At 39.0% G+C, this 57,671-nt stretch carries 33 protein-coding genes and 1 pseudogene (1 of these 34 running past the window's edge); 13 read left to right on the top strand and 21 right to left on the bottom strand.

The features are described 5' to 3' along the window. Positions 1-421: 421 nt before the first annotated feature. Positions 422-973 (bottom strand): helix-turn-helix transcriptional regulator, encoded by a 552-nt coding sequence (locus R2R28_RS01040; RefSeq protein ID WP_316823844.1) that lies wholly within the window; start codon positions 971-973, stop codon positions 422-424. 357 nt (positions 974-1,330) lie between these two features. On the opposite strand from R2R28_RS01040, the gene R2R28_RS01035 reads away from it, so the two are divergent. Then, positions 1,331-1,741: a hypothetical protein gene (locus tag R2R28_RS01035; RefSeq protein ID WP_316823843.1), complete on the top strand. Its 411-nt coding sequence runs from the start codon at positions 1,331-1,333 to the stop codon at positions 1,739-1,741. 239 nt (positions 1,742-1,980) lie between these two features. On the opposite strand, the gene R2R28_RS01030 is transcribed toward R2R28_RS01035, so the two are convergent. Next, on the bottom strand, positions 1,981-3,240 hold the full coding sequence (locus R2R28_RS01030; protein WP_316823842.1) for an MFS transporter: 1,260 nt from the start codon (positions 3,238-3,240) through the stop codon (positions 1,981-1,983). Continuing rightward, entirely contained in the window at positions 3,227-4,198 is a 972-nt protein-coding gene (locus R2R28_RS01025) for an ROK family protein (protein WP_316823841.1), read from the bottom strand. The genes R2R28_RS01030 and R2R28_RS01025 overlap by 14 nt, the downstream gene beginning before the upstream one ends. A gap of 506 nt (positions 4,199-4,704) precedes the next feature. Here R2R28_RS01025 and R2R28_RS01020 point away from each other — a divergent pair. The 7 genes and pseudogenes from R2R28_RS01020 to R2R28_RS00990 all read left to right on the top strand — a co-directional run bounded on the left by R2R28_RS01020 (position 4,705) and on the right by R2R28_RS00990 (position 14,461). Beyond that, positions 4,705-5,925 (top strand): glycoside hydrolase family 88 protein, encoded by a 1,221-nt coding sequence (locus R2R28_RS01020; RefSeq protein ID WP_316823840.1) that lies wholly within the window; start codon positions 4,705-4,707, stop codon positions 5,923-5,925. 162 nt (positions 5,926-6,087) lie between these two features. Continuing rightward, on the top strand, positions 6,088-6,918 hold the full coding sequence (locus R2R28_RS01015) for a heparin lyase I family protein (RefSeq protein ID WP_316823839.1): 831 nt from the start codon (positions 6,088-6,090) through the stop codon (positions 6,916-6,918). A 121-nt stretch (positions 6,919-7,039) separates the two neighbouring features. Next, positions 7,040-9,016, top strand: coding sequence for a heparin-sulfate lyase HepC (gene hepC, locus R2R28_RS01010; protein ID WP_316823838.1), 1,977 nt, complete (start codon positions 7,040-7,042; stop codon positions 9,014-9,016). A gap of 30 nt (positions 9,017-9,046) precedes the next feature. Continuing rightward, positions 9,047-11,050: a heparin-sulfate lyase HepC gene (gene hepC, locus R2R28_RS01005; protein ID WP_316823837.1), complete on the top strand. Its 2,004-nt coding sequence runs from the start codon at positions 9,047-9,049 to the stop codon at positions 11,048-11,050. Between the two features lie 31 nt (positions 11,051-11,081). After that, positions 11,082-11,307 (top strand): annotated as a pseudogene (locus R2R28_RS01000) (SDR family oxidoreductase); the annotation flags it as partial. A 149-nt stretch (positions 11,308-11,456) separates the two neighbouring features. Next, entirely contained in the window at positions 11,457-13,022 is a 1,566-nt protein-coding gene (locus R2R28_RS00995; protein ID WP_316823836.1) for a heparin lyase I family protein, read from the top strand. 71 nt (positions 13,023-13,093) lie between these two features. Next, complete coding sequence (locus R2R28_RS00990) at positions 13,094-14,461, top strand: alpha-L-fucosidase (protein ID WP_316823835.1); 1,368 nt, start codon at positions 13,094-13,096, stop codon at positions 14,459-14,461. A gap of 197 nt (positions 14,462-14,658) precedes the next feature. On the opposite strand, the gene R2R28_RS00985 is transcribed toward R2R28_RS00990, so the two are convergent. The 3 genes from R2R28_RS00985 to R2R28_RS00975 all read right to left on the bottom strand — a co-directional run bounded on the left by R2R28_RS00985 (position 14,659) and on the right by R2R28_RS00975 (position 20,582). Then, entirely contained in the window at positions 14,659-15,558 is a 900-nt protein-coding gene (locus tag R2R28_RS00985) for an ectonucleotide pyrophosphatase/phosphodiesterase (protein ID WP_316823834.1), read from the bottom strand. A 187-nt stretch (positions 15,559-15,745) separates the two neighbouring features. After that, positions 15,746-17,368, bottom strand: coding sequence for a RagB/SusD family nutrient uptake outer membrane protein (locus R2R28_RS00980; protein WP_316823833.1), 1,623 nt, complete (start codon positions 17,366-17,368; stop codon positions 15,746-15,748). A 10-nt stretch (positions 17,369-17,378) separates the two neighbouring features. Next, positions 17,379-20,582 carry a TonB-dependent receptor gene (locus tag R2R28_RS00975; RefSeq protein ID WP_316823832.1) on the bottom strand — a complete coding sequence of 1,068 codons (3,204 nt, stop codon included), beginning with the start codon at positions 20,580-20,582 and terminating at the stop codon, positions 17,379-17,381. 740 nt (positions 20,583-21,322) lie between these two features. On the opposite strand from R2R28_RS00975, the gene R2R28_RS00970 reads away from it, so the two are divergent. Further along, positions 21,323-23,509 (top strand): alpha-galactosidase, encoded by a 2,187-nt coding sequence (locus R2R28_RS00970; protein ID WP_316823831.1) that lies wholly within the window; start codon positions 21,323-21,325, stop codon positions 23,507-23,509. Positions 23,510-23,584: 75 nt separating this feature from the next. After that, positions 23,585-25,207, top strand: a complete 1,623-nt coding sequence (locus tag R2R28_RS00965; RefSeq protein WP_316823830.1) for a sulfatase — start codon at positions 23,585-23,587, stop codon at positions 25,205-25,207. Between the two features lie 291 nt (positions 25,208-25,498). Here R2R28_RS00965 and R2R28_RS00960 read toward each other — a convergent pair whose 3' ends face one another. The 4 genes from R2R28_RS00960 to R2R28_RS00945 form a co-directional block, all read right to left on the bottom strand. Beyond that, positions 25,499-25,639, bottom strand: coding sequence for a hypothetical protein (locus R2R28_RS00960; RefSeq protein ID WP_316823829.1), 141 nt, complete (start codon positions 25,637-25,639; stop codon positions 25,499-25,501). Positions 25,640-25,721: 82 nt separating this feature from the next. Next, positions 25,722-27,365, bottom strand: coding sequence for a discoidin domain-containing protein (locus tag R2R28_RS00955; protein ID WP_316823828.1), 1,644 nt, complete (start codon positions 27,363-27,365; stop codon positions 25,722-25,724). A gap of 260 nt (positions 27,366-27,625) precedes the next feature. Next, complete coding sequence (locus R2R28_RS00950; RefSeq protein WP_316823827.1) at positions 27,626-28,930, bottom strand: hypothetical protein; 1,305 nt, start codon at positions 28,928-28,930, stop codon at positions 27,626-27,628. A 221-nt stretch (positions 28,931-29,151) separates the two neighbouring features. Continuing rightward, positions 29,152-31,629 carry a mechanosensitive ion channel family protein gene (locus tag R2R28_RS00945; protein ID WP_316823826.1) on the bottom strand — a complete coding sequence of 826 codons (2,478 nt, stop codon included), beginning with the start codon at positions 31,627-31,629 and terminating at the stop codon, positions 29,152-29,154. Positions 31,630-32,045: 416 nt separating this feature from the next. Here R2R28_RS00945 and R2R28_RS00940 point away from each other — a divergent pair, with 416 nt between their 5' ends. Further along, positions 32,046-32,624: a YdeI/OmpD-associated family protein gene (locus R2R28_RS00940; RefSeq protein WP_316823825.1), complete on the top strand. Its 579-nt coding sequence runs from the start codon at positions 32,046-32,048 to the stop codon at positions 32,622-32,624. A gap of 128 nt (positions 32,625-32,752) precedes the next feature. On the opposite strand, the gene R2R28_RS00935 is transcribed toward R2R28_RS00940, so the two are convergent. The 11 genes from R2R28_RS00935 to R2R28_RS00885 all read right to left on the bottom strand — a co-directional run bounded on the left by R2R28_RS00935 (position 32,753) and on the right by R2R28_RS00885 (position 51,228). Next, positions 32,753-33,616: an AraC family transcriptional regulator gene (locus R2R28_RS00935; RefSeq protein ID WP_316823824.1), complete on the bottom strand. Its 864-nt coding sequence runs from the start codon at positions 33,614-33,616 to the stop codon at positions 32,753-32,755. A gap of 270 nt (positions 33,617-33,886) precedes the next feature. Then, entirely contained in the window at positions 33,887-34,774 is an 888-nt protein-coding gene (locus tag R2R28_RS00930) for an SMP-30/gluconolactonase/LRE family protein (protein ID WP_316823823.1), read from the bottom strand. A 156-nt stretch (positions 34,775-34,930) separates the two neighbouring features. Further along, positions 34,931-35,719: an SDR family NAD(P)-dependent oxidoreductase gene (locus R2R28_RS00925; protein ID WP_316823822.1), complete on the bottom strand. Its 789-nt coding sequence runs from the start codon at positions 35,717-35,719 to the stop codon at positions 34,931-34,933. Between the two features lie 48 nt (positions 35,720-35,767). After that, positions 35,768-36,934 carry a mandelate racemase/muconate lactonizing enzyme family protein gene (locus tag R2R28_RS00920; RefSeq protein ID WP_316823821.1) on the bottom strand — a complete coding sequence of 389 codons (1,167 nt, stop codon included), beginning with the start codon at positions 36,932-36,934 and terminating at the stop codon, positions 35,768-35,770. 193 nt (positions 36,935-37,127) lie between these two features. Next, entirely contained in the window at positions 37,128-40,046 is a 2,919-nt protein-coding gene (locus R2R28_RS00915) for a glycoside hydrolase family 2 TIM barrel-domain containing protein (RefSeq protein ID WP_316823820.1), read from the bottom strand. A gap of 121 nt (positions 40,047-40,167) precedes the next feature. Continuing rightward, positions 40,168-43,086 (bottom strand): glycoside hydrolase family 2 TIM barrel-domain containing protein, encoded by a 2,919-nt coding sequence (locus R2R28_RS00910; protein ID WP_316823819.1) that lies wholly within the window; start codon positions 43,084-43,086, stop codon positions 40,168-40,170. A gap of 32 nt (positions 43,087-43,118) precedes the next feature. Next, the gene (locus tag R2R28_RS00905; protein WP_316823818.1) at positions 43,119-43,808 is read right to left on the bottom strand and encodes an RraA family protein; all 690 of its coding nucleotides are present in this window, start codon (positions 43,806-43,808) and stop codon (positions 43,119-43,121) included. Positions 43,809-44,086: 278 nt separating this feature from the next. Next, positions 44,087-45,769, bottom strand: coding sequence for a RagB/SusD family nutrient uptake outer membrane protein (locus R2R28_RS00900; protein ID WP_316823817.1), 1,683 nt, complete (start codon positions 45,767-45,769; stop codon positions 44,087-44,089). A 5-nt stretch (positions 45,770-45,774) separates the two neighbouring features. Then, the gene (locus R2R28_RS00895) at positions 45,775-49,119 is read right to left on the bottom strand and encodes a TonB-dependent receptor (RefSeq protein WP_316823816.1); all 3,345 of its coding nucleotides are present in this window, start codon (positions 49,117-49,119) and stop codon (positions 45,775-45,777) included. A 223-nt stretch (positions 49,120-49,342) separates the two neighbouring features. Beyond that, a complete protein-coding gene (locus R2R28_RS00890; RefSeq protein WP_316823815.1) occupies positions 49,343-50,473 on the bottom strand; it encodes a FecR family protein in 1,131 nt (376 codons plus the stop codon). A 164-nt stretch (positions 50,474-50,637) separates the two neighbouring features. Further along, positions 50,638-51,228, bottom strand: a complete 591-nt coding sequence (locus R2R28_RS00885) for an RNA polymerase sigma-70 factor (RefSeq protein ID WP_316823814.1) — start codon at positions 51,226-51,228, stop codon at positions 50,638-50,640. A gap of 354 nt (positions 51,229-51,582) precedes the next feature. On the opposite strand from R2R28_RS00885, the gene R2R28_RS00880 reads away from it, so the two are divergent. Together R2R28_RS00880 and R2R28_RS00875 are read left to right on the top strand one after the other, a co-directional pair. Beyond that, the gene (locus tag R2R28_RS00880; RefSeq protein WP_316823813.1) at positions 51,583-53,124 is read left to right on the top strand and encodes an alpha-N-arabinofuranosidase; all 1,542 of its coding nucleotides are present in this window, start codon (positions 51,583-51,585) and stop codon (positions 53,122-53,124) included. 856 nt (positions 53,125-53,980) lie between these two features. Next, positions 53,981-57,671: the 5' portion of an SDR family NAD(P)-dependent oxidoreductase gene (locus R2R28_RS00875; RefSeq protein ID WP_316823812.1), read on the top strand. It continues 3,350 nt past the right edge of the window; the window shows 3,691 of its 7,041 coding nt (coding positions 1-3,691); the start codon lies at positions 53,981-53,983; its stop codon lies beyond the right edge, outside the window.

The following is a 57,671-nucleotide window of genomic DNA, read 5'->3' as shown; positions in this document are numbered from 1 at the left end:
TAACATCTCTTATTTGAGCTGTATTGGGCACTTTCAACACTAAATTCTAAAAAACAAACGCTTCAAAAAGCAAACTAAACAACCTTATAAATACTACAAATAAACGGCAATCAGAAGTGCCGTGCAGTGCCTGGTATCGTATTTCCTGTCATTCCCGCACAAATGAATACTGCGCAATGCTTAGTGAAGCTAATCTTAAAAGCTGGGTACAGGTAAACCTAATTAACCACAAATGGAAAGCCATTGATATAAAAACCTGTATTTACCAGTGTGCACCAGTGGTTAAAAATGCTTAAATAAAACAAATTGCACTTCGAGGCAATCTTATAATTAATAGTTACCATTATAGTGTAAGAAAAAATACTCAGTCTCAACGCTTTCTGGTGGATAAAGTGATCATTTTGCTGGTAGCAATATTATTTTACTTTTCAATATAATGGTATAAGCTTGCTTTAGCTTCATCAATAATTAGCTGAGCAGCCTCTTGTTCCAGTTCTAACATTTTGATCCGAAACATTATTTCAGCCTGCTGATGAGGACCACAGTTGTCTATCTTCTCCAAACAACTTATCTCAAGCAGATTTAAATAGGCCATTAATTGTGTAGATTCAGGTGTTTCTAGTTTTAACTGGGTAATAACGGCCCATAATAATTGTGTTTTTGCATCATTATCTTTCAACGTGGTTAATTTCCGTTTCAGTTTTAAACAGTTAAATGCAGCCTTTTCAATTCGTTGTTCCATTTTTCTGATCATAGCAGCTGTATCCTGGTGGGCTTTAATCTTAATTTTTTCGAAAGGCTTTATTTCGAGCTTAGCCTGCAACAACAATTCGATCTTCGAAAGCAAAGCAAGCTGGCTGTTGCTCAAAGCGCGCGAACCGATCTCGTACATACCGGCCGAACTTCTTGGCATGCCCAGTAAAGCCCCCATTTCATTTTGCGAAAGCCCTAATTTTTCCCTTATCTGTTTCATTTATGTTAACCAGTTATTATTTTAAGCAGAGTTGTGACTGTTTTTGTTGTGACACTTTTTTATGCCCGTTAAAATTTGCCCACAAAGTTGTGACAAATTTTTATGTGACACTTTTTTAGGTCACATAAAAATGTGTCACAAAATGCCTTCATAGTAAATAAAACCAACGTTTAGCCATCTATTTTTTTTCTATCCTATCCCTATAGATCAGATAAAAACCTTAAATAAAAAACTTTAGCAACTTTATCTGTAATTTTAATTATACAATTAAAAATCATTAAATATATACAAAAAATTATTTTTTATGTATAGTATTACTACAATTAAACAATTTATAACCTTTAAACTTTACATGGGATGAATTATTCTGTAAGCACATTAACAAGCGCAGCCGACTGCGACGAACTATTAAACTTAATCCAAAAAGAGAATGACGACCTGGCATTCCAAAAAATTTCTTTAGAGCGCCAACAAAAAAAATATGCTGAAACTACCATTGAGGTATCATCTGAAATTACCTTGGTACAGGCCGAACTAGATGCCATAAACATTGTTTTAGCAAGTTTACCTGAAGGGCCAACCAGGTTGGATAACATTAAAAAACAAAAAAGATTAGAGTATAGTCTCTTTTTATTAAATAACCGTAAAACCAGCTATGGGGCTATTACACTTTTAGAAAAAGAGTTTAACTTTGCCCGGATTTTGAAAGAGCTTGAAGAAGCTACTGCTTTTGTGGCAGCCATACAAACGCGAAAAGCTGAGCTTTAATATCACCCCAATAAATCATCCCACTCTATAATAGAAAGAAGTTGTATTCATGTTTTCAAACATGATCAACCTCTTTTTTAGTGAAAATTAAAGCCGTTTTTTAAACATAAAAAATTCATTAACATAACTTGTGTGTCCTTGTATTCTTTAAATGATAAATTAAAGGCATTGCTGTAATCTCCAAATCTATCTCAAACACTTTTCAGGATCTTTTTAGCACTTTATTTAACATAAAACTGCTAAACATTAGCCCCACTAAAAATATTTTTAAGCTCAACGGTTTTATTATTAACGATAGGTTTGGCATAATAAGCCAAAAAGAGAATATAACCCAGTGTAACATATAAAAACAACATGGCATAACGTAAACCAATCCAATCGCCTAACGAACCGATAATAAGCGGCACCAAAGCACCGCCAAAAATACCGGAGCATAAAATACCCGAAAATGACCCGTGATTTTTAGGTATAGAGTTTAAAGCCAGAGAAAATACGATAGAAAACATAACCGAAATGGTAAAACCGGCAGTGGGGAAAGCCAATAATGCGAGGTCTTTATTTCCGAATAGGGCACAGGTAATTGTTATTATACTCAATATACAGGCAACCTTTAATACCACTTTTGAATCCCATAACTTTAAAATAACTAATCCAAGCAAGCAGCCCAGGGTCATTAAACCCCAGAACCATGCAACCGCACTTGCACCTTCACCGCCAGGATCGAGCTGATGGTAGGCTTTTAAAAACTGCGACATCCAATTGGCTAAAGATTGTTCGGTACCCACGTAAGCGATAATGCCAAGAAAAAACAGCCAAACTTCTCTTTTTTTAAGTAAATCGAAGTAAACGATAGCTGTACCTGTTTTTTCATCATCTTTTAATTTTACAACAGGCATTTTAATCATGGCGATCACCACGAGCATCAAAATGAATATTGCGCTAAATAACCAGTACATTACTGTCCAGTTTAATTCATTGTTAATCAGTTTATCGAATATTGATGTGAATAAATTATCCTGTCCGGGTTGTAGTTTCTTTAATAAACCTGTAAAAACAAAAGGACTGATAAATGAAGCCAGCCCAAAAACCAGCTGCGCCATAACGGAGTAAAAGGCGAAATTTTCTTCACCTCCGGCAGTACGCATTAAAGGGTTGATAATAACCTGTAACATAGCCATACCAATGCCAATGGTAAACAGTGAACCCAATGCGATGCTATAAGTTGGATAAAATGCAAAAGCCAAAGCCCCCGCTAAATTCAGGGAGAAAGCAATTAAGATAGATTTTTTTTCACCAATGCTTTCGATCATAATCCCAGCGGGAATAGACATAATACCATAAGCCAAAAAGAACGAAAACGGCAAAAATGCCGCCATGGTTAAGCTGAGTTTGTAGGTTTGTATAATAATAGGCATTAGCGGGCCTAAAATATTGGTAACAAAAGAGATCACGAACCAAATGACCAGGATCATTCCTACAAGAAAACTATTTCGGGGCATAATCAAATGCTTTGAATTTTTGAAAAACATGAGCAGCACAACCCAATAACCCGGCTTTATTGCCCAATTTAGCCGAAACCACCAATGAATCTGTGGAGGTGATTGGAACGGCTAAAGTTTTTATTCTTCGCTCTATTTCTCTGCTATAAAAAGCACCGGCTTCACTTATCCCCCCTCCGATTACTATTTTTTGCGGGCTGAATATGTTAATGAAACTAATAATTCCTGTAGCCAGGTAATCGAAATGCAACTCCATAGCCTTAACTGCATATTCTTCTCCAGCCAGGTATTTTTCTACAATGTATTTTCCATCAATATTTTCCATTTCAGATAAAGCCGGATGGATAAACTGATAATGGTTTAATAAGGCAGTAACTGAAGCATAGGCTTCTAAACACCCCTTACCGCCACATGCACAGGCGATACCGTTGTGCTGTACTACGATATGACCTAACTCTGTACCACGATTTCTAAATCCACCATAAAGTTTACTATCAATCATCACTGCACCACCAATACCTGTACCTACGGTAAGAAAAACTACATCACTACAATCTTTGGCAGCACCATAAGTCATCTCACCAAGCCCCATCAAATTGGCATCGTTATCCATTACAATATTGTAACGGGTTACATCTTGTAAAATTTCGCCAAGCGCCAATTGTTTAAAACCAGGTAAATTATCGGCACCAGCAATAATTTTATTGTTATAAATAATTCCGGGAAACCCAATTCCAACACCAAGGATAGGATTTTTAAACTTTTTAGCACAGGTTTGAATCGCCTCTACAATAAGTGCAATAATTGCCCCCTGGGTTTTTGCGTTTTTTAAAGATATGATGGTGGAATATAAAATTTCACCATGATGGTTTACTACACCACATTTAAGCGAAGAACCGCCAACATCAATTCCGATGGCATAAGATTGGTACATTTCAGTATTATTTAAGGTAATCATAAATTGAATCTAGGTTAAATCTCTTTTACATTTCTTTAATGGATGTGGCTCTTTACCTACCCCGCCACACACTGCACTATTGCCGTAACAATTGTGATGTTGCCAAAATTATTGCCACACATAATCATTAATTTATTGGGTATTTTGTTTGTTTCTGCCCACGGGCTGCCCATACAAAAAAGCTTCGAAGATAAAAATCCGGATACGCTGTATTTTAAGTTTGTGAGCAACATATTATTCTATTTTAATATGGGCTAAAATAAAATACCTAAAGTTTTGATTCGTTAGATCTCTACTCAAAATATTTCAATATTGATTAATTATCATGTCAATATACTATAAAAAGGCAACAATAAGCTGATGTACGGTACAAGTCCGAAAAAAATTAAGCTTTAACCAAATTCTAAATATTTCTGGTAATAATCAAAAGTGTTTCTGCTTGTACTCTCCTAATTTCACTTTACAAAACAATCATTAAAAATATCAAAGATTCAAATCAAAACACGATGAGAAAAGCTTTTTGCTTAGTAGTGGTAGCCGCCACACTTGTATTTAAATGTTACGCTGCCCCGGTACAAGATCACCCGCCCTTAAACTGGCTAAAGAAAGCCACAGATGTAATTGCATTTCAGTTAAATAAAGCGGCAGAAACCTATAAACCTGGTCAAAACCCAAGGTCGATTAATCCGAATGGAACAGTGAGAACTGCCGGTGTTACCGATTGGACCACAGGTTTCTTTCCAGGATCGCTTTGGTATGGCTATGAACTTACCGGAGACAAAAAATTAGCAGAAAAGGCTAAAGCATTTACATTAGCTTTAGATTCGGCACGCCATATTACCAATACCCACGATCTTGGTTTTATGCTTTTTTGCTCCTATGGTAATGCCTATAGAATTACACAAGATAAAACCTACTTACCTGCATTAGAGGAGGGCGCCAAAAATCTTGCTGCCCGTTTCAATCCAAAAATTGGTGTGATTAGATCATGGGATTTTTCGTGGTGGCACTATCCGGTAATTATCGACAATATGATCAACCTGGAATATTTATACTGGTCGAGCAAAGAATTTAACAAACCGGCGTATGCTACTATAGCTTCAACGCATGCAACTACTACGATAAAAAATCATTTCAGGAAAGATTTTAGTTCTTACCATGTGGTAGATTATGATCCCGCTACCGGAAAAGTACTCCGTAAAGCAACTCACCAGGGTTTAACAAACGAATCTGCCTGGGCAAGAGGTCAGGCCTGGGGTTTATATGGCTATACCATGTGTTTTGAAAACACCAAAAATCCAGCATTTTTAGCACAGGCAGAAAATATTGCCAAATTTATTATGAACCACCCACGTACACCGAAAGACAAGATACCGGTATGGGATTATGATGTGCATAATGCATTAGAGGAAGATGAACGCGCACCACGGGATGCCTCTGCTGCAGCTGTAATTGCCTCAGCCCTGCTTGATTTGAGTACGCAGGTAAAGGATGGCCAGAAATATTTTACTTATGCCGAAGATATTCTAAAATCACTTTCTTCTGATCAGTATTTAGCCAAACCAGACGAAAATAAATACTTTATCTTAAAACACAGTACCGGGGCGATGTTATATAACTCCGAAATAGATACAGCCATAGATTATGCAGATTATTATTACTTAGAGGCTTTAAAAAGATATATAGCGATTAAAAAAATAAATCTGAAACAGTTGGTAAAATCATAGTCTTCGTCTGTTTTTTTTAAGAGGTTTATGCGTTTTACTTAAATTGAGATAATTTTATCCAACATTTAATATTGAATACAACCAGGTTACCCTTTGCAATAGTAGATTAAAGCTTACATATGAGAATGACTTAGAAATCAATCACTAACCAAAAAAGTCACCATGAAAAAAACACAAATTAATCAGATCAAGGTTGCCATTGTTGCCCTATTTTTTATTGGAGCTGCATGTAAGAAAAAAGAATCAACCAGCAATCAGGATGAAACAGTTAATCGTGCTGATACCATACTGAATGTAACCTACGAAAATGGCGCACTTAGTTCAGGTATTACAGGGGTAACAAGCACAAATGCCACTGCTCCTGATGCAGCTTACATGGTTAAACCTGCTGGTAATGGCAGCAACTACGCCATTGCCCATAAAATTGTATTTGGCGATCCAGCTTATGAATCAGATGGTAGCGTTAGAAGTGAGAGCGATGCCATAGCCGCAGCCAATGCAAAGTTCTATCCGGGAGATGAACGCCGATATGAATTTAGCGTATTACTGAAAGACTGGACACCATGGCTTTCTGGCCCGACTTATGAAACCAACATTTTCCAGCTAAAAGTATCTGGCAATTCAACCTCCGGTTCGGGTGTTCCGCTCCAGTTCCGCACCGCCAGAAACGCAATGAGGCTGCGCTACGAAGGTTCTTCTTCTATAAAAGATATTATACCTGATTTGCGGCTTTACGTAAACCAATGGATGCATTTTAGAGTGGATGTTTTATGGAAAGATGATGCCACCGGCTATATGAGAACTTATATGAAACTGCCCGGACAAAGCGCTTATGTACTGGTTGATGAAAAAACAAATTACCGCACTTTTGCCGGAGATGTGAAAGTTGGCAACCTGGGATACATTAAGTGGGGAGTGTATGGAACACAAACAGGACTTACCCGCATTGCCTACCATGATGATATCAGGATTATCAAACTTCCTTTAAAATAAAAGCAATATCCTAACATTTAACTGTGAGTTGTTATAAGGCAATAGAAATTACATTTAAAGAAAATATACCCGAATTACACCGTTAATGGCCAAATAAAAACCGCTTTAATAAATAAACATAATGAAGACAAGAATATTATATTGCCTTTTATTAACCACTTTCTCACTTTCTGGAGTTTTGGCCCAGGAACAGCCCATTACCAAAGAAAGTTTTGCCTCCATCAACCTTAACTACCCGGGATTGGAGAAAACCAACAAACTTTTTTCTTCAGGCAAATACGAAGAAGCCGCCAAAGAATTGCTGGTTTATTACCGCAATCGTAAAAACGTAAAATTGCCCGACTTTAATGTTGGCGATGAGGCCCGTTTTAAGGGGAAAGATATCGGTAAAGCCAATCTTGAAAAAGCCGACAAAGCCCTGGAGCACAAATTTCAACCTCAAAAAGGTTATGGTTTTTATGATTATGGAAAAGACATTAACTGGCAGTTTTGGCCTGTAAAAGATAACGAGGTACGCTGGCAATTGCACCGTATATACTGGTGGCAACCCATGGGCATGGCCTACCGAAGCAGCGGAGATGAAAAATACGCCAAAGAATGGATTTTCCAGTTTAGAGATTGGGTTAAGAAAAATCCCTTGGGTTTATCAGCTGATAACGATAAATATGCCTGGCGCCCACTCGAAATATCGGAGCGACTTGCCAGTTTGCCCGGAACCTTCAATTTATTTATTACCTCGCCTAATTTTACGCCGGCATTTTTATTAGAATTTATAAACAGTTATGCCCAACAAACTGATCATTTAATCGGAAATTATGCAACTGATGGCAACCACCGCTTATTTGAAGCCCAAAGGGCATTGGGTGCGGGTTGCTTTTTTCCAGAAGCAGATCATGCATCAACCTGGCGAAAAAGCGGCGCTACCGTACTGAACATCGAAATTAAAAAACAAATATATCCTGACGGGATGCAGTTCGAACTGGCCCCTGGTTATCACAACGCCATGATCAGCATTTTTATAGAAGGTTTAAGACAGGCACAAAAAAGTGGCATGGATAATGAATTTCCGGATAGTTATAAAGCCACTATCGAGAAGATGATCCTTGCCACTATTAACTTTTCTTTCCCCGATTATTCATTCCCCATGTTTGGAGATGCTTTTCTTACAGAGAAAACCACCATGTTAAAACAGTATAAAAACTGGGCGACTGAGTTTCCGGATAACCAGGTAATACAATATTTTGCCAGCGATAAACAAACAGGCGAAAAGCCAGCTTACTTATCCCATGCGCTAAACACTGCCGGTTTTTATACTTTCAGAAATGCCTGGGATGACAAAGCCACCGTAATGGTATTAAAAGCAAGCCCTCCCGGTGAGTTTCATGCGCAACCAGATAATGGCACTTTCGAATTATGGGTTAAAGGCAGAAATTTTACACCAGATGCGGGTAGTTATGTGTATAGCGGTGATGCAGCCATAAATAAACAAAGAGATTGGTACCGCCAAACGCGTGTGCACAGCACTTTAACACTCGATAATCAGAATATGGTGATTACTAAAGCCCAACAAAATAAATGGGAAACGGGTAAAAACCTTGATGTTTTAACCTATACCAATCCAAGTTATACTGATTTAAACCATCAACGCAGCGCACTTTTTATTGATCAAAAGTATTTCATCATTATTGATAGAGCAATTGGTAAGGCAACAGGCACTTTAGGCACACATTTTCAGTTAAAAGAAGATAGTAATCCGGTTTTTGACACCACTAAAAAAGCAGTTTACTCTACCTATGCAGATGGCAATAACCTGCTGATCCAAAACTTAAATCCTGATGAAGTAAAACTGATAGAAGAAGAAGGAAAAGTATCATATCAGTATCAAAAGGAGTTAAAAAGGCCTGCATTTGTTTTTGAAAAACCAAAAACCGATACCAAAACTCAGCAATTTATTAGTGTAGTTTATCCTTTTGATGGCAATAAAGCTCCTGAAATCAGCATTAAAGCAAATCAGGGAAATGACTATGAGCAAGGAAAAATTAACCTGACCATTACAATTGATGGCAAAAAAAGTGAAGTAGAAGCCCGTTTGTGGTAAACCAATAATTACGAATTAGAAAACATACATATGCATTTAAAAATAGCTGGTATTCTTTGTTTTTGTTTATTGCATTTAACTATTGCAAAGGCAGATACCCCGATTAACAAGAATAGCTTTAACATCATTAATCTAAACTACCCCGGACTGGAGAAGGTAAAACATGCCGTTGAAGCTGGTAAATACAATGATGCTGCCAGTGCTTTGTTACAATATTACCGCCATAAAATCGGTGAGAAAAAACCAGATTTCAGCAATTTGGAAATTCAGGTGGATACGACAGGCCAGGTAGATGCCAAAAGCCAGGAAACCGTTAACAATGCCATGTTGCACCGCTTTAAAACCCAGGAAGCCTACGGTTTCTTTGATTTTGGAAAAGACATTAACTGGAAACTCTGGCCAGTAAAAGATAATGAAGTACGCTGGCAGCTTCACCGCGTAAAATGGTGGTTAACCATGGCTTTGGTGTACCATAAAACTAAAAACGAAGCCTATGCTAAAGAATGGACCCTGCAATTTGCAGATTGGGCAAACAAAAACCCGCTGGGTTTATCGGCCGATAACGACAAGTTTGCATGGCGGCCGCTGGAGGTATCAGACAGGGTTCAGAACCTGATCCCTACGGTAAGTATTTTCATTAACTCCCCTAACTTTACACCAGCATTTTTGATGGATTTTTTAAAAAGCTACCATCAACAGGCCGACTATTTGCCGAGCCATTACGCCACCGACGGCAACCATCGTTTATTCGAAGCGCAGCGTACTTTATTTGCCGGAGCATCGTTTCCCGAATTCCAGGATGCGGCTAAATGGCGTAAAAGTGGAATTGAGGTATTAAATGCAGAAATCAAAAAACAGGTTTATCCCGATGGTATACAGTTCGAATTGTCACCCGTTTACCATGCTGCCTCGATAGATATTTTTGTTAAAGCCCTTAGAGGGGCGCAAAAAGCCGGTATTGAAAATGAATTTCCTGCCAGCTACAAACAAACTGTAGAGAAAATGGTCATGGCTTTCATCAATATTACCTTTCCTAACTATAACCAGCCAATGTTTGGCGATTCATGGCTGGCCAAAAAAGAATTCAGGCTTAATCAGTTTAGTTCCTGGTCGGCTATTTTTCCAGATAATAAATTCATCAAATATTTTGCAACAGCGGGTAAAGCAGGAGAAAAACCCAACTGGTTTTCGAACGCATTAAGTACAGCTGGTTTTTACACCTTTAGAAACGGATGGGATGAAAAATCGACCATAATGATCTTAAAGGCAAGTCCTCCGGGAGAGTTTCATGCGCAACCTGATAACGGCACATTTGAGCTTTGGGTAAATGGCCGGAACTTTACACCAGATGCGGGATGTTTTGTATACAGTGGCGATGCTGAAATTATGAAACAACGAAACTGGTTTCGCCAAAGCCGCGTGCACAGCACCCTTACCTTAAATAACCAAGATATGCTGATAACCAAGGCCGTGCAAAATAAATGGGAAACAGCCTCACCCCAACCCTCTCCGGGGGGAGACGGAGTATCGGTTATACTTACCTATACCAATCCAAGCTATACAGACTTAGATCATCGCCGCAGTGTATTATTTATCAACCAGCAATATTTCCTGATCATTGATCAGGTTATGGGTAAAGCCACCGGGAACCTGGGAACACATTTCCAGCTAAAAGAAGACAGCAAACCAACTGTTGATCAAACGGGTAATAAAGTTTTCACCAATTATACTGATGGCAATAACCTGTTAATCCAAAATTTTAACACCGATAAGATCTCTCTCAAAGAGGAAGAGGGTAAAGTTTCTTACGCCTATCAAACTGAAGTAACCAGACCGGCATTTGTTTTTGAAAAACCTAAAGCTGATGAAAAAAGCCAAAGTTTTATCAGTGTTGTATATCCTTTTAATAGCCATAAAACACCCAACATTAGCATTAAAGAAAATGCAGGGAATAATTATGACAAAGGCATTTTAAACCTGATCATCACCATTGATGGTAAAACACAAACTATAAAAACAAGCATAACTCAATAAAAACAAAGAATAATTAACATGGTTAACACAAGGTATTTGTGTTAATGGTATTGCACCAGGCTATATTGCCACTAACAATACGCAGGCATTACGCGAAGATCCTGAAAGAAGTGCATCAATCCTAAGCCGCATACCTGCTGGCCGTTGGGGTTTACCCGAAGACTTTAAAGGGGCCGGTTGTATTTCTGGCCTCAAAAGCTTCTGATTATGTAAATGGCACCATACTGTTTGTAGATGGTGGCTGGATGGCCTGTTAGCCTGCAGATTTAATGATTGCAAAGCATAAAGTACTATAAACTGGAAGTCTGTAGTATAACGATTTCAGAAACCAATAAAATTATAACCACTTCAAATTTAATAATATGATGTAATACAATTAACCTAAATCCTAACCAAAAAAAACCACATGAAAAAAAAGTCAATTTACCTGCAAAAGTACATGGTTCTGGCCATATTGTTTTTAGCCGGTTCGTGCAGTAAAGTCCAGAATGGCCTAACCAACCAAACCGATGGTAAAAGTTTAAGCATTCCTAAAATGGGGAATATATTACAATCGGGACTGAACTATGGCGACACCATATTAAACCTTACTTATGAAAGCGGTACTACCAACTCCGGTATTACAGGTATAAACCCTACCAATGCTACCGCATCTGATGCTGCATACGTAGTGTCGCCCGGTGAGACAGGGGATTATGCCATTGCGCATAAAATAATACAGGGCGATCCGGGTTATTATTCTGACGGTAATTATAGAAGTGAAAGTGATGCCGATCAGCTTCCGGTTACCCACTTTTATCCCGGAGATGAGCGCCGTTATGAGGTTAGCGTATTATTGAAAGACTGGACCCCATGGAATACGGGAGATCCAGTGAATGAAACCAATATTTTCCAGTTAAAACTAACGGGTTTGTCTGAAGTGCCCCTTCAGATCAGAACACAGCGGAATGCCATGCTCCTACGGTTTGCTATTGCCAATAGCGTACCAAACGTTAATATTTTAGCTGATGTACGCCCATACGTAAACCAATGGATCCAACTTAGGGTTGATGTAAAATGGGCCAGTACAGCCGTTGGATATATGAAAACCTATATGAAATTACCAGGACAAAGCGATTATGTTTTAGTAGACAATAAGACAAATTACCTTACTTATAACGACAATAATACTGCTGGCCAACATGGTTATATTAAATGGGGCTTATATGTAGCACCAGCAAATGTAACCCGTATTGCCTACCATGATAACATCAGGATCATTAACCTCAACCAGCCAACAACCGCACCTGGCTTAATTTGGGGAAACAGCGTGCCTGATGCTAACCCGGCCTATTTAGATGGCCCGTATACAATTGCATCAAATATCACCAATGCAACAGCCTACAACAATACCACTAATGTTTATCAACATCCTAATATCAAGTATCAGGCGGCTCAAAATATTGTATATACCAATAGCACCAGCCCGGCACCGAACCCTGGCGATAACGTGGTGGGCACACCATGGTCGGATTTTTCTCGCTCAACACTAACAGCAGCTGGCATGTCTGGCAGTACACCTGGCCCTTCAGGCCGTTATTTATTGGGCAGCTGGGCAAATGCACCATCTGCAGGTACACCATCGCCTTTCGATGCAACCGAATATTATGCATTTTATTTAGAACCAAAAAGTGGTTACTATTTTAACTTTACTGATATTAAGTTTACCGTACTTCGCGGCAATACCACACATCCCAATACATTTGTGCTCCGCTCCAGCGTTGATAATTTTGCAACTAATATTTCAAGTCCGGTTACCATTAGTGGCACCACCACTCCTACTGCAATATCGTTTGATGCATCGGCACTTAACAATGTAAGTGGGCCTGTTACTTTCAGGTTATATGCTTATGGGGCAACTGCAACCAGCGGAAGTATGCTTGTTGGTGTTAACGATTTTCAAGTAAATGGCCAGGTGTTACCCAATCCATAAAAATTAAAAACATATTTTAACCAACAATTAACATGAAGTGGTTTAAACTTTAAACCACTTCCTTTTTAAACATGATGAACAAAAAAACAATTTTAACCCTTTTTATCTGCTTCACAATTTTCAGTAGTATAAAAACCCATGCCCAGAGCAATAAAATGCAATGGTGGCAAGATGGAAAATTTGGACTGTTTTTACATTGGGGACTTTACTCAATTGGCGAATGGAACGGTAAGCCCGAAAAGGGGAATGAACATTTTATGTTCTATGAGAAAATCCCGCTTGCAACTTATGCAAAAATTGGCCAGGAGCTTAGCTTTAAAAATTACAATGCCGATTTCTGGGTAAAAAATGCAAAAGAGGCTGGTATGAAATATGTGGTGATTACGGCAAAACACCATGATGGTTTCGCAATGTTCAATTCGCCCGGCAACGATTTCAACATTGTTAAAAAAACTGCCTTTGCCAAAGACCCGATGGTTGATTTGGCTAAGGCTTGTAAAAAATATGGCCTAAAGCTTTGCTTTTATTATTCATTAGGCAGAGATTGGGAAAGTCCGGATGCTTATTGGGCGCACCCGGGTTCAAAGTCGGGCAATGATTGGGATTTTCCAGATACTTTAAAAAAGGATAACAACAGGTATATCGAAAACAAAGTAAAACCACAACTTAAAGAGCTGTTAACGCAATATGGCCCGGTTGGCATTATTTGGTTTGATACGCCGGAGGGAACTACAAAAGTACAAAGTGAAGACCTGCGTAAATTCATCTTAAACTTACAGCCTAACTGTATCATTAATAGCCGCATTGGAAACAACATGGGCGATTATGGGGTTGCCGAACAAAAAATAGAATCGGGCAAGGTGCTTAAGCCCTGGGAAAGCTGCATTACCATGAGTGGAAAATGGGGTTATAGTAAATTTGATAAAAACTGGAAAAGTCCTGAATTATTAGTCAGGAATTTAGTAGAAATAGTTTGTAAAGGAGGTAACCTGCTTTTAAATGTTGGTCCTACCAATTTGGGCGATTTACCCGAACAAAGTGTAAGCAACTTACAGGAAATTGGTAAATGGATGAAAGTAAATGGAGAAGCCATTTATGGTACTGTTCCCTTTACCACGGTAAATGAATATGCCGTTTCTGCAACAGATGCGAAAGAGACCATGGGGCAATCAAATAATGATAATACCTCAAAAAAAATAAATCCGGATCTTTATTTTAACCAGAAAGGGAATAATATTTACGTTTTTGCCAGAAGCTGGACCTCAGCCAGCATCGCTTCCAAAGTTTTAGCACAGCAAAAAAATATTAAAAGCATTACCATGTTGGGCAGTACCGAAAAAGTAAAATGGCAATTGCAGGGCGATAGTTTAATAATCGATATGCCACAGCTACCGAAAAGTGAAATCCCGGTATATGTTTTTAAAGTGAGTATGAATTAACCAAACAAGCATGTTCGTGGTGTTGGCTGTTGCCAGCTGACACTCAATCATAAAAAATCGGGTAATGAATTTTATCCATTACCCGATAATTGATTGCGTTATTTTAATTTAATAAGTTTTAAGATTGGCTTCGAAGCGCATAATGTGGTTCACATCTGCACAGGAATAATCTTCTTTTTTGACAACTGTTACGTGTTTTATTTAAATACATTTTTTGGTACTGTTCCAGTCCATGATTCCGGAAGTTTGCTAAGCCCGAAAATTTTCGCCAATACAAAACTTGTATTTTTATTGCTGTTAAAAGAAGTAATTAAACCACCTTTTTTAATCTGCGGGCCGGTAATGGCCCAAGGCACCTGCATTTCTGCCATTGATATGCCTCCATGACCTTTGTTAATACCTCCATGATCGGTTATCAAAAGGATATGCATGTCTTTGTAAATGCCATCAGCCTTCAATTTTTCAATTAAAGCCCCTATCGCAACATCTGCCTGTTCAATAGCTGTAATGTATTCTGGTGTCATCCAACCAAAACCATGCCCGGCATGATCGGTGTGTACGCTATATAAAAAAGTAAGAGTAGGATTTTGCTTGTTTTTTACCATAAAGTCGTAAGCTTTTTGGTAATTATCCTTATACTCATCCTTTTCTTCAAACGATACCTCATCCAGATATTTTTGATTAATCGGATTAATCAATTCTTTCCAGTTGTAATAATAAGCTGTTTTAGCTGATGGAATAGTTTCTTTTAATACCTTAAAAATAGAGGGATAATAACCATCTGCATCTGTTTCTATTGGTTGTAAAGTGTGTTTCTGCAAAGTCCAATCATTGGCTGTAATTCCATGCTCCTCCGGTCCTGAACCCGTCATATGGCTCGTCCAGTTAGGTAGCGTAACCGATGGCATTACCGGCCTGGTGGTTAACGAAAGTACACCATCGGCAAACAGTTTATCCAGGTTTGGATGTTTGGCTGTTTTATAACCTTCGGCACTAAAGCCATCGAGGCCTAAAATTAAAACATGCGCTTTACGCTGGGCCATGGCCGGTAATGACAGCAGGGATAACACCATCACTTTAAAAAAAACTGTTCTCATAAAAATTAAAATAAATTTACTGTGATGTATCTGAATCAGATTACGGCACATAATTACTAAACAAAAGTTTAATTATATTAAACAAAATGTAAAATAATCGTTATCATATGTAATAAATTTCATCACGTTTTACTTTCGCCAACTTTAAACACTGCTCATATCTAAAAAAGAATTAAACCGTTTTTTACTAATAATTAGGGTTTTGAACAAGTTTTACTTTATCCAATTCATACTTTGGAATCGGGAATAAATAATGTTTACTGGCATCAAATTTACGTGTTTCAACCAACAGGCTGTAATCATAAGTAAATGATCCGTTTGCATTTTTAACCACGTTTACTCCCATTGCATTTTTATTATCGGTAATTTCGGCAATTTTCCAACGGCGTACATCAAAGAAACGATGGCCTTCCAGGCAAAGTTCCACTTCTCTTTCGTGGCGGATTTTATCCCTTAAATCAGTACCTGTAGCAGCAACCGGAGGCATATTAACACCTGTTCTCTGACGGATTTTGTTTAACCAAATTACCGCTTCCCCATCGTTTCCCTCTCCATTTAAGGCTTCGGCATAGTTTAAATAAATTTCTGATAAACGAAAAATGATAAAAGGCGTTGTACTTTCTCCCTCAATGGCCTCGTTATGTGTTTCATCATTATATTTTTTCCAGTTATAACAGGTATTGCTTGCGTTTCCGGCATTAACCGGTGCGGTTCTGCTATCGGCACCTTTATCATAATAAGCTAAAGTTCTGCCTTTAAATTGTGCGCCATTATACAATATATTGGCATAAAACCTTGGATCGCGATCGATATACGGGTTTTGATCGTTATAACCCGAGCCAGCTTCTGTAATCATTTTTCCATTTTTCATTTCAAACTGATCTACAATATGTTGTGTAGGAATGTAAGCCGAATACCCGTTAGAACCGCACGGACTAAAAAAGGTATCAGAATAAGCATTGGCTTTAATCGGATCGATATGATAACCTATAATTACCTCGGGCAAATCAGGCTGGATGAACAGGTTGTGGTAATCGCCCTGATATAAAACATATTGAGGCATGTCAATCACAGCTTTTGCAGCATCTGCAGCAGCTTTCCATTTGGCCTGATCGTTTGTGGTGTTCCAAAGCGGGCTGGCCGCATACAACAACATTCTCGATTTTAGCGCCAGGGCTGCGCCTTTGGTTGCACGGCCTAAATCAAGGTTGGCCGAATAATTTAAAGGCAACAAGGCCGTAGCTTTATCCAGCTCATCCACAACAAATTTTACCACCTCTTCGTAAGTGGCCCTCTTTTCTACAAAATTCTGATCGGTAGCATTGTAAACTTTGGTAATTAAGGGTACACCCCCGTGTTTAGATGCCAGGTCGAAATAACAATAAGCCCTTAAAAAACCGGCCTCCCCCTTTAACCTGTCTTTTTTAGCCTGATCGCCCGGTACAGATTCGATTTTACTAAAAAACACATTTAATTCTCTGATGTAATTGTAATCAACCGTCCAGCTATCCAAAGCTAAAACATCAGGCGAAAGCTGACCTGTGGTAATGCGGTTAACATTTTCGTAAAGAAATTTAGCATAAGTTTCATCTGATGCTGCTGCATAACCTAAATGACTTGGAACGCTGGTATACATGTAAAAGTGTGGAAGCACCACGTATTTTTCGTTCACAAATTTTTCAACCAGGTTCACATCGCTCCATAAGGTTTCATCGCTGATTAAATTGAGTGGTTTAGAATCCAGTAAATCTTTTTTACAGGAAGTTAATCCGAGAAAAGATAAAGCAATAATTATATTTTTAAGTTTCATAAAATCTTATTTAGAATGACACATTTACACCTGCACCGATAATTCTGGTTTGCGGATAATAAGCACCGTTAACGTAATAGCCATTATTATCAGATGGCACATAATTTAGCTCAGGATCGTAGTTTTTGATTTTACTAAGCACAAACAGGTTAGATCCGTTTACAAATACCCGTGCACTGCGTACTTTAATTTTCGATAAAAACTCTTTTGGGAGATCGTAACTTAACTGAAGGGTTTTTAACCTTAAAAATGAACCATCATTTAACCAGAAATCAGAATCAAGGTTGTTCACCGTACTGTTCCTGTCGAAAGCGGCAGGCAAATTATTGTCTGGTGTTTGAGGTGTCCAGCGACCTTCATATTGCCAAAGTGCAGGCGTAGTTTCTGAGTTGTTTCCTTGCGGACGGATAATGTGTTTAACCCCGCTTACACCATAAAACAAGGCTTCTACACCAAAACCTTTATACCTTAGCCCCAGGTTAATACCAAAATTGTTTCTCGGAATTTGGCTGTCAAAAAACCGTTCCCTATCGTTACTGGTAATTTTGCCATCGTTGTTTACATCAATATATTTAATATCGCCAGGTTTTGTACCCGTTAACGGAGTCACTTTTCCGCCATTGGCGTTAGTAAAACCATCTATCTCTGCCTGATTATTGTAAATGCCATCCGTTTTATAAATTAAAAAAGAACGGATAGGATAACCGGTTTGACGCTGATAATCGATTGTTAACGGCGATTCATCCATGAAAACGATTTCGCTGTTGGTATGGGTAAAATTTCCGCCAACCGTATAACTAAAATCTGTACCGATTTTGCCATTGTAGTTTAGTTCTAATTCGAAACCATTGCTATTGGCTATTCCGATATTTTCTGGAGGGAGTTTGCCTCCCAAACCAGTATAACTCGGAATTGAAGCATTTCTCTGGGTTAAAATATCGTAACGGTGCCTCCAGAAATAATCACCATTAAAGCTTAGTGTGTTGTTAAAAAAGCCGAGCTCTAAACCCAGATCCATACTTTTAACTTTCTCCCAGGTAAAGTTCGGGTTGGGCGATACATTGGTAGCCAATCCGAGTGTTGGTACATCCGGATTACCAAAATAGTAGGCATTCTGATTAATTTTATAGGTACTTAAATAAAGATAGGGGTTAATGGCATCATCGCCAAGTATGCCCCATGATCCCCTTAATTTTGCAAAACTGACAAAAGGTAAAGCTTTGTTAAAGAAATTTTCCTTGCTCATTACCCATCCGGTAGAAATGCCCGGGAAGAAGCCAAATTTATTGCCGGGGCCAAAATTGAAAGACCCATTGTAACGCCCGCTAAATTCGAATAAATATTTATCCTTATAGGTATAATTTACCCTGCCAAAAACACTTCTTCTCCCATTTTGATCGCCGGTACCACTATTCGACAAAAAAGTTGGGTCGGGGTTGGCCAATCCTAAAAACGGCAACTGATCGCTTAACAAACTTCTCGAACCTGTACTGGTTTGCGCCGTTAAATAATCGGTTTCTTCATAGCCAAAAATGGAACTTACATTATGGTCATTAGCAAAAACCCTGTCGTAACCAAGTTTAATATTATAAGTATTTCTTCTGGTGCGGCCCCAGGTTTCATTCAATCCGATTAAATTTGAGTTGGTTGATTCCTTTTTATTGATATATTCTCCGGTTGTTTTGTTATAATCGTAGTTATCATAAGGACGGGAAAGGCGCTTATATTGCCAGAAAGTATTATCTAAACCTGCATAAGCATTTAAATAAAGACCTTTGGTTACCCAGGGCATTTTTAAATCGATGGTACCGGTTGCCTGTGCGTAGTACGATAACTGGCGGTCGTAACCCGGCTGATCAGTCACCCTTAACAAAGGATTACTACCGGTAGTAGTTCCTGTACCGTATAAACCATTGGGATATTTTGCAGCAATAGTTGGATATTGAGCCAGGATCGCCATAAATACGCCACCGTTTAAGTTTGCATTATCAAGAGGTGCATATTTATCCTCATTACGGCCTGATAAATCAAGTGAAACCTTTAAATCTTTGGTAATATTGGCATCTATATTAGCCCTTAAGTTTTTTTGGTTATAGTTAAATGGCGATTCGTTGTACAAATACTTTTGATACAGGTATTGCCCAGAGATATAATACTTTACATTATCGGTACCGCCAGACACATTTAGGTCGTGCTGTGTCATCGGAGCCGTTTTAGCGATTACCACATCATTCCAGTTGGTATTGGGGTGGCCCAGAGGGTCAGTTCCATTTTCAAATAACCTGATGTCTTCATCTGTATATCTTGCTGCGCCATTACGGCGTGCCAGTAGCTCGTTATAATACCTGGCAAACTGCCCTGCATCAACCAGTTTGGTAACCCGGGTTGGCGATTGAAGGGAAACACTCCCATTGTAAGAAACGGTTGGTTTTCCTGTTTTACCCCGTTTGGTGGTAATTAACATCACCCCGTTAGCTGCACGCACACCATAAATGGCCGCTGATGCATCTTTTAAGATCGAAACCGATTCGATATCTTCCGGATTGATCCGGCTAAAACTTCTGTCGGGTACCCCATCAACTACAATTAATGGTCCGGCATTGGGGTTCGAAAAACTGGTAGCCCCCCTGATGGATAACGCAGAACCATCATTACCCGGCTCTCCTGAGCGGTTTGTGGCAATTAAACCAGGTGTTCTTCCTGTTAAGTTGTTGGAAAGGTTTCCGTTGGGACTTTGTTTGATTATATCGCCCTTAACCTGTACTACAGCTCCGGTTAAAGTAGCTTTTTTCTGCGTACCATAACCCACCACCACTACTTCGTTTAAATTATTGTTTTCTTCCAGTAGTGTAATCGCAAGGCTTTGTTTACCATTTACAGGTATTTCCTGTGTAGTAAAACCAATATAGCGAATGGTTAAAGTTTCGGTTCCTTTAAGCCCGCTTAGCTTAAAATCTCCATTTGCGTCAGTTGTAGTTCCATTTTGGGTGCCTTTAACTAAAACACTCACACCAGGTAAACCAATTTTTTTGGCATCGGTTATTTTACCTGTAATCACGGTATCGGCTTTTATTAAATTGTGGCTTAAATTAAGACTTTCAGGATGCTCATGTGCAGATAAGGAAATTGTGAAGCATAAAAGCACACACAGCACCGTTATGCTCAAAAATTCAGGAATCAGAAAACTCCCAATCGATTTTTTAGTTAAATTCATAGAATGGTTTTGTATTGTTAATTGTTTATTGATTTTAAGCAGTTTTACAGATGTAAACCGGTAAACAGCACCATGCTAATACACACTCCTAAAGCCATAAATCGGTGATTTATGGTTCTTTGGCTCAGGAATTATATTTTAGTTTTGGCTGTCAGCTTAGTCACTTAAATAAGCGGTTAGCATGGGATAAAGTTATCAGGAGAAGTACAAAACAGGCCATAAACGGCAAACCAAACTCCACACAAAACAACGTACAGTTAAATCACTATCTATCAATAAATTAAAACCGAATCAGAATACATTATGGATGGGATAAAGTGGAGTGAACCGGCAGTTTTTCAAGAAACAAGAAAAGGAAATTGGCTGGAGAAACCTGGTTACTCTCAATTGGTTATTGAAAAATGATGCTGATGCCGAAATTAACGGCATCAGCCTATATTGCGGCTAATGCAAGGTAGGTGTAAAGCGATCTACCTTAAAAAATATTGATTTCACAGCAACAAGCTGTACACAGCGTTACAAAAAAAACGATATAAAACTGAACACCAACACCTTACCAGTACAAAAATTTGCTATTCTTTTGTATTATTGGTTTTCCATTATTCTGTGTCTATTAGAATATTTTTACAGTTAGTAGCAGGGGAAAATATTTTTGATGACATCAGAAATAATCCGGTCATCAATAAACCTGTTTCTAATTTTTAATGCATCAAACAACAAACCAATTACTCAACCAAATAATGATTAAAAAGTATTTTACCCTTACTTGCCTGTTAATGGCTACCGGCTTAACCAGCTTTGGTCAGAAAACGATAGAAATTGCAACAAAAAACAATGTATTAATTCTGGAAACAGATAAAGACAACACCTTATTATCGACTTACATTGGTAAAAAGCTCGAAAATGCTGCAGAGTACCCCAGCGTACAGGCACTTGATAAATACAAACCCGGCTCTGACGACCTTTTAAACAAACGTGAAGCTTATATTGCTTCGGGCTCGCTTAATTTAATGGAACCGGCATTAACGGTAACCCATGCCGATGGCAATAAATCTACCGTGCTTACCTATTCGGAAGTAAAAACCGAACAGTTAGATGAGAACAGAAAATTAACCAGCATTGTGTTAAAAGACCAGAAATACAATTTTAAGGTTACTTTAAAATACCTGACTTATTTTAATGAAAACGTAATCGAACAATGGGCAGAAATTGAACACCATGAAAAAGGCAGTGTAGTGCTGAACAAATACGCTTCGGCAAACCTGACCCTGAGCGGGAGGAAATTCTTTTTAAAAAACCAGTATAGCGGTGCTGTGCGCGAAATGCGTTCGGAAGAACAACAATTACTGCACGGTATAAAAACCATCGATTCGAAATTAGGAACCCGTACAAACCTGCTTCACTCCTCTTCATTTATGGTTTCTATCGATCAGCCTGCTACCGAAGATATGGGCGAAGTAATTGCAGGCTCGCTGGCCTGGACAGGTAATTTTAAACTGGATTTTGAAACTTTCGATGAGTATTACCTCAGGGTTACAGCCGGTATTAACAACTTCTCTTCCAATTATACCTTAAAAGCAGGCGAAAATTTTGTTACCCCACGTTTTGTTTACACTTATTCGGATGCCGGAAAAGGTTTAGCCAGCAGAAACCTGCAGAATTGGGCCAGAAACTACCAGATACTGGATGGAAAGGGAGAGCGATCGACCATTTTAAACAATTGGGAAACTACTTATTTCGATTTTAATGATGAGAAATTAAACGAATTGACCAAAGACACTAAGAAATTGGGGGTAGATGTTTTTTTATTGGATGATGGCTGGTTCGGCAATAAATATCCACGTAACGGATCTACCTCTGGTTTGGGCGATTGGCAGTACAATAAACAAAAACTGAAAAACGGCATCAGCACCCTGGGTAAGGAAGCCACCGCCAATGGCGTAAAATTCGGAATCTGGATAGAGCCTGAAATGGTGAACCCGAAAAGTGAACTTTACGAAAACCATCCCGATTGGATTATCAGGCAGCCAGAAAGAAAAGAATACTACATGCGTAACCAGTTGGTGCTCGATTTAACCAATCCAAAAGTGCAGGATTTTATTTATAAAACCGTTGATGATATTTTTAAAGAAGTACCCGAACTTGCTTTTATCAAATGGGATTGTAACTCATTAATATACAACGCCAACTCCCCTACTTTAAAAAACCAGGATCATTTTTACATCGAATACATTAGAGGCTTAAATAGTGTATTGGAGCGGATTAGAAAAAAATATCCAAAAACACCGATGATGCTTTGTGCAGGTGGAGGTTCGAGGGTTGATTATGCAGCGCTTAAATATTTCACGGAGTTTTGGCCAAGTGATAATACGAATCCTTACGACCGTATATTTATCCAGTGGGAATATTCCTATTATTTCCCCTCTGTTACTATTGATAACCACATCACCGATATGGGGAAACAGCCTATAAAATTTAAAACTGACGTGGCCATGATGGGTAAACTGGGTTACGATGTTAAGGTAAACGAACTGAGTAAAAACGACCTCGTGTTTAGCCAGAACGCCGTTAAAACTTACAATAGCTTTAAAGATATTGTGTGGCATGGCCAGCAGTACCGTTTGCAGGATCCTTACGAAAACAAAATTGCTTCAATTGCTTATGTAAACGATGCCAGGGATGAGGCTGTTGTATTTAATTATTACGTGGCCACGCTGTTTACCAATGGTGTAATCTTGCCGATTAAACTTAAAGGACTGGATCCGGCTAAAAAATATAAAATAGAAGAAATCAATTTGTATCCGGGCACTAAATCGCCGGTTGACAGCACCAAAGTGTATTCAGGCGACTTTTTAATGAAGGTAGGTTTTAATCCGGAAGCCAATGCTTACAGAACCAGCGTGGTTTTAAAAGTGAAGGCGATATAAATGATCAAAAATAATTTCATGATTTAAGGGGAGGCTTTTCGCCACCTCTATTTGGCAGATTTTAATATATCTTAGATGAAAAAATACATTTTAAGCATTGCTGGCAGTATCCTTATCGTGGTGATTGCTTTATCTTTCAAAAACAAAAAAGATCAGGCTGCAGAACGACCTAACATTCTATTTGCCATTATGGATGATGTTACCTATCAGCATATAGGCGCTTATGGCTGCAAATGGGTAAAAACACCAAATTTCGATCGCATTGCCAAAAATGGACTACTCTTTAAAAATGCCTATACCCCAAACGCCAAATGCGCGCCGTCACGCTCCTGCATCATCACCGGCAGAAACTCATGGCAACTGGAAGAAGCAGGCAACCATTGGTCGTACTTTCCAACCAAATTTGCTTCGTTTGCAGAGGTATTGTCCCAAAACGGATATGAAGTGGGCTTTACCGGAAAAGGAGTAGCACCAGTAGTGGCAAAAAATGTGGATGGCACACCACGCGAAATACTGGTAAAAGCATTTAACCAGCTAAAAACCACCCCACCCACCACTCAGATTAGTAATGTAGATTATGCGGCCAATTTCGGTGCATTTTTAAGTGCAAAAGGCAATAAACCCTTCTTTTTTTGGTATGGTGGATTGGAACCGCATCGCGGATATGAATTTAATTCGGGAATAACGAAAGGCGGAAAAAACCTTAGCGACATTCAGAATAAAGAAATTTATCCCTTCTGGCCCAAAACAGATTCGGTAAAAACAGATTTACTCGATTATGCTTTTGAAATCGAGTATTTTGATAAACAACTGGGCAAAATGCTTAAAATGCTCGAAGATCAGGGCCAGTTACACAATACCCTTGTAGTGGTTACTTCAGATAACGGCATGCCTTTTCCAAGGGTTAAAGGGCAGGCGTACGAATATTCCAATCACCTGCCACTTGCCATGATGTGGGCGGATGGCATTAGCCATAAAGGCCGTAAAGTGGAAGATTTTATCAGTTTTATCGATTTCGCACCTACCTTTTTGGATCTCGCCAAAGTTCCTTCCAATAAGAATATAATGCAACCCATTACCGGAAAAAGTTTTACGGATATTTTTAGTTCGGCTAAAGAAAAAGTTGCTGAAAAACGCAATTTTGTATTGGTGGGTAAAGAACGGCATGATGTAGGACGCCCGAAAGATGTAGGCTATCCTATACGTGCGATTATCCAGGAGAATTATCTATTTATAAAAAATTTCGAAACGGACAGGTGGCCTGCGGGAAACCCTGAAACCGGTTATTTAAATGTAGATGGTGGCCCTACAAAAACAGCCTGTTTAAATACGGTTTATGCCACCAATAACGACTTTAATTACTGGTTATGGTCGTTTGGTAAACGCCCTTCAGAAGAATTGTATGATATTAAAAAAGATCCTGCCTGTTTAAATAACCTGTCATCTGATGTTTTACAGCAAAAAAGATCAGCAGCGTTGAGGAATAAATTATTAACCCTGTTAAAAGAGCAGAACGATCCCCGTGTTTTTGGTAAAGGGAGCCAATTCGATCAATATCCATATTCCGATAAAAAAAGTGTCAATTTTTACGACCGGTACATGGCTAAAGATCCAACGCTAAGCTGGGGATGGGTAAACGATTCTGATTTTCAGGATATTTCAAAAATTGAAAGGGCTAAAAACGCAAGGAACAAATAAGAAAATGGAGAGTGATCATTCTATGTGAATCACATTACCTCGATACCCATTTAAATTTAATCTCAGAATTAGTAAATAACCAATTCTGAGATTAAAACCTGGTTTTAAGTGTTAAGGATTTCCGTTAAAAATTCACTAAAGAAGGTGAATCGTACCTTGCAGGAATGGCTATATTTAAAAACTTCAGTACGGTTGGTGCAACGGCATAAATAAAAGGTGGATTTCCGTTTACATAATTACCTGCTGTAATAGTTGACCAAGATGGAGCGCTCGCCCCACTACCAATTAAACTTACAGGACCACCAACAGCTCCGGTATAAAGGGTTCCAGATCCGTCGTTTCCTTTAGCATAATAAGCAAGGCTTGAATATTCAGGGTGATTTGTTGCCGTAATTTAATGGGTTTTAAAGATTTAATGAGTTGTTTTTTCATAGGAGGAGATTGATTAGATAATGATTTAATGAGGGAATCTTAAAACTTTCGCCTTAAGATTCCCCATTTATTGAAGGAAGTTTTAATACAATCCCAGTTCTGCTAAGGCTGCATATTGGGTGCCATCCCAGGCGTTGCTGGCAATAATTTTAAAATAACGGAATGTTAGAGGTGAGCTGAAACTAAAATACTGCGTAGCACTATTATTAGCGGCCTGTTTGTTAAAAACGCTGGTAAAATTAGTGCCGTCACTACTCATTAATAATTCAAAATTTTTAATCGCCCTGCTGGCACCAGCCCTTTGGGTAAGTGATAATCCACCGGTTATGGTTTTAGATGAACCCAGATCGATGGTAACATAATGCGGGTAACTGGCTGCATTAGACGACCATCTTGAATGCCAGAAAGTTGATAGTGAGCCATCTATTACATTGCTGGCTTTACCATCTTCACCGGTTTCCTGCGAGCTGAAACCTGCTATAGACCATCCTGTTTTTGATAATTCGGTTTTAGTAGAAAAATCGAGTACAGGAATACCACTTTGAAAGGTATACGCATAAACAGTTTCATTAATAATACCATTATCATGCACAAGTTTAACCTTTAACTCATAAGGAATTCCATTGGTTTTATTCTCCAGTTCGGCAATAGGCATTACTACCCTAAAACTATCGGTTCCGATCGGTGTAGAGGCCCAGGTAATGGCATTATAGTCTTTATTGGTCCCGGTACCTTCATTATTTTCGTTCGGATCGTTATAATAAAGCACTTTGCTCACCGTTCCGCTACTGCTATACTTTCCAGAAACCACTATGGCACCTAAACCAGTATCATAATTGGCATTAATCCGGTTTACTTTAGCGGTTATTGCTCCATAATAGGTCTTACTATCATTGTTAAACACTTCGCAGGCATTAAAAATAGCCGCTTCGGCATCGGTTAAGAAACTTGGCCTCACTTCTAAATAATAATTGCTTAACCACATCATTGGCATTTTATAATTGGTATTGGTGCCATTAGCATAAATGTTTTGCGATGCCCACTGCCTGTCGTGCGGGGCATTAAAGGCATGACCAAGCTCATGCATCATTCCCCCAACCCATTTCGCAAAATTATTACGGCCTGTGTTTAATACTCCTTTTAGCGCGATATTCATATAGGGGTTATCGTTGGCAAAGCAATACCTTCCATATCCATAAAAGGGCTGTACACCTTCTAAAGGTTGCGGACCTTCGGTAGTATTGTTATCATAGCCAAATGCAGGCACCAAAATGAGTACATGGTTACTCGTTTTAAGTCCGGGATGTGAAGCAAAATAAGCATCAATCTCTGTGGTATAGGCAGCTCCGTTGGTTCCATAACTTGCTTTAGGATTTGCAGCCCTAATGAGCACAATTTCGGCATTACCTGTTGTTCCATCTTGTTTAAGGCCAAAAGTTTTAAAGCCATAGCCAGCATTGTTCATCGCAGTGCCATACCAGTTTTGGGCATATAACATTACATCGCTCAAACGTTTTTTCCAATTGGGCAGGGTATCCAAATCGGATGGGATAAAATAAACGATGGCGAGGTTTCTAGTTTGTGTAATAATTGAAGCAGTGGTAGCCGTTTTCTTTGGACCTGTGGTGGTTTCACCTTCTTCGGGAGCAATTACTGCTTTTTTACATGATGATGCAAATAAGACAATGGCACATAATAAAGTTAATAAGGTTGTGGTTCTTTTCATATTAGGTGGTTTTGTTTTGTTTTTCGTTTTTTTACGAAAAACATATGGGACATTAAATTTCCATAAGTTTTATATACCCTAAGTTAATATTGAAAAAAAGACAATCATATATATCTAGCCGTACAAATAAAGAGCAAAAGTAAGTACACACAACTAACTAAAAATAAGCAAGTTAAACAACAAAATAAGAACAAAATGGACAGACAAGACTTTTTTTAGCCACAAAACGTGATTAAATAAAAAATTGCAAAAGATTATAATCAGAAAATTTCTTTGGTAGATAAATCCTGCAGTTTTGGGGATACGGCTTTGCCAATACCATTAAATAAAATCTTGATACCCATTACCTTACCGATTGATTTTTGATAAGTGGTTGAAAGTACATTTTTTCCGTTCAGGATTACTGAAGCTTTTTTGTTAACCACCCTGATTTCAATATCTCCGCCATTGGTGGGATCGAATGCCAGCGCGCCCAAAAACTGTTCTGCCCCTATTACTCTTTTTTCGGAAAATTTGTATTGAGAAAAAGCAACACAATTACTCCGGTTAAGGGTTAAAAGGTGACGGTGTTTTTCGCCCAGAATAATGATTGTGGTTTCTACACATTGGGTACCCGGCCTGCTTTGTTCTGAAAAAACCCTGCAGGTAAAAGAAAAATTATCGCCACTGATATTTGAAGGTTTAATATTACTAAAGCCTACCAAAAAAGGTTTATTGGTTGCAAGCCCTGCTGAATCCAGCTGTGCTTTTGAAACATAGATATTTTTAGGATTTAAGGCCTTAAGGCCGGCAATTGGAAATGCCCTTGAGGTATCGTTGCCCGAATTGGCTACCCAGCCTTTTGTTTGCATGTACACTGAAACTGTATCAATTGGCTTATCATGGTATAAAAGCGTGGCATACACTACCCCCGGGTTTCTGAAAAATTTGGCAATTTCTTTTTTGCCACTTATAGGGCTCTGCAGTGCCTCATCCATAAAATCGATCTTAAATTCTTCATCACCGTTATTCGTTACTTTAGATTTCAATTTAAATACGGCAGTATGCGGAACATTGCCAAAAGGATTTTCGCAGATCAGTTTTGTATCTGTAGGTGTACCAGCCGATTTCCATACCCAAAAAGCACCAATTAAAACAAGTAATAAAAAAGCAGCAATACCGGTGTAAATATATTTTTGATGGGATTTGGGAGATGGTTTGATGGCAATTTCCGGGTCAGGTATAGTGCTGATCGGCTCTGATTTTACCTCGCCAGGCTTAACCGAATTTACAAGTTCAAATTCCTGCCAGTCGCGATAACCAATAAACTGCGCTAAGGCATCGCGTGTGGCCTTTTGCGGGAAATAACGCTGTGGTGTTTTCAGTTGCCCTAAAAGCCTTTTAAGGGTATTTACGCTAAGGTAAACTTTGGTTTCTTTGCCTAACTGACTGCTCAGCCTGTTATAATCAGATACGCGCCACTCCTCAATCGGGGCAGCGGCCATTTTCTGTATCATAATCCTGCAACAGATATCCAGTGCATCAAAACCTGATTGATTACTTGGCTGAACTGAATTAGGCTCCATCACTTATTTCTCTTTATGGGTAGGTTAGGGATCATTTATCTAATACACCTGTTAAAAACAACAGTATTTGTAAACTTTGTTTACAAACATATAAATATCAGCTTACATAGCCTTGCATAAAATTGTTTTTTTAAATTATTAATGAAATAATTTACCTGGCTTGGATAGGTTATCATCATGAACACTACAAATGGTATCCGGTTTTATGTCGTATTAAAAATTTAAATGGTATTGTTATCGTTTTTTTCGGAGTAATGAAGGTGTACATCTTGTTGTGCAAATGGGATATCGATATGGTTGGCTTTAAAAACTTTATTAATGGCTATAATCATATCGCTACGGGTAGGCAGTGCTTCGGCAATGTGTTTAGTCCAGAAATAGATCCTTAAATCGATGGAACTGTTTCCAAACTGTTCATATTGAATTAAGGGTGCAGGGGTTTTCAAAATACGGTCTTCAGCATCTAGTACCTCTTTAAGCAGCTGTCTGCATTTCTCCAGATCAGTGTTGTAGCCTATACCGATAACGATCGAAATCCTTTTTCTATTGCCACCCAGCGACCAGTTGATTAAGTGCGAATTGAGCAAATCGCCATTGGGCATTACCACATCTGCACCATCCCAGGTTGAAATAATGCTGCTTCTAAATCCAATCGATTTCATGGTGCCTCCCTGTCCGTCAACATCCACAATATCGCCAACATTTACCGGTTTTTCGAAAGCAATGATCAGGCCACTCACCAGGTTGTTTACCAATGTTTGTAATCCGAAACCAATGCCCACACCCAGGGCGCTTAATACAATGGTAAACCGATCCATCGGGATACCTGCCGCACCTACCGCCAGAAAAAGGCCTACGCTCAATATCGAAATCCTGATGAGTAGCAACCAGCTTCCAATTCCCTGCTTTTTAGATTTATCCGCTTGTGCCTTATCCAAATGCCAATCTGAAGCAAAATACGACACCACCTTTGAAATGAGCACTGAAACGGCCATAATTCCGAAAAAGAGCAATAAATTACTGATGCTAAAGGTATAACTGCCAATGGTACGGTCTTCAGTAAAAAATTCGATAAGTGGCCTGGCCAAATATTCAAATGCCGGAAAATTACGTCCAAACAGGATTACCCAGCCAATGACCAATAATACATAGAACAATGCGGGTGCCCTATTGCCAATTTTCTCGTAATTAAGGTAAAAAAGTTTCCTATTCGGACTCGAATACACATTAAATGCGAGCGCTAATCCTTCGTTAATCAACCTCACTGTCCAAAGAAAAAGAATGGCAATTACTACGTTTAAAAAACCACTGATAAACAAGGCTTTGGCCAGGTTATATCGTCCGAACAGATTGGCAATTGTTGCTGCAATTTCCAAACCTGACATTAATCCAATCGAGTAAGTAATCCACTTTTCTTTAAGCTCGTTTTTTGGTCCCCATATTAAAGTGAACACGCCACTTATACATCCAACCATCGAAGCACCTAACATTAACCACCTTTCCATCCCCGATGCCTGCAATATCAGGTTTCCAAAAGCTGCAAAAAAGAAAAAAACCACCATCATGAGCCAGATTTTCATCCAGTATTTGCTGATGTACTGCTTAAAAATCAGTGTTACACTGATACATGATATTAACCAGAGTATTACATTTAAAATAAAAGGTGGAGAAATAAAGATAAACTGAAACAGGCTGATAATGATCAGGAGGGCTGATAAAAAAGGATATTTGAGTACAAGCTGGTTTTCAAAACCGGGTTTTAAAAGCGCTCTTTCGAGGTAAATATTTTTTAACGAACGCAGGTAAATAAAACAGGTAATCACCAGCAAAAACAGGATCATGATCCGGCTGCCGTTATTTTCTACATAAAAACTAAGCGTAAGTAAACCTTTAACGATTGAATGCGACAGAATCTGATTGAAGGACCTGTAATGGCTTTCGGGCGCCCAAATATTACCAAAATCCCTTTTAAAGGCATTAGCAGCCATTGCTTTTTGGTACGATTCTATTTCTTCTAAACTGCTCTGAATCCTGAAAACGGTGAGGTTAACCTGATTGATCAGGGTTTGAATATTACCATTTGCTTCTTTAAGCACGCTATCAACAGGTTTAACCTCGTAAGCAATTACTACAATCTTTTTCAGGTAGCGCATGAGGGTAACAGAATCTTTTGGAAATTTAAACAGGGCAGGAATGCTGGAAAGGGAATCGAGCTGATAGCGAAAATTGTTCAAAACAGTTTGGCTCGCATCCAAAGTAGCTTTCCGCCGGCTTGCTTTATTTTCGAGTTCGAAAAGAATTTTTGAGGTAGCAGTCAGGTTCCGGAAGGTTTGCGCCGTTCCCCCATTTACAAAAACACCGTCTCCCGCAATTTTAAAGTCGTCTTCTATTTCTTTGAGTTCAGCTTTTGTTCCTGTTGTATCCAGGTCTTTTTTAAGGTAAATTTTTGCTTTTTGCAATACCCGTTTAATCTCATCAAAAATCTTGATCTGTAAAATGGTGGCTTTGTCGGCATCAAACTCGGCGATACTTTTTTTTGAAGATGTTTTTGCAAATTCCTGCATACGGTCTACAAAATTTTTCGGCAGGCTATCAACCGTACTATGCTTTAAAGTATCCTGTTGCTGCGCACAAACCTTTGCACTACCAAGAGAAAATATCCCAATCAATAAAAAGAAAAGTAATCTTTGGGCCGCCATAATCATCAACATAATTCAATAATACGAAAAAGCAAAGTAAGTTAATTAATTTATTCTAAAGTCCAGAGTCTTTGGTTTGGAGTCTGGAGTTGAATAACTGATAATAAGTTGGGAGCTTGGAGTTTGGTGTTTGGAGTCAGTTAACCGATTAAACAGCTTGGAGCTTGGAGTTTGGCGTTTGGAGTCAGTTAACCGATTAAACAGCTTGGAGTTTGGCGTTTGGAGTCAGTTAACCGATTAAACAGCTTGGAGCTTGGAGTTTGGCGTTTGGAGTCAGTTAACCGATTAAACAGCTTGGAGCGTGGAGTTTGGCGTTTGGAGTCAGTTAACCGATTAACCGTTTTATAGGAAAATAAGTGCGAGAAATGTTATCTTGAGGTATCTGATCAGGCTAGTCATCATTTACAATCATTTTTATGGAAGAATCAAAAAACGAAATCCGTGCATTTTATGCCAAAACACAGGTACATTGGCGTCAATGGCTTGAAGAAAACCACGAAAAAGAGGTATCGGTATGGCTAATCATTTACAAAAAGGATTCATCAGCAAATAATCTTCCACATGCCAATGCTGTTGATGAAGCGCTTTGTTTTGGCTGGATTGATAGCTTAACAATTAAACGTGATGAGGAGAGCCGTTATCAGTTATTTTCAAAAAGAAAGGCAAAAAGCAATTGGAGTGCCATTAATAAAAATAAGGCTTTAACCATGATAGAGAATGGCCTAATGCACCCGGCTGGTTTACAAACCATCGAAATAGCCAAAACCAACGGCATGTGGGATGCGCTAAACGATGTAGAAAATTTGATTGTTCCGGAAGATCTGAAAAAAGAATTTGACTCTAATATTACTGCATTTAACCATTGGGAAAAATTTCCAAAATCAGTAAAAAAAGCCATTCTAAAGTGGATTTCAGAGGCAAAAAAAGCAGAAACAAGATCGACAAGGGTTATAGAAACTGTTAGGTTAGCCGTTGATAATGTGAGGGCGAGGTAGATGAGTTGGGCGCTTGGGGTTGGGAGTTTGGAGTTTTGAGTCAGTTAACCGATTAAACAATTAACCGGTTAACCTGTTGGGAGTTTGGCGTTTGGAGCCAGTTAACTAATTAACCTTGAACTAATAAACTAACTTTTCAACCGGTTTCTATATTCAGATGGTTTCATTCCTTTAATGGCTTTGAAAAATTTGTTAAAATTGGTCGGATTGTTAAAACCACTGGCATAACAAACATCAGCAATAGCGTTGTCTTCAGATTGAAGTAATTTACAGGCATGCCCTACCCTTATTTCGTTAATAAATTGGGTAAGCGATTTCTGTGTCCGTATTTTAAAAAACCGGCAAAAAGAATTAGGTGTCATGTTGCATAATTCGGCTACTTCGTTAAGATGAATATCGTTATGAAAATTCTTCATTAAAAACTGATATACCTTATTAATTCGGTTATTATCCTTTTCATCATACTGATTTTTGAAAGAAACACTTGATAAGTATTTGAAATCTTTTGCCTTCGCTAATATCTTAATGATTTCAACAACGGCAATAATGTTTTCAAACCCGTCATTATTTTCTACTTCCTGTAAAATACGCCTTATTCTATTACATGTATCTTGTTCAAAGGCCAAACCTCTTGCAGCCCTCGAAACCAGGTCTTCTACCAGGGTTAAAACACCCTGATCGTCTGTTAGCAGTGAAAAAAAATCGATGCTGAAATAAATTACGGTAGATTTTACGGCTTTATCGTCGTTGTCCTCATAACTTTTGTCGTTTTGCCAGATGTGCGGAAGGTTTGGCCCCATGAGCACCAGATCGTCATCTTCAAAATTACCAATATGATCGCCAACAATCCTTTTGCCATGGCTCCTTTCAATCCAAACCAGTTCGCACATATCATGAAAGTGAAAAGACGAAATAAGCCTGTTATTGTTGATGTGTTTTATACGTACAGATTTATGACCGGTATGGTTTACATTGATTAGTTCAGACTTCATAAATTTTCATAAAAAGACCAGCAATAAATAAACTAATTTAATAATAAAATTAAAAAAATATATTATTTAAGGTAAAAAAATTTAAGTTAAATCAAATAGCGTTTAAAAAAAGCAACAGACCGAATATAATTTAACATGCTCAAGATGGCATTAAATGAGCATGTTCAGAATCCCATAAAAAAAGTTTTGGTGTTGTTGGCACATAGAAAAGAGGTCGTTAACAGCTCTATTACCATACCAAGGAGTATTGCGTAACAATGCACCTAAACGTTAATTTTTGGTATTTTTTTTAAAAACTGCGGCTGGTAATCCTGTCACTCCTAATTTCACTATAAACAGGGATCCGCTGTGTGGGTATTTTTTCAGTTCTTCAGGATTTAAGCCATCTTTTGCAGTGGTAATTAACATCTGGGTCATCAGTTTACCACCAAAAGCACAACTGGTTATGTTAGGAGCATTCACTTCGATTTTGCCGATGCAGGCTCCGTTAAAGGGATTATACCTGTTTACACAACCTCCGCCCCAAATGGCCACCCATAACATTCCTTCACTATCGATACACATGCCATCAGCAACAGTACCTGGTTCGGTTATTTCTACCACAATCCTTTCATTGCTGATATTGCCTGTTGATAAGTCATAATCAAAGGCCTTTATATGGTACAAAAAACTATCAATATAATATAAAATGCGGTTATCCGGCGACCAGCAAAGGCCATTTGAAACACTTGTGCCAGCAATTTTTTTAACCAATTTCCCATTATAACAATAGAGATTACCGGCGTGATGCTCGGCATTTACATGCATTGTTCCCACCCAAAGCCGCCCCATGGCATCGCAGGCACCATCATTACTCCTGTTTTCGGCATTTTCTTTAAATTTAGCTACCGTTTGTGTTTTACCTGTTTCAAAATCTAATAACACTAATTTTCCCTGCAGCGCTACCAACAGTTTATTATTTTCGGCAGGAGCCAACATACCGGGCATTTCTGCTATCTTTTTGGTAACCACTTTGCCATTTACCGGGTTACAAGTACCAATAAGTTTGCCTTTTATATCGATAAATAAGAACTTTTGCCATTCAGCATGCCAGCGTGCACCCTCTCCCAAAATTAAATCGGTTTTATAAAGCGCATCTGGCTTCCAAATATCCATCATGTTGTTAAAAATTTATTTTTGGTATTCTTTTGGGGTATTGGGTATTGAGTATCAAGTATTGAGTATCGGGTATCAAGTATTGGGTATCGGGTATGGAGTATCAAGTATTGAGTATCAAGTATTGAGTATCGGGTATTGAGTATCAAGTATTGGGTATTAAGTATCTTGCATTAACGCACTTCTTCCTCCATCAATTAAATAGGTAACACCTGATGCAAAACCGGCATAATCACTGGATAAAAACACACACCAGGCTCCAATTTCTTCAACTGTACCCAACTTTTTTACCGGATGTAGTGCTACAGTACGTTGCCTTTCCTGATCTGGATCAGTAAAAGAATTAAACCACTCCTGATTGCCAGGGGTATCGATAAAACCAGGCGCAATACCAACCGTTCTGATGTTTGGTCCCCATTCTATTGCCAAACTTCGCACTAAACCTGTTAAGGCTGTTTTAGCAATATTGTAAGGCGCACAGCCAGGGATACTGGCAAAAGCATGGTTAGATACCATCATAATAATTGTTCCATTGTTTGTGGAGAACAATGGCCGGCAACGTTTGGCCAATCTCCAATGAGCAGAAAGATTTAAATCTAAATTAAACTGCCAATCATTTTCGGTGCAATTTGCCAGGCCCTTAAATACATTTTGACCTGCATTGGAAACTAAAATATCCAGGCGTCCGTAATCACTGCTAATACCTGAAACAAGCGTTTCGATATCTTCAGTGGATACCATATCTGCCCTAAAATAATCTTTGTTGGCATCTAAAGCCTCCATTTCTGCCAAAAAATGCTGGGCTGCCTCACTTGCCTCACTATGTTCAGCACAACCTATCACTGTGCAGCCTGCCTTCGCCATCATTTTGGCAATCCCTAAACCAATACCCGAAGTAACACCTGTTATTAATGCTATTTTTCCTTTTAAATCTATTGTTAGTGCCATAAAATCTATTTTAAAACTTATCAGGAGTTAAAACCTGATAGGTTATCTTTAAACATAAAACCCCGCCCTTGGCGTTAAAATACCAGGGTGTTTTTCCATCTCTTCTTCAATTAAATCAACACCTAAACCAGGTCTATCGCTCAGTTTCAAATACCCGTTTTGTACCATATCAGCAATAGGGTGCGTAATTACTTCATCGCGCCATGGCACATCGTTAAACATAAATTCCTGTCTGAAAAAGTTTGGTACCGAAGCACAAACCTGTGCCGAAGCCAGCGTAGATAGTGGCCCGTTCGGGTTGTGTGGTGCCAGCAATACATTATAAGCTTCCATCATAGTAGCCATACGTTTCATTTCTGATGGACCACCGCAGCGGGTAATATCGGGCATCATCACATCGCAAATGTGTTTTTCCAGTACATCGCGGATCCCGTGACGGGTATAGTGGCGTTCGCCCACACAAATAGAAACATTTGAAGGAATCCTGTCCCTCATCGCTTTTAAGGTATTGGCATTTTCTGGTCCGGCCGGTTCTTCATACCAGGTAATATTCAGTTCAGACAGTCTTTGTGCCATGGTTACCGCCACGCGATAATTTAACATGGCATGGGTTTCGATCATAATATCGAATTCTGGTCCAACTGCATCACGTACGGCTTTACTTACATTGAATGCGAGATCCTGCTGGGGAGCGGTAAGCTGCAGATTTGACGATAAATCTTCGCCATACAAATAATTGGTATGCGCAAATGGGTCAAACTTTAAGCCTGTAAAACCCGCATCTTTAACCTTTTTGGCCTGTGCGGCATAATCTTCGGTATTATGACCTCCCCCGGTAAACCAATAGTTGGCGTAAAGTAATATGTCTGTTCTAAAAGCACCGCCCAAAAGCTCGTAGCAGGGCACACCCAATACTTTTGCTTTTAAATCGAGCAAGGCCATATCTATTCCACTAATGGCGCACATGCTTGCCCCAAATGGCCCCATCCAGTTTAAATCCCGGTAGAGCTTGGTCCAGATAAAATCTGTTTTCATTGGATCCAAACCAATAATCCGCTGTCCTACATGTTTGGTTGCTTCGAAAACAATCGGACTGCCAGGCCAGTTTGTTGCTTCGCCTACGCCTGTGTGCCCGGTATCGGTATATATTTTTAATAAGGTCCAGTTGTATTTTACGCCTTCAACCAGCCATACTTTTACCTCTGTTATTTTCATCTTATAGTGGTTTTATTATTGTCTTGTTGGAGTTTCTACCAACTTTTAATTGCTATTTTTCATCTCCTATGCTTGTTGGCCACTAACATATTATTAATCGTCATTCCCGCGTAGGCGGGAATCTTAAAGCGCACGTGGCGATAGTTTTAAGATTGCTTCGTAGGCCGAAAAAGCCTTCTCGCAATGACGATTTTTACTGCAGCCTAAAATCCACACTTCCTTTTAGTGTTTTTCCTTTAACATTAATTCGTCCATCGGTAAAAGGTGAGCCATAAAAAGGCTCGGAGCCATTGTTCCAGTAATCGGCCACCAATAATTGTATTTTTTCATCCTGCAACCAGGTTCTGGAAGCCTGTTTACCATTTGATTGAATTAGTATATGATGGCTACCATTGCTCAACCGGGTTTGAATGATATGCTGTTTGGTTGATCTAAAATCGTTAGATCCCATTTCATTGGCATCATCTTTCCAAAGTTTGGCGGCTGGTTTTCCAAATTCTTCCACTGCAGGTAACCACCTGGCATTTAGTTTTGCGGTACCTGCATTACGGGCAATATCTTCTGCTGCATAAACGGTAAATTCGCCTTTGCGTTTCCAGCTTAATTCATCAAAAGTTTTAGGCAGCTGGAAAATCATCCCATATTGATAAGGCTTTTCTAAAGAGGTTTTTACCTCATAGACTACCCTGGTATTACCATTTGCAAAAAAGATATAGGTTAAATTACCATCGCCATTGGTGTAAGTGGCTTTAATATTGAAGGTGATGGAATCAGTGCTTTGATCTACTTTAATTGCATTGGCAAAAATGGTATATAAGGGATAATTTTTGATCGGGTGAATGTTGTTCTGGTAAGTTTCGCCGGCTACATTGGGTTTACCGCCATCTTCGCTATTCATGGCTACCACACCAAATACCGGACCTTGTTCTAATACTTTTATCCCCTTATTTGTTGCACCAGATATAACACCTGTAATTTTGTTAATGGTATAATTTACCTCTCCCTGGTTTACAAAATAAGCCATTTCGTTTTCGGTAAAGGATAAGGCTAATTTACTTTCGCTAATCTTTTCTTCTGTTGGTTTTAAAACAATAAGTTCTTCATTTACGATATTGCCTGAAGGGTTTTTGAAAGATATATATACTTCTTTTGTTCCTTTTTGTACAGGGATTTGCAGCAGGCCTTCGCTATGCGGTTTAATGGCTGATGTTAGTTTAACAGGCACACCATCAACCTTAGCATTAATGGTTACTTCGCTAAGCGAAATAAAATCGTGACGGTTTTCTACCTGGAGTACGAGTTTCCCATTTTTGATGCTCGGTTGAAATACATTTTTGATTACTACAGGTGCATAAGCTTTTTTCATCCCCCAATATTCGGGCTTTAACCTGCGCCAGGCATCAATTGGGCCCCATGGACCGTAACCAACAATATTACCATCGGGTAAATGAAAAGTATCATCAATACCACTCCAAATGGCACCACCTAAATTACCTTTGTGCACATACATGCTATCGTACATTTTAACCAGTGACGGGCCATAACTTGCCCTAACGCCCGGATCTGTTAATAACTCACGACGGTTATAAGTGCTTACATGGGCATATTCGCCAAATAAAGTTGGCCTTTTCATGGTATCAGTAGCAGCGGGACCATTTATACCAGGATAATGATAATTGGCGATATCGACTTTGTTGCCTCCATTATTGAAGCCACCCCAGCATTGATCGTGAAAAGAAATAGGTCGTGTAGGGTCTAATTTTTTAACTTCGCGGTATACTTTATCCCATAATGGGCTCCAATAACTTTCGTTACCTAAACTCCAGATAATTACGGATGCATGGTTTTTGCCGGCCTGCATTTTTTCGATATTCGCAGCGAGCATATAAGGATAAAATTTTTCGTCTTTATAATCCCAAAGCTTCCAGATGGGCGAAGCGCCATGCTGAATCCATGTTAAGGAGCTCTCGTTTTCTACAAACAAACCAATACTATCGGCAATGGCTAAAAATCTTTCGCTTGGTGGATAATGTGAGGTACGGATGTAATTACAATTGGCCTGTTTAAATAATTCGGCATCTTTCAACTCTAAATCTTCGCTTATGGCCCGTCCGGTTAGTGGGTGCACCGAATGGCGGTTTACCCCTCTTAATTTAACAGGCATTCCATTTACAAATACCTGATTTCCTTTCACCTCAACCTGCCTGAAACCAATTTTTTGATGATGGCTTTCAGTTGTTTTACCATCAATTATCAAAGTTGTAGTTAAAGTATATAGATAAGGTTTATCGGTATTCCATTTTATTGGATTTTTAACGGGAATATCGGTATTAATTAAAGTTGGTTTTAAACCCGAGATTGCCGGAATTGCTGTTTTAAAAACAGTAACATTTTTCCCATTAGCATCTGCTAAACTGTAAATCATCTGTCCTGATGTGCCCTTTTCCCCCTGATTACTGATCAATGTTTTAAGGTTCAGTGTGGCATTTTGATGGTTTTTATCAAGCGTAGTTACCACTGTAAAATCGGCTATATTAACTTCTGGCAAGGCAAACAAAGTTACATTACGCAATATACCACCTACGGTATGCACGGCATATTGAGAGGTACAGGCTAAAATATCGCTGATGGTATTGGCCTGCACATCAACCTGAAGTAAATTATCACCATTTTTGAGGGCATCGGTAATATCAATTTCGAAGGGAACAAAACTACCTTCGTGTTCGGCCAATTTTTTATCATTTATACTTACTACTGCGTGAGAGCTTACACCATCAAAACGCAGCTTAATCCGATTTCCTTTCCAATTGTCGGGTATCGAAAACGTTTTGGTGTAAATGGCAGTTTCACCGGTATTAACTGTATAACCCTGCATTACCCATTCTCCAGGCACTTTGATGTTTCCTTTTTTTGTTGATTCTGCAAATTTCCATTCGCCATTTAAAGAAACAGCCGGTTTATTGGTGCTTTGTATCGTTGATGGTATTAGTGATAATGTACTGGATATACCATTGCTCTGTGCCAATAGCTGTAAAGTTGTAGCTGTTAGCAAAGCAAAGCTGAGCAAAATTTTTCGCCCTGTTTTGTAATTGTAAATTTTATTTAGGGTCATAGTTGCTGTTTAATTCTATTATTTAGTTGTCTTTTCGACTGGAGCTTAGCAGAATGGAGAAACCTTTGAAATTATTTATGGACCAAGATTTCTCCACTACGGTCGAAATGACGGTCAATTCCTATTTCAACTGAAGCGTTACACTATCCTGTATCGTATCACCTGCTTTTAACGGTCGATCCATTTTTTCTGCATGTCCTCTAAAAAATCTTTCTGCACCCATATTGCTGTAACCCGCTACCAAAGCTTTAATACCTTGTACATCTTTCCAGGCCCTGATGTGCTGCTGACCATTGGCTGCTACATTGAAAGATGATACTCCGTTAGTTAAAACTGCCTGGTTAATATACATTTTTGTTGAACGAAAATCGTTAGTACCCAGATCATTTCTATCCAAACTCCATGGTGTGGCAGGCAATTTGGATGGACCTGCCGGACCTGAAACCTGGTTACCAGAGGTTAGCATTGCTTTACCAACAGGCCGGCCAATATGATCGGCCGGATAATAATCCCATTGTGCATTTCTGTTCCAATCTAATTCCTGAAAGCTGTTAGGCACACCAAATACTAGCCCCCATTGGCGTGGATTAATTTCTTTTTTGATGCTATATTTATAATCGATTTTTACTTTACCATCAGCCAAAAAGGTATAACATATGCCACCACCAGCTTCGCTGTAAGTATCTGTTATATGAACCGTAAAGCTGTTTTTAGCTTTATCCAGTTTTATATCCTTTATGATCCTGTTTTTGCATACATCAGTAAAAGGATCAAATTGCTGACTTTCGCCTGTCATCTGTGTACCCCTACCCTCACCCGTTAATGGCAAAACCATTAATCTTGCTCCTGTTATCCAAATGGCTGCACCATTGTTGGTTATTTGCGTTACATCCCCATTAGCCAGGTTAAGCTGAACACTTACCTTACCACTTTTAGCTGTTAGGGTATTGCCTGTTTGGGTATAAATCCATGGTGGGCCAACATTTTTTTGTACCAAAGTTAAATCGGTAACGGTTGGTACAACGGCAAATTGGTAAATATCAATCAGTACCTTACGTGGATCGTACACTTTAACTGTCATTTTATCACTTGGCAATGGTTTTTTACTGACCAAAACATTGGCTGTTGTTTTACCGTTTCTTTTTAAATCGGCTATAATCACCCCGCTTTCGCTGCCTAAACTCCATTCTATTTTGCACTCGTTCAGGTTACTAAAAAGCAATCTATTTTCCAGTTCCAGGGCTACTTTACCGTTGCTCCAGTTGCTGGCGAGTTTAACTTTTACTGGTGAATAGATTTTTTTCATGTGCCAATATTCTGGTTTTGGCCTTCTCCAGCCATCAAGTGGGCCCCAGGTGCCATAACCAACTGTTTTTCCGTTTGGTAAAAAGAAGGTATCATCAATTCCCGCCCAAATGGCCCCGCCTAAAACGGCATCGGTGCGGTACATGTTTTCCCACATGGCTTCGAAACCAATTCCCCAGGCATCGCGTACACCCGGATCGGTTACCAGCTCCAGGCGGTTATAAGCATTTAAATGGACGTATTCATCGAAAACAATCGGGCGTTTATAATTTCTGTAAGTTTGTGGTCCGGTTGGACCAGGATAATGGTGGTTGGTAATTTCCAGATCGCCTTCATCCGCATCAGGCCCATACTGGCTAAAATTACGAAGACGGGTTGGATCAAACTGTTTTACCAGTTTGGCTGTTTCTTTAAAATATGCTGCGTATTTACCGCTTTCGTTACCGATTGACCAAGTAAGTATTGCGGGGTTAGACCTGAAATAGTTTACCATATCTAAAGTTTGATCGACCATCAGGGTTTGATAAATTTCTGTACCAGCCGGTACGTCTGTGTTTTCGGCCCAGCAAAAAGGTGCTTCCACTTCTAAAAACATCCCCAACCGGTTACAAGCGTCAATCAGCTCTTCTGCAGGAGGATAATGTGAGGTACGGAAATAGTTTACATTACCTTCTCTAAAAAGTTCCACATCTTTCTCCCACATGTTTTCACCAACCGAACGACCACGTAAAGGCATGGTTTCGTGGTGACAAATGCCACGTAGTTTAATGGGCATATTATTTACAAAAACCCTGTTTCCCCGAACCTCGATCTGGCGGAAACCGATACTTTTGGTTATTTCATCTTCGTTTTTACCATCTTGTAAAATACTTAGTTTTACCACGTATAAATTGGGGTGCTCTGTATCCCACTTGGCAGGTTTTACCACCTCAAAACTGATGTTTTGTTGTAAAAATTCGCCTTTTGCAATACTTTTATCAATGGTGATCGTTTTTTCAGTAATCCTGGTGGTACCATCTGCTTTAAAAAGCTCGGCTCTTATGCCCAGGTTTCCGGTTTTGCCATTCTGTTCGTTTGCAATGATCACATCGGCACTTAACGTTGCATTCTCATAGTTTTTATCTAAAAAAGTTTTAATATCGGCGTAGGCAAAGTTTACTTCTTCAACGGCCATTACATAAACTTTGCGCGAAATGCCCCCTAAAGCATGTACAGCGTAAGTTGAAGCACTGGCCAGAGAATCGGCCTTGCTTTCTGATTTAACCTTTACCAGCAGCTCATTATTGCCGCCACAATTGGCTACATCGTTAATGTCGACCTCGAAAGGGGTAAAACCACCTAAATGTGATGCTGTTTTTTTACCGTTAACCCAGATTTCTGCTTCACTGTACACGGCATCGAAACGGAGTTTAACGCGTTTGTTTTTCCAGTTTGCAGGAATCTCAAAGTTCTTTTTGTAACCTGCATATACCATTTTTTTTACTTCGAAACCTTGCATTACCCATTCGCCTGGCACCTGAATATTTTTATCGGCAGGCAAAGTATTGATATCGGTCGAAAATTGCCATGTTCCGTCTAAAGAAATTTTATCAGCTTGTTTTGAGGCTGATGGAGAAATCCGGTTTAGTTTTAATAACTGCTGTTCTGCTGTTGTATAGGTAATTTTTTGAATTTGTGCATTTGCTGCACTCGCCAGGAACAGTAGTATGGTAAGACTTTTATAAAATGGTTTCATTTGTGTGTTTGATTTATCTTTTATATTGAATGCTACATAATTCCATACTTATCAAAGGCTTCTTTGGCGCTCATTCCTTCGAGTATTTTCTTCTGCACCATCTTTTCGCCCCTGGCTTTTTCAAGCGCCCTGGTAATCACCTCTACTTCGTGTTGTTTCGGCACAATACAAACTCCATCGATATCGCCAACCACAATATCGCCAGGATTAACCAAAACGCCTTTAATTTTGATGGGTACCCTAAAATCGATTACCTTACCTCGCGGGGCCTGATCCTGCGCATAATTTCCATAAGAAAAAGAGGGAAAATTAAGGTGTAATATCCCCTTTGTATCTCTCGAATAACCATCTACTACCGCACCTGCAGCACCCAAAATCTGTGCCCTTGTACTCATCAATTCGCCCCATAAGGCATAACTGGGTGATGAGCCTGTACAAATATAAACTTCATGTCTTTTCAGGTCATCTAATGCTTCGAGCATTAAACCAAAAGGCTTTTTTAAGATGGGGTTACTGCTTTCGTATGCACCACATTCTAACACATCGGCTTCTAAAACCGTCATAGCCCTACCCGCTATAAACATATCAGGGTGTAAAGGTTGGATTTGCGGAGGCAAAAACTGATGGAACAGTTCCATTTTATCCATTATATCCCCTATTACAGCGCTATAAAGTTCTGTCCGTATCAGTTCAAAAAGTTCGTCGTCATTTTTCCACTCCATGTGTTAACGTTATTTTATTTTAAAGGGATGTTTGCTTGGCATTTTATCGCGATTCAAAAATGTAAAATAACGGAGGGAATCATTTAAGCGTTTTTATCTACTTATTAAAGTTTTTTAACATAATTTAAAGATCGGAAACCAAATAAAAGAGAAAATACTTCAACAAAAGATTGCAAATCATACACTGAGGTTTGGCATTGTTTAACATCAAGCCAAAAAAATAGCAGCCAGAAAAGAACTGGCTGCTATTTAATTTATTTATTCATTTGGTGTTGTGTTTAATAACCTTTGGCAGATTGTGCTGCTTTTAAATTTTTATTCTTATCCAATGCGAGCTGTGGATATGGCATGAGGATAAATTTTGAATCCCAAATGCGATCCTGAACAATTACGTTAGCAATATCTTTAGGTGTTTTCATTACATTAGCTGCAATGTTCCAACGTCTGATATCAAAATACCGCTGTCCTTCACCTGCTAATTCTATTCTACGTTCATTACGGATTACTTCCCTAAGTTTTTCTTTGGTATTGTTAAGTGTTTGATTTATTGGTGGCATGCCAGCGCGGTCACGAATATCATCTAATGCAGCAAAAATGCTTGCATCAGGCCCGCTTACTTCATTTTTAGCTTCGGCATAAGCCAGCAATATTTCCGCATACCGGATAATACTGTAATCCTGCGGTGCATCAAATTCTAAACCACTTACCAGTGAAGCTGGATCTAAGTATTTTTTAAAATTGTAACCGGTATAGCCATTGCTATTTCCGCCGCCATTCCATTTAAATACATAACCATCTTTATATTCGTTCCAGGTTGCACCGGGAAATAATATACTGGCATAGAGACGGGTATCTCTGTTTTTAAATTCATTGATGTAACTAGCCGAAGGGGCATTATTAATATTAAAATCAGTTGCCCTTTGCTCTGCTGTTGGTGGTGTAAATGGTGTACCATCATTTTTCCAGTAGGCATCTACCAAATCTTGTAACGGCGTAATCGAACTCCAGCCACCCATATCAGCAGTAGCAAACAAAGTCCTCAATCCGTTACCATATGGTGCATAAGCCTGGCTTTCCTGAATATTCTGTGATACAAGAATTGTTTCTTTATTACCATCGTTGGCAACCCAAAATTGTTGTTGATAACTTGCCAGGCCCTTATAAAATTTTTGTTTAGCGGCATCATCGGCAAAAGATACCAATGTACTGTAATCATCTTTCGTATCATTAGCCGTTAAAGCCGTTTTCCTGAACAGTTGATAACCTGCGCCCATTACTTTTTGGGCACTTGCGGCCGCATCTTCATATTTGCCATACTCTAACTGTATGCGTGTTAATATGGCCCAGGCAGCACCGTTGGTAATGCGGCCAATTTGGTTTGGGGCACTACCGCCATAGTTGGCTGGCAAATCTGCCTGAACGGCTTTAATCTCGTCAATTGCGAATTGGATTACCTCACTAGCCGGTGATGTGGCAACAGCGGTTTCTTCAGGATCTGTGTACGATTTTTTTAATAAAGGTACCGGACCAAAATAATGCGCCAGTTCATAATAGGTAAAGGCTCTTAAAACCCTGGCTTCGGCGATAAAACGTTTCCTTAAGGTTTCATCCATTGTTGCTTTGCCAACGTTATCTAAAAAATAGTTATAGCGACGGATAAAAACATAACGACTATTGAATCCGGCATCCAGGGTAGCATCGATGTTACCGGCAGATACCCGTGTTGCATTATTTTCCCAGGGATATTGGCAATAAGCATTATCAGCAGCGCCATCATCGTAGGCATAGTTAAAAGCATTGGCTAAATATCCATAACAGCCGTTTAGCGCAAGCTGTACATCATTTTGTGATTTCCAAAATGTACCGGCAGAAAGTTTATCCTGCGGAATAAAATCTATCGACTTTTTACAGCCTCCCAAAATTGCAAGAGTGAGAAGCGATATATATATAATTTTTTTCATGTTTATTATAATGTTAAATTCAGGCCAGCAGAAAATGTTTTTAAAACGGGATAAGCCGATCTTGCTGAAGGAGCTTCCGGATCAAAATCCTTCAACCTTTTATCACCACGGATGGTAAAAGGATTATTGCTTGAAACATAAATCCTTAAGCCTTTAATTTTTGCTTTATCCAAAATGTTTTGAGGAATGGTGTAACCTAAAGTAATGGCCTTTACCCTAAAGTATGAGGCATCGAACAGCCAAAAGCTTGATAAGCCCAAATTTTGGGTGTCGTTGGTTATTCTGGGATAAGCTGCATTTGGATCAGGATTATTTACCGTCCATCTGTCTAAAACATAATTTTTAACCCCTCCGCCATTAAAAAAAGCTTGCGAAGCCTCCATTTCTAAATAAGTTTTCACATTACCTACCCCTTGCGTGAGTACACTAAAATCGAAACCTTTATAATTGGCCGAAAGATTTAAACCATAAGTAAAATAAGGCACATTATTACCTGTAATTACCCTGTCATCGCCATTTATTACACCATTCCCATCCTGATCTTTGTACTTAATATCACCTGGTTTTGGGTTATTGGCTTGTTTGGCATGGCTATCAATATCGGCCTGATTGGTAAATAAACCATCTGCCTGCCACATGTAAAAGGAACCAACCGGTTGACCGATGCGGTTGATATAATAAGTATCGTATGGAGCCGTTTCGTTAACGCCTCCTAAATCGGTTACTTTATTCCATATTTTACTTATGTTACCACCTATGGAATAGCCAAAATCGTTTATTTTTCCATTGTAATTTAGCGAAAGTTCGAATCCGTTGTTTTTAACTTTGCCAAGGTTTACAGATGGTTCATCATCTTTAGCTAAACCTGCCTCAGCCGGAATATTTGGATTTGATAATAAAATATCATTGGTAATGCGGCTAAATACATCCAACTGCAGGGTTAGCGATTTAAATAAGGTTGCATCTAAACCGGCATTATAAGTAGTTAGTTTTTCCCAGCTTAATAAAGGATTCGCTAATTTACCAGGTGTTACACCATCTTGTTTGGACTGATCTAAAATTACGGTGCTACCCACATTTAAGCCATCATAAAAATCATAATCGCCCACGTTATTGATGTTACCTAATTTACCTGCTGATAAACGCAATTTTAATTCACTAACCGCCTTAACGTTTTTCATGAAATCTTCTTGCGAGATACGCCAGGCAACGGATGCTGATGGATACCATGCCGCACGATGGCCGGGTGCAAATTTAGAAGAAGCATCGTTTCTGGCACTCGCTTCAAACAGGTATTTATCAGCATAAGCATAATTTACACGGGCAAATACAGATGCCAATGCACTTTCGCCTAAGCCAGCCACATTGTCGCCCAAATCGTTAAAAACTGTTGTATTTGCAGGCAGTGTAGAACCGGCACTAATTGCATCTAAATCGTTGTTGGGAAAATTTTTACGTACCACTCTAATAGTTCTCTTTTGTGCTTTTTCGTAAGAAGCACCGGCCAAAACCTTAAAGTAATGTTTGTCTATGTTTTTTTCATAACTGGCCGTAGCCTGCGATAATAAGTTTGAAGTGCTTTGCCATGCTTCTGTTAACTGGTTGGTTAATAGCGCTGTAGTCGTTAATGGTTGCCTGGTAATAAATCCTGTTATAGGATCTATAGTGTTTACAAAAGAACTGTTGAAATAATTATAGGCATTGTAAGAAAACAAACCAGAAATATCTAAACCTTTAACCGGTGTATAAGTTCCATTTAAATTACCAACAAAACGATTGGTATTATAATTGGTTCTGCCACCATCCTGTAATAAACGTAATGGGTTTTGGCCAGCTAATGTAGCATTTTCCTTTCCAGCGGTTACACTGCCCCACTCGCCGTTGCTTTGTTTAGCTACTGATAATGGAATAGACCGACCGACACCGGTAAAACCTATTTCTAAATTATCGTTGTTGTAACCATCTCTGATAAATGATAAATTACTGCCAATTTTAAATTTATCGCTAATCTGACTTTCAATATTAGCCCTTAACGAATAACGTTTTAAATCTTTACCCGGAATTAAAGAGTTTTGGCCAAAATAGGCCCCACTTAAATAATATTTAGTTTTATCACCTCCAGATACACTTAGCTGATGTTCCATCATCGGTGCACTTTTGTTTAAAATTAACGAATACCAGTCGGTATTAGGATAAAGATCCGGATTGGACTGGCTTTGGATTGCCTGTAAAGCTGTAGCATCATAAAGCGGTGATCTGCCTAAATTAGTTTCAGCTTCATTACGTAAAACGGCATAATTGTATGCATCGGCATAATCTGGCAAATAAGTAGCAGATTGCCTGCCGTAATAAGCATTATAACTAATGGTTGGGGTACCATTTCCTTTTTTAGTGGTAACCAAAATTACACCATTTGCTGCCCTGGCTCCATATATTGATGATGCAGAAGCATCTTTTAAAACAGAAATAGCTGCCACATCGTTGGGGTTGATGCGGGCAAAATCATTTTGGGTAACTACCACGCCATCAACCACAAACAAAGGAGATGATGTACCTAAATTTGAGCGCCCCCTTACATTGATAGTACCTAAGTCGTTACCCAAATCGCCAGGAGCCGATTTAATGGCTACACCTGGTACAGTACCCTGTAAAGCATTGGTTAAAGAAGTTACTGGTCTGTTGATAATTGTTTTGGTATTTACCGTATTAACGGCGCCTGATAAGTTGACCTTTTTCTGTGTACCATAGGCTACTACTACCACATCACTTAACTCGTTACTTTGAGGCACCATCGTAACTTTTACAGTAGCTGAGGCTTTTACTTCTTTAGTTTGATAACCTAAATAAGAAATCACTAAAATGGCATCATCAGTTACGCCTGCCAGTTTAAAATTTCCATTTTCATCACTCATTGTACCCTGGTCTTTGCCTTTTACTTTGATACTGGCACCAGGTATACCTTTGCCAATTTCGTCTAAAATAGTCCCGATTACATCGATTACTTTATTAATTGGCGTACTTTGTTCAGGCCGATAAGCAGGGGCAATATTTGCTGCCCGTTCTTTAACCACAATGGTATTGGCCTGGATAGAATACGTTAAAGGCTGATTTTTAAAGCATTGGTTTAAAGCTTCGGCCAGCGGCATATCTTTTACATCAATATTTACTGCGTTTGCCTTTTTTAAATCGCTCTGGATAAAAAACACATTGTAGCCGCTTTGAATTTTTATTGCTTTAAGCACCTTTTGCAATGATGCATTTTTCTCGTTAAGCGTAATGTTGTTTTGGCCAAAACTGCTCGCATTAACACTTAAAAAGGCTATAAAAAGCAATAGGATGGTTAGCTTCATGGATAACAGAATTTTATTCTTTATACAGCTTTCGCCGTACAAATTAAAATCGTAAATTTTCATACATTTGTTAGGTTTTAGGTTGAGTTAAATGCCTATAGCAGTTGCTATTACATTTACATTGTTTTAACTATTTGGTTATTGTTGGGCAATTTTTAATCTAAAACTTTAAACGGGTTTCGATTGCAGTCGAAATCCGTTTTTCAGATTAAAATTTAATGGTTTATTTTAAAATTTTAATCCTCCTTCCTTCTATTTTAAATTTAAACTTATCAGTTGATTCTAATATTTTCAGGGTTTGTTGCAGGCTATTGTTTTTGGAAAAAGATCCACCGAAATAAATTCCGTCGAAATCACCAACATACTCTATTTCAACATCATACCACCTGGCCAGTTTCTGCATGGCAGTCTTAATATCTTCGTTATTAAACATAAAAAAACCATTTTTCCAGGCAATGTATTCTTCTACATCAACATTACTCACTTTAAAACCGGTATCATGAAAAATGGCCTGTTGCCCTGGTTTTAACACACCTGTAGCCAGGGGACTAAAATTTTTAACGGCCACGCCACCTTCTACCAGGGTTGTTTTTATTTCATCTTCGTCTGCATAAGCACTTACATTAAAATGGGTACCCAAAACACTAATTTCCTGTTTTGCGGTTTTAAGCTTAAAAGGTTTATTTTTATTTTTAGCTACTTCAAAGTAACCTTCGCCGGTGAGTTCTACAGTTCGGTATTTACCTGTAAATGAGGTTGGGTATTTTAAAGAGGATAATGCATTTAACCAAACTTTAGTTCCATCGGGCAATGTAACCTGATACTGGCCACCTGCAGGAGTGCTAATGGTATTATATGCCGTAGATTGGGAAGTTTTCTGGTCTAAAATTGTATAAATTAACTGTCCATCTGCCGTTTTCGTAATTTGAATTCCTTCCTGTTTAGCTATTGTGCCATTCAGGGCCTGATCGAGGTTAATTTTACTTCCGTCGGCAAGGGTTAAAAAGGCTTTATTGCCACCTGGTTTGATGATAGCAGCTGATCGATTAATATTTTTAACATCTGCTCTCTGGCTAAAAAGGTACCAGCCAAAACTTAGAACCGCGATTAAAGAGGCCGCCACCGCGAAACGATAAAGATAACGTAATGGTCTTTTTTGTTCCAGCTGATTAATCTGTTGGTTTATGTTCTCAAAAATTCGCTGCCCGATTTCTGCTTGCTTATATTCATCAGTTTCTTCGCTGATGGTTAGCTGCTGTTTATCGTACCACGATTCGAGCAATAAGCATTCTTCTTTACTGGCGGTACCGGCTATATATTTTTCTGTTAAACTTATTAATTCTGCTTTTTTCAATTGCTCGTCCTTTCGTGTATGTACCTAAAATGCAGGCTATCCCCTAAAAGAAATCTGAACTTTTATACAACACCCTATACAACAGGTATTTAAAATTAAACAAAGTTAAGTAATTGTAAACAATTAGCTGCTAATGAATTTGATTGTAAAGCAGAATATTCCGCTTATCTGCGCCAAATTTCGGTGAGTAATAAGACTGTCAAGAATAGAAATTCGCCCATATCGGTGCGGAGGCGGCGTAATGCAATGGTAATCTGGTTTTCTACCGTTTTTGGAGAGATGTTTAACTTTTCGGAAATTTCTTTTACACTAAGATGCTCTTTTCTGCTCAGGATAAAGATTTCCCTGCACTTTTGGGGCAGCAGTTCAATACTATCATCTAAACGCTGTGCAATCTCTTTTTCGGTAAGCATATTTTCGGCATTGTGTGGACTCACCAATAGCTCAGTATCATGCAGGAGATCCGTCCTCAGTTTACCATCTCTAATGGCCTTAAATACCTGAAAACGAACTGATGTAAATAGATAATTGTTCAGATTTTCGACCGTTGTATGACTGCGTTTTAACCAAAGGCTTACAAAAATTTCCTGTATAATATCTTCTGAAGCCTCTTTGTTTCGCAAAATCTGATAGGCAGATAAATATAACTTGCTCCAGTACCTGTTGTAAATTTTTTCAAACGCCGACCGATCATCACCTTGCATATCGCTAACAAGCAAACTATCAGGCCATAGTTGTAAATTATCAGGTTTCATTTAGTTATAAGAATAGCTATTGCAATGCTAAGCAAAAAAATCAAAAGCCAATTTACATATTTTTCACACCGTATCATAAATGTTGCAATATTACTGATTATTTAATCCAAAGTTTTTAGTCTCTAGCCCGTAGTAAACAGTTTTTTTGGAGTTTGCCATAAACAAATTGGCAGTTTTCAGTTGCAATTACAAAGGAACTATTGACCACCTCGACTACATTACATTGCGCCCGAAGTGACGATAACCCGGGGAGAAATAGAACAATAAACCAACAAAAAAATAATTGTTAAAAAGACGTTTATTTTTTAATAATATTTTACTTTTATAATAAGATTCTACCAAATATTAAGCCTTATGATTAAAAAATTAATCTTCTCTGCCACTATGCTTTGCTGCTCTATTTTTACGCAGGCACAAAACGAAACTCAGTTAACCATTAAACCCGCCAGCGACCAAATCGTGAGCAAGCACATTTATGGTCATTTTTCTGAACATCTGGGCCGTTGTATCTATGATGGTTTTTGGGTAGGAGAAAATTCTACCATTCCAAATAAAGGAAGGATTCGTTTGGATATTGTAGATGCTTTAAAGAAAATAAAAGTGCCTAATCTCCGCTGGCCCGGTGGCTGTTTTGCGGATGAATACCATTGGAGAGACGGTATCGGGCCAAGAAACCAGCGTCCGAAAATGGTAAATACCAATTGGGGCGGCGTAACCGAAGACAATAGTTTTGGGACACACGAATTTTTAGATCTCTGCCAGATGCTTGATTGTGAGCCTTACATCGCAGGTAATGTGGGCAGCGGAACTGTTGAAGAAATGGCCAAATGGGTAGAATACCTCAATTTTGATGGCGTAAGTCCGATGACCGCTATTCGCGGTCAAAACGGCAGGGAAAAACCATGGAAAGTTTCCTTTTGGGGCGTGGGTAACGAAAGTTGGGGTTGCGGTGGCAACATGACACCCGCTTACTATTCTGATCTGTACCGCAGGTACGCTACTTATGCACGCAATTACCCTGGCGCTCCATTAAAAAGAATTGCCAGTGGCGCAAATTCCGACGATTATAACTGGACAGAAACCTGCATGAAAAATATCGGGAACCAGATGTGGGGATTAACGCTTCATTATTACACCATCCCAACAGGAAACTGGGGTAAAAAAGGATCAGCAACTAAATTTGATGAAGCGCAATACTTTTCAACCATGAAAAACTGCCTGCACATGGAGGAACTGGTTACCAAACACTCTGCAATCATGGATAAATACGATCCTAAAAAGAAGGTAGCCTTAGTGGTTGATGAATGGGGAATCTGGACGGATGTAGAACCCGGTATAAACCCTGGTTTTCTGTACCAACAGAATAGTTTACGCGATGCGTTAATCGCGGGTACCACTTTAAATATCTTTAACAACCATTCAGATCGCGTTAAAATGGCCAACCTGGCACAAACGGTAAATGTATTACAGGCCCTGATTTTAACAGAAAAAGATAAAATGATCCTCACGCCTACTTACCATGTTTTTGATCTGTATAAAGTGCATCAAAACGCCAAATATTTACCGATTAACTTTACCAGCCCCGATTATGTTGTAGGCAACCAAAAAATCCCGGCACTAAATGTTTCTGCCTCGCAGGATAGCACAGGAGCAATCCACATTTCACTGGTAAATTTAGATCCGGCCAAGAAAATTTCCCTAAATACGGTTTTAGAAGGTTTGAAATGGAGCTCGGTAACCGGACAGATTTTAACCTCAGCCAAACTCACCGATATCAATACCTTTAACGATGCTGACAAAGTGCACAATGCAAAATTTGCCGGTGCAAAAAAATCGGGCAATTCACTCAAGATAGAACTTCCTGCGCAATCTGTGGTGGTACTTGAGTTGAAGTGATGTAAGGTGAAGTATTAGCTAGCCATCCTTTAAAGCCATTACTATCAAAATAAATCAGCCGTAATCATAACTACGCTGCGCTGCCCTAACATTGAGAAAACGATATAAAATGGTCGTAATAGCGAGGAGGCACAACGAAGCAATCTTAAAATGATCGCTACAACCCATAGCATTAAGATCGCTTCGTCGGCTGAAAAGCCTGCAATTGACGAATTTTTCGGATAAGCTTAAGATGGTAACATGTTACACCAAAGAAGTCAAAAAAAACAAAACAATCCTGATAATAGATAATTAAAATTACAAAAACCACTAATTAATAATACGATCATCTTTTTATTAAAAATTTTCACGATTTTACCTTTTCATTAATTTCACAAATAATTTTGTCATAAATAATCAATCTCCACTCGTATTTAGGAAGAATTGAATAAATTTACAGCACAACAAACCTCATTAATAACTAAAAACATTGTTTAAAAAGCTAATAAATCAAGCTATTATACCATAATCAATCATAAATTTAACTGATTTTTAACATTTAGCTAATATTTATGACCTTTTGTCCCTATCCTTTTTAAAAAAAACCTAAAAAATGAAATTTCAAAGGACATACTTGTTCATAAAATTCATTTTTTGTTCAGGCAAACGTTTGATTAAACCTCAGTGTTCACTTCATTCATTCCCTTCAATTTAAAGCAATTTGACTTGGGCAATTCGTACCTTAGTCTAATTAATCATACACATTAATAGCGGCGCTAAAAAGCTGTGTTACTGCGTATTACGGCCGGCATAAAGAACCATTATGTTGCGCTTAAAGTCATCCACCAAACAAAGTAGAAGATCAAAATCTAAAGCCATGAACAAATACGCCATTATTGGAGTAACTCCCTTCGAAATCCCTGATAGTAGATTGGTTTCTAATCTACAAAAAGCCCATTGCTTTCCGGTTCTCAGTCTTGGACATAGCATAGTTGATGCTGAAAATGCCCTTCATTCACTTATTGCGGAGGGTATCTCCGATTTCGGTGTTAGCATCAACTCAGTAGAATTGGCTGACATTGATCTTCCTACCCAAGTAAGTTTAATTATTGCACCGTATGATTTCGTGCCAAAACATAAAACATTAGCAAAAATTATCTATCAGGTTTTTGATCTTGAGTCGGCACTGGCTGCACAAGCTAACGGTGCAGATGGAATTGTAGTAAAAGGAAATGAAGGTGCGGGCCGTGTGGCTTACGAATCTTCTTTTGTGCTTTTTCAACGGGTTATTAAAGAAGTTACTACTATTCCGGTTTGGGTTCAGGGTGGTGTAGGTATTCATACAGCGGCTTCTTTAATGGCCCAGGGAGCAGAAGGAATCATTTTAGATAGCCAACTCGCCTTATTTCCAGAATGTTCTGCTCCTGAAGAATTAAAAACTGTTTGTAGCAAATTAAGTGGAACAGAAACTAAACTGATCGATAACTGCCGCGTATTGGTCCGCCCAAATTCACCAACATTAGCAGAAGATACAGACTATAATGGTCTTCAAAAATATTTTAAGGGTTACGATCTGGAAAGAAACTACCTTCCAATGGGACAGGACATTGCCTTATCGATTGATCTGGTTACCAAATATAAAAACCTTAACAAATTGGTTTTTGGCATAAAGGAAGCCATTTATGGTCACTTAAAACAAGCAAAAGCCATCAATGTAATAAAGGCAAACAACTCGTTGGCCAAAGATTTAAATATCACCTATCCTATTGCGCAGGGCCCAATGACAAGGGTAAGCGATGTCGCGCCATTTGCTGATGCCGTTTCGGAAGCTGGTGCCTTATCATTTATTGCTTTATCCTTATTAAAAGGAGCATCAGCAAAAAACCTGATTGATGAAACCAAAAAACTGGCAGGCAAAAAAACCTGGGGTGTTGGTATTTTAGGTTTTGCACCACAAGAGCTTAGAGATGAACAACAAGAGTATATATTAAATGCAAAACCTCCTGTTTTATTAATTGCAGGTGGACGACCTTCACAAGCTAAACCTTTTGAAAAGGCAGGAATCAAAACGTTCCTTCACGTGCCATCTGCTTCTCTTTTAGATATGTTTTTAAAAGAAGGTGCTAAAAGTTTTGTATTCGAAGGCCGCGAATGTGGCGGTCATGTTGGACCACTATCGAGCATGGTATTGTGGGAAAAACAGATTGAACGTTTGTTAAAGGAAGAAAATCCCGAAAGCATCAGCGTTTTCTTTGCAGGTGGCATTCACGATGCTTTTTCTACTGCTTTTATTTCGGTAATGGCTGCTCCTTTGGCTGCAAAAGGAATGAAAATCGGTGTATTAATGGGCACAGCTTATCTATATACCAAAGAAGCAGTAAGCACAGGTGCCATTTTAGATAAATTTCAACAGGAAGCGATGCAGGCAGATGAAACCGTTCTGCTTGAAACTGCTCCAGGGCACGAAACCAGGTGTTTAAATTCTTCATTTGCCACATTCTTTAATGAAGAAAAAAAGAAACTTCAGGCAGAAGGAATGGATAAAAAAGAAATTTGGGCGAAACTGGAAACACTAAACGTTGGTCGTTTACGCATTGCCGCAAAAGGAATTGAAAGACGCGGTGATGATCTGGTAAAAATTGACGAGGCAGAGCAAACTGATCTGGGCATGTATATGATCGGGCAGATCGCGCCCATGCATAAAGAAGTGATGTCGCTACTTGATCTGCATCAGGATGTAGCCGACAACAACTATACACATATTTTAGATGCAACACTTTCTTCGCCTCCAGAAAATAAAGCCAAAGCACTGGATGTTGCCATTGTGGGCATGGCCTGTATCTTTCCTGGGGCTAAAAACCTCGAAGAATACTGGCGTAACATTATCCTGGGCAAGGATTCGGTAACAGAAGTACCGGATGAAAGATGGAACAAAGAACTTTATTATAATCCTGAATCAACTGCCGGCGATATGTCGCACTCTAAATGGGGCGGTTTTATCCCAAGGATCGATTTTGATCCTCTGGAATTTGGCATTCCACCGCAGTCGCTTGCCGCCATAGAGCCTACACAGCTGCTTACCTTAATGGTGGCTAAACAGGCATTGCAACACGCAGGTTATGCCGATGGTGGTGTTGATAATGAAAATGTTTCGGTAATTATTGGTGCCGAAGGCGGAAACGATTTGGCCAACAGCTATAGTTTTAGAGGGTTTTATAAACAGGTTTTTGGCGAAATGCCAGCCGAGGTAGATGCCGTATTACCTAAAACAACAGAAGATTCGTTCCCGGGTATTTTGGCAAATGTAATCTCCGGCAGGATTACCAACAGGTTAAACCTGGGTGGCAGAAACTTCACCGTTGATGCTGCCTGTGCATCATCTCTTGCCGCTATTGATCTGGCCTGCCAGGAATTATTTTTAGAGAAATCGGATATGGTTTTGGCCGGTGGAGCAGATCTGCACAATGGCATTAACGATTACCTGATGTTTTCGAGCACGCATGCACTTTCTAAAAAAGGAAGATGTGCCACTTTTGACGCTGAAGCGGATGGAATTGCCCTTGGCGAAGGCATTGCCATGATCGTTTTAAAAAGATACGACGATGCTTTACGCGATGGCGATACCATTTACTCTATTATTAAAGGTGTAGGTGGATCGAGTGACGGCAAAAGCCTTGGTTTAACTGCTCCTCGCAAAAACGGACAGGTAAACGCGCTGGAAAGGGCTTATAGCCAAGCCGGAATTACCCCTTCATTGGTTGGCCTGGTCGAAGCACATGGCACAGGTACTGTTGTAGGTGATAAAACAGAAATCAGCGCATTAACCGATATGTTAAATCAATCAGGTGCCACTGCTGGACAAACACATTTAGGCTCTGTAAAAACACAGATTGGCCATACCAAATGTGCCGCTGGTATTGCTGGATTGATTAAAGCATCGCTATCGGTTTACCATGGTATTAAACCACCTACCATCAATTTAAAAACACCAAATAGTTTCTACAACGCTCAAACCAGTCCATTTGCTTTCCATACTGAAGCTGGTTTATGGATGGAAGAAAAACGATATGCTGGCGTTAGTGCCTTTGGTTTTGGCGGAACAAATTTCCATGCCGTATTGGAAAGTGCGCAAAACATAGAAAATAAAAATTCGATTTTAAAATCGTGGCCATCAGAACTTTTTGTTTTCAGGGGCGATACTTATGAGGAAGCCAAAAGATGGGTGATTTCGGTAAAAAATATCCTAGAACTGAACGATCAGATCGAACTGAAAGATATTGCCTATAGTTTAGCAACTGCAGATGCCAAACCTGTTCAATTGAGCATCGTAGCCAACCATGCAGAAGATTTGGTGATGAAAATCGACCTTGTATTATCTGGCGTAGAAAGCAAAGACACCTACCTCACCAAAAAACAGGATGGTAAAGTTGCCTTTATGTTCCCAGGGCAAGGCAGCCAAAGGGTAAACATGGCGAGAGATCTTTTTGTGGTTTTCCCCGAAATGCGAAAACTGCTGAAAGCTTATCCTGAATACGAAAAAGTCCTCTTCCCAAATACAGTATTTAATG

Source organism: Pedobacter miscanthi (assembly GCF_032678605.1).
Lineage (GTDB): Bacteria > Bacteroidota > Bacteroidia > Sphingobacteriales > Sphingobacteriaceae > Pedobacter > Pedobacter miscanthi_A.
This window is presented reverse-complemented; position numbering and strand designations above follow the sequence as displayed.

Coding starts and splice junctions, on each gene's coding strand:
- R2R28_RS01040 (WP_316823844.1), bottom strand. CDS start 973: ATGAAACAGATAAGGGAAAAATTAGGGCTTTCGCAAAATGAAATGGGG.
- R2R28_RS01035 (WP_316823843.1), top strand. CDS start 1,331: ATGAATTATTCTGTAAGCACATTAACAAGCGCAGCCGACTGCGACGAA.
- R2R28_RS01030 (WP_316823842.1), bottom strand. CDS start 3,240: ATGCCCCGAAATAGTTTTCTTGTAGGAATGATCCTGGTCATTTGGTTC.
- R2R28_RS01025 (WP_316823841.1), bottom strand. CDS start 4,198: ATGATTACCTTAAATAATACTGAAATGTACCAATCTTATGCCATCGGA.
- R2R28_RS01020 (WP_316823840.1), top strand. CDS start 4,705: ATGAGAAAAGCTTTTTGCTTAGTAGTGGTAGCCGCCACACTTGTATTT.
- R2R28_RS01015 (WP_316823839.1), top strand. CDS start 6,088: ATGAAAAAAACACAAATTAATCAGATCAAGGTTGCCATTGTTGCCCTA.
- hepC (WP_316823838.1), top strand. CDS start 7,040: ATGAAGACAAGAATATTATATTGCCTTTTATTAACCACTTTCTCACTT.
- hepC (WP_316823837.1), top strand. CDS start 9,047: ATGCATTTAAAAATAGCTGGTATTCTTTGTTTTTGTTTATTGCATTTA.
- R2R28_RS00995 (WP_316823836.1), top strand. CDS start 11,457: ATGAAAAAAAAGTCAATTTACCTGCAAAAGTACATGGTTCTGGCCATA.
- R2R28_RS00990 (WP_316823835.1), top strand. CDS start 13,094: ATGATGAACAAAAAAACAATTTTAACCCTTTTTATCTGCTTCACAATT.
- R2R28_RS00985 (WP_316823834.1), bottom strand. CDS start 15,558: ATGAGAACAGTTTTTTTTAAAGTGATGGTGTTATCCCTGCTGTCATTA.
- R2R28_RS00980 (WP_316823833.1), bottom strand. CDS start 17,368: ATGAAACTTAAAAATATAATTATTGCTTTATCTTTTCTCGGATTAACT.
- R2R28_RS00975 (WP_316823832.1), bottom strand. CDS start 20,582: ATGAATTTAACTAAAAAATCGATTGGGAGTTTTCTGATTCCTGAATTT.
- R2R28_RS00970 (WP_316823831.1), top strand. CDS start 21,323: ATGATTAAAAAGTATTTTACCCTTACTTGCCTGTTAATGGCTACCGGC.
- R2R28_RS00965 (WP_316823830.1), top strand. CDS start 23,585: ATGAAAAAATACATTTTAAGCATTGCTGGCAGTATCCTTATCGTGGTG.
- R2R28_RS00960 (WP_316823829.1), bottom strand. CDS start 25,639: ATGAAAAAACAACTCATTAAATCTTTAAAACCCATTAAATTACGGCAA.
- R2R28_RS00955 (WP_316823828.1), bottom strand. CDS start 27,365: ATGAAAAGAACCACAACCTTATTAACTTTATTATGTGCCATTGTCTTA.
- R2R28_RS00950 (WP_316823827.1), bottom strand. CDS start 28,930: ATGGAGCCTAATTCAGTTCAGCCAAGTAATCAATCAGGTTTTGATGCA.
- R2R28_RS00945 (WP_316823826.1), bottom strand. CDS start 31,629: ATGGCGGCCCAAAGATTACTTTTCTTTTTATTGATTGGGATATTTTCT.
- R2R28_RS00940 (WP_316823825.1), top strand. CDS start 32,046: ATGGAAGAATCAAAAAACGAAATCCGTGCATTTTATGCCAAAACACAG.
- R2R28_RS00935 (WP_316823824.1), bottom strand. CDS start 33,616: ATGAAGTCTGAACTAATCAATGTAAACCATACCGGTCATAAATCTGTA.
- R2R28_RS00930 (WP_316823823.1), bottom strand. CDS start 34,774: ATGATGGATATTTGGAAGCCAGATGCGCTTTATAAAACCGATTTAATT.
- R2R28_RS00925 (WP_316823822.1), bottom strand. CDS start 35,719: ATGGCACTAACAATAGATTTAAAAGGAAAAATAGCATTAATAACAGGT.
- R2R28_RS00920 (WP_316823821.1), bottom strand. CDS start 36,934: ATGAAAATAACAGAGGTAAAAGTATGGCTGGTTGAAGGCGTAAAATAC.
- R2R28_RS00915 (WP_316823820.1), bottom strand. CDS start 40,046: ATGACCCTAAATAAAATTTACAATTACAAAACAGGGCGAAAAATTTTG.
- R2R28_RS00910 (WP_316823819.1), bottom strand. CDS start 43,086: ATGAAACCATTTTATAAAAGTCTTACCATACTACTGTTCCTGGCGAGT.
- R2R28_RS00905 (WP_316823818.1), bottom strand. CDS start 43,808: ATGGAGTGGAAAAATGACGACGAACTTTTTGAACTGATACGGACAGAA.
- R2R28_RS00900 (WP_316823817.1), bottom strand. CDS start 45,769: ATGAAAAAAATTATATATATATCGCTTCTCACTCTTGCAATTTTGGGA.
- R2R28_RS00895 (WP_316823816.1), bottom strand. CDS start 49,119: ATGAAGCTAACCATCCTATTGCTTTTTATAGCCTTTTTAAGTGTTAAT.
- R2R28_RS00885 (WP_316823814.1), bottom strand. CDS start 51,228: ATGAAACCTGATAATTTACAACTATGGCCTGATAGTTTGCTTGTTAGC.
- R2R28_RS00880 (WP_316823813.1), top strand. CDS start 51,583: ATGATTAAAAAATTAATCTTCTCTGCCACTATGCTTTGCTGCTCTATT.